Source organism: Paenibacillus sp. JCM 18996 (assembly GCF_055392555.1).
This window is the reverse complement of record NZ_AP043884.1, coordinates 1,070,172-1,126,117: the sequence shown is the minus strand read 5'-3', so window position 1 is coordinate 1,126,117 and position 55,946 is coordinate 1,070,172. Positions and strand designations below refer to the sequence as shown.

Sequence of the window (55,946 nt, the reverse complement as noted above, 5' to 3'; positions counted from 1 at the left end):
GAACAATCAAATCATGGGGCCTGAAAATCGGTGTCATCACAGGAAAAAGCAGAGAAGCACTGCAAATCTCCTCCAATTCGCTCCAAATGTCCCGTTTTTTCGATATAGTCATAACTGGAGACGATGTGGACAAGCCCAAACCCGACCCCGAGGGCATCTTCACTGCGTTGGAAGCTTTTCACGTTTCCACAGAAGAAGCCATATTCCTGGGAGACAGCAGCGCCGATATAAAAGCGGGTAAAGCCGCCGGCATGCGAACTTACGGAGTACAGTGGCTCTCTACTTATCAAAGCGCAAGCTTTGAGGTCGAACCGGACCATCTGTACACGCAGGTGGAACCTTTTCTTCAGTTGCTGGAGAAGGAAGCGGATATAAGCTTGAGATGGCTGGAGTGGGCCAAACAGATTCAATCGATCGCCCAGACCGGGCTCACCTACGCCAAAGACGTTTACGATATCGAAAGGTATGAGACGCTTAGGCAGCTCAGTATCGATATTCTCGATCAATACACATTCGCCGGAGCGGAGAGGATCAGGTTAAGCTTTGCCAACGAAAGCGGCTATGCCACACCCAAAGTCGATGTGCGCGGGGTCATCTTTGAAGACGGCAAAATCCTGCTGGTCAGGGAAAAAATCGACGGCGCCTGGTCTTTGCCCGGCGGCTGGGCCGACATCGGGCTCTCTCCTTCGGAAGTGGCGGTTAAAGAAATCAAGGAGGAATCGGGTTTCACAGCCGAACCTGTCAGACTGCTTGCTGTACTGGATAAAAAATTTCACAAGCATCCACCCGAGCCCTACCATATCTATAAAATATTCATTCTGTGCAAGATTGTGGGCGGCACTGCAATCGGCGGAACGGAAACGAGCGAGGTTGGATTTTTCGCAGACAATGAGCTGCCGGAGTTATCCCTTGAGCGGAACACGGAAAAGCAGATTATTACGATGTTCGAGTTTTTGAGGGATCCAGATAAAAAGGTACTTTTAGACTAAGGTGTGCAAAAAAGCGCAGGAAGCTTATACAATCAAGCTCCTGCGCTTTTCTTTGACAATTTTACCGATGGTTGTCCAGCCATTTTGCCAGCCGGTTTACCATCGCCGCGGTCTCTGCCCGAGTTGCCGTCCCCTGAGGATCCAGCGTCTGCCCGGATTTTCCCTGCAGCAAACCGGTTTGGACAGCAGCCGCGACAGCAGAACGCGACCAGGTTAGCAAGGGTCCGTCCGAGTAAGTCTTCAGGATGGACCCCCGCTCTATCTCAGATAGCTGCGGCGAGTCGCCGAGAATCTGCTGAGCCTTCATCAGCAGCTGAGCCATCTCTTCCCGGGTAACCAGTCGATTTGGCTGAAACGTCCCGTCCGGATATCCGGATACAATCTCCAGACCCTGCAGCAGTTGAATCCCTGACGTATACCAATCGGAAGGCCGAATATCCGAGAAAGACGGGTTGTTCGCAGCCGGCGGGTTTCCGCCAAGAATGCAGCGGGCCAGCATGTTCACCAGCTCCGCGCGGGTGATTGGGCGTTCGGGATCGAAAGTTTTTGGCGAGGTTCCTTGTATCACGCCTTGACGATAAAGCTGCGCAATGTCGGTTTTGGCCCAATGGCCGCTGATATCAGTGAAATCTGCGGCCGCCTGGTTCGTTCCTCCGTAAGGAAAGCCGTCAAAGACAGGCCAAATGTCTTTCGTTTCCTCGCCCACATACCAGCCCGCTGCGCCCGCTAAACCATATTTCAAAATAAGGTCTTTGCGTTCCCGCATTGACGCCGCATCTTCCAGCCAAATCTGGTGCTTCTTGCTTTCCTGTGTATACTCGGCGTAATTTTGCTGCGTCGAAGCATCCCATTTGATCTCCGGCTTCTGACTGCTCAACACATTTTGCATTTCCGTGAGAGTAAGGTCGGCATCGGTGACAGTTCCTTTTACCTGATCGGTGACCCAATCGCGTGTGAAGAAAGGAACGCCAAGAACGACCTTATGTGCGGGAATTTCCTGCAGAAGCAGCCGGATTCCCTCATTGACCCAGGGAAGGGAGCCCACGGAGCCAGGCATCCCGCTACCGGCCCAATGCTCTTCATAGGCCATCAGGATAACGAAGTCGGCTGCTTTGCCGAGCGCATATCTATCGTAGGAGCCGGACCAGTTGGGGTCGCCGTTCGTGCGCATCACATCTACGGATACCATCTTGCCTGCGGGTTGGAGAGCGGCATGAAGCTCCGAGATGAAGGTCACGAAATCCGCCTTGCTCTTCGTGCTCATGTTTTCGAAATCGATATTGATCCCATCCGCCCCGGTTTCTACAAGAGCAGCTTTGACCTCCTCGACCGCTTTTTGCCTTTTCTCGGGATTGCTCAAGAAATCAGCCGTCAGTTGTTCATCAAAATGGTTGCCGAACATAGGCCAAACTTTCTTCCCTTGATCGTGGCTGGCATTGACATAACGGGTATTCGTCAGCTTTTGCACGGGATCGCTGCCTTTTTGCAGGAAAAACCAGCGGGGAGACACAACGGACAAATTTTGGGATACGCTGTTCTGCCTGAGAAAGGTGTCCGTCTTGCCGAAAGCGTTCCATCCGAGCACAAACCGGCTGACGGGTTTAACTTTGGCGTCTGACTTTGGGACATAACCGGTTTGTCCGGCCAGAAGGCCTATTTGGTAATAACCTGGCACCATTCCTTTAATCGGATATTCCTCGCCTGAGGAGAGAGTTTCCTTTAAAGATGAAGCGGAGTCCGGACTGGTGTATACGGGTGTGCCGTTCTTTTTGGCGACAGCGGCGAGAAGAGATGAAACTCCGCCCGAAGAAGGCTCCGCGTTTGCTTTAACGGTCATAAAGGGGCTGTAGAGAGCTGTTAAAAGCGCAGCTGCAGCCAGTGTTTGCTTTTTCATTTCATCCCTGCTTTCAATTCTAGTAAATCGACTATTCTACTGTAATGGAAAGAGCAGGTGAATGAATAGAAAGACTTGATGGTAAAATTGGATATTTTCCCCGGAAGCTTGTATTGTATAAGGTGGAACAGCATGCATAAAATCCCATGGAGGAGAGGGAAAATGAGCAGTCTGAATCTTGAGGAATATGAAGTCTTGAATCGCGACATCCATTGGGGACCCGTTACGGCAAAATTTGAATTGACCCATCTGATAGAGGATGAAAGCCTTGTAAGCAATGTGAGCATCATTCCTTTTATAGGCGATCAGTGCGTCATGATTCAATTGGAGGACGGCCGCTGGGAGCTGATCGGCGGGACTTTGGAGCCGAAGGAGAGCTATAAAGACGCGTTAAAAAGAGAATTAATGGAAGAGGCGGGGGCGGAGTTAACGAATTACCGCATTTTTGGACAGTTTCGTTGCACTTCCTGTGCAGATTCTCCCTTCAGGCCGCATATTCCACACCCGGATTTCATTAGAGCCGTTGTGTTTGGAGATGTAAAAATCGTCGGAAAACCTCTTAATCCGGAGGATGGTGAAAAGATTGCCAAGGTAGAGGCTGTGGATTTGGATGAAGCCGTGCGGAGGTTAGAGGAGATCCGGAGATACGATATAGCGGATTTGTACAGGCTGGCGCATCGTATCCGGGGATCTGAACAGAGATTCTTGGCTCGGAAAGGATAGAAATCGAACATTTTGCCAAGAACCTCGTGAGCAGGCTTATGAGTGCATCCGGGGATAAGCGGTGTCATCGAAAAGGGGGGCCTTACTTGAATTATATACTTCTGAATAAATGGGCGCTCCTTGCGGCGCTTGAGCTTTTGGCATGGTCATCCACCTTCTTCATGCTGTATGCCCGTTACCGGATGGGCTCTAAAGTCTGGTTTAAAATCGGGGCAGTGCTAACCGTATCGACCGGCGTCATCCCTCAGGTGGCACTGGGAATCATAAATTTGATCATGCAAAAAAAACTGGACCTTTTTACGTTGGTTATAGTCCTCCTTATCCTCTACGCTTCAACCTTAGGCCGCAAAAAGATGAAGCAGCTCGACCAGTGGGCCCGGCGCAAATTTTCAAAACTTTAACATAACTAAGAAAACCTCTACCCGAGGCCATTCAATGATGAGCGACCACGAGTTAGAGGTAGGTTCTCTTGGTAAAAAAGTTTCATCTCGCTTTAAGACAGGATTGATAACCGCATCATAAAAGCTTACTCTTAAGAAAGGAGCCGCGGTTCCGTTATCAAACATATTGCAAACGCTTACGTCGAAAAAATGTAAAAGGAGGAAAAGCAGATGCCCGATCATCGTATTTCCGGTTTTGGCTGCTGCCTGGGTGCGCGATCTTTTGTTCCTCAGCAGGAGAAGGCAAACGAACACCAAGAAGACGCGGCTTCAGGATTAGTACACGGGGTACGCGAAGCCCAGAGGATCGGCTATGATTTTGCGGAGCTCACCGTCGGTGCCTTAACCGGCCTGACCGAGTCCGAATTTGAACAGGTGGTGGACAAGCTCACCCAGGGCAACCTCAGTATCCCGGCTTTCAACAGTTTTATACCAGCTTCCTTAAAAATAACGGGTCCGTCGGTTGATCTGCCCGCACTGGAGTCCTATATCGACCTGGCTGTACATAGGGTAAAGTCGGTTAGAGGCAAAATCATCGTGTTCGGCAGCGGCGGGGCAAGAAATGTTCCTGAGGATTTTTCTCCGGAAGAGGGCATGGCGCAGATCAAACAATTTTTAAGCCTGTGCAGTGAATATGCCGTGAAATATGGCGTTACGATAGCCATCGAACCGTTGAACCGTAAAGAAAGCAATGTGATCAACACGGTCGCGGAGGCCTTGGAACTGGCGGAAGAGCTGGATCTGCCGGGCATCCAGGTGCTTGCGGACGCTTATCATATGTATTTGGAGCGTGAACCGCTTGAGATCATCAGCCGGGCAGTCAAGGCCGGCCGTTTGGCGCATGTTCATTACGCTGAATTTGACCGCAGCTTTCCTGTGGGACAGGCCGACAACGGCGTGGATTTCGCTCAGCTGTTTACTTTGCTGCAGGAAGCGGGTTACACAGGGGGAATATCCGCCGAATGCAGCTCCAAACAAATTGCCGTCGATAGCGAGGAATCGCTGTCTTACATCTCGCGGATTTGGAACGAAGTGCAGGCCAGGAGCAGTTCGTTGAACTGATAGTTGGCGTTATCTTCTCGTTGAAGTGTTAGTCGGGATCATCTTTCATTGAAGTGATAATCCGCATCATCTTAATTAAAACCCGGTGAAATTGCCGGGTTTTATTATTTGCAATCAGTGGAACTTTATCTTGTATCCAGTGAAGAAGTAGCTTCTGCGTAAAACTCACTGCACGCTTGTTTAAAAACTCACCGCACGTATAGGTGGTTATCGGAGACAAATAAAATATCTCTTCCATATGTTAGTGCGAGGGAGGTGATGGAGCATGACAAAGCAGCCAATAACCATCGGAGCGAACAGTATCGCAAAAATCGGCAGCCGTTCATTTCTCATTGTCGAAGTAGAGGCAAAAACGACCGGAGTTGAAATTGATCCGGTATTTGGAGTCCGGACGACAGCATTACAAGCTGCCAGACTTATTCAGGCGGGTGTAAGACGCACTATATTCCAAAGCACCGACCCTAAACCGCGTCCTGGAAAGAAAGTGGAGCTGAAAGGCGTACTTTTTGCTAATGACCGCATTTTTAAGGTCTTCGACGTGGAAAACAAGACTGACATTTCCGTTCTTGTAAGAATCAATCGGGCGCAAGCTATAAAGCTTATCCGCAGCGGTGTACGTATCATTAAAGTGTACAGAAAACCTTTCTAACAGATCATGGTGTTAATCAGGGCCGCGTAAACCGCGGCTTTTTTTGATCGACTACGGCGGGCCTATCGAACTAAGAACAGCCTGGTAACATCTCTGAGTAGAATCTCCGAGTACACTGCGGCAGGAGTTTTTGTTGTTCCTGACGGTCGCTCATAATGGTAGAAACTATACAACCGCGCATGCAGCGAATTGTTCCCTGAACCAGCTCTCGTCCAGATTCCGGCCAATGACCACAAACTCGCTTCGCCTTGCTTCATCGGTTCTCCATTCACGGTCCGGAGTTGAGCTGAACAGCATGTGGATACCTTGGAAAACAATTCGTTGTTTGACTCCTTTAATATTGAGCACGCCTTTGTAGCGGAAAGTGTCCACTCCATGCTCGGAGAGCCACTCACCCAGGAATTTTTCAAGCTTTTTCAGGTCCAGGGGCCGATCCTCCTTGAGCGAAAGCGATCTTACCTCATCGTCATGTTCGTGGTCCTCTTCTTCCAGGAATCCTGGTTCGATCTCCAGCTTTTTCTCCAAATTAAAGGCTTGAATTCCGAGAATCTGGTCTACCTCGATATTGGATTGCTTTGTGTGATAAATTTTCGCCGCGGTGTTCATGGACTTTAATCTCTGTTCCAGCTTTTGCAGCTCGCCTTCGCTTACCAGATCGATTTTGTTCAATAAAATAACATCTGCAAACGCAACCTGCTCCTGGGCTTCATGGCCATCGTCCAAATGCTGTCCCGCATGCTTGGCATCAACCACCGTCACAATCGCGTCCAATTCGTAAAAGCCCGCCATTTCCTCATCCACAAAAAACGTTTGCGCCACAGGAGCCGGGTCTGCCAGGCCTGTCGTCTCGATCAGAACGCGGTCAAACTGAACGCTGCGGTTGCTCTTGCCAAGCTTGGCGTCCATCAATTCACCCAGAATCCGGATTAAATCTCCACGCACAGTACAGCAAATACAGCCGTTGTTCATTTCAAAAATCTCTTCATCCGCCCCCACAACCAGCTGGTTGTCTATTCCAGTCTCGCCGAATTCGTTCACAATAACAGCAACTTTCTGGCCGTGGTCGGCAGTAAGGACATGGTTCAGAAGAGTAGTCTTTCCCGCTCCCAAAAATCCGGTTAATACGGTTACGGGTATTCTGGAGATTGCAGATTGTTCGGATAGCATGTGCAGTCACCTCAACATAAGATTTTAATCGTAAATATTACTATTAACTAATATAAAGGGACAAGCTTCCATTGTCAAATCAAGGCGGCCGGGTGTCCGAACAAGCTCTCCCATTCCGCAAACAGCTTATCCCAATCCAGGTTCAAGCCGATGAGTACAAGATAGGAGGGGCCCTTGTAGTTGCTCTTCTGCCAAACTGCTCTTTTCAACGCGTACTGCAGTAAGCACGAGCCTTCACCGTTGACCGAAACGTAACCTTTTGCTCTAAGCAGCTGCGAACTCCAGCGATCCAGGAAATCCTCGAGCTTTTTTGTTTTTATAGAAGTCCCTTCCTGAAAAGATAAAACCATGCTTCTAACTCTGGAGTAAGATGCTTGGTGCGGGTGCTGATGCTTGTGACCGGATGGAGCCGGCTTGTGGACGATTATCTTGAAAGTGTTTCGGACTGACGATATTCTGCGCTCCCTGGAACTGATATCGGCCAGAATCGATTGGACATCGATATCGCATTCAATACTGTAAACAATCGGGGAGTAAGGATTATATTTTCGCACCGCTTTCTCAATTTTGGCCAAATAGGGGAGTTTGAGTCTGTCGATTTTATTCAAAATAAGCAGGTCCGCCAATTCCATTTGTTTTCGCAAAGTATGGACCAACTCCTTGTCGGTAGAAAAGATGCTGTTATATTCAGGCACATGCTCGGAGTCGAGCACAGTGATGATCTGCTTAAGAGCAACCTTTCCCAGTAAAAACGGCTCAGTTAAGCAGTCTGACACTTCATCCGGGTTGGCGACGCCGGTCAGTTCTATGAGAATCAGATCGGGCTGTTGAATCAGAAGCCTGCTGATGCAGCCCGCGACTTCACTTTTTTTGGTGCAGCACATGCAGCCATCCATCAGCTTCTCTACGCCAATTCCAGGGAAAGCCCCCTGCAGAATTGTACCGTCCACATCGCTGTGCCCCAGCTCATTCATAAGAACCATCGCTTTCAGTCCGCGCAGTCTGGCTTCATTTAACAAACGAAGAAGTAAAGTTGTTTTTCCGCTTCCCAAAAATCCGCTCAACACGATAACCGGCACTTTATCCATGCATAGCACCCTCCTTGTTTAAATTGTAATCATTACGAATAATATGTAGCCATCATAATACAAATTCCATGGACAGTCTATGCATCTGAAAAGATAAATCGCAATCTTGACGATTAACGAAAAAGTTGTTATATTTTTAAAACGTAATCATTACGATTAATTAAAAGAAACAGGTTAGTGTTTTGGGAGGCGAGAATGGCAGATGAACAAAGCCAAGAGATTAGACAATATCGGCATGATGACGAATATTAGACGAACTCAAAGCGCACTGAACGACTAATGCAAGCCAAATGTGGAAGGGGATAAGTATGACGACATGGGATTTGTCCGGGACAAAGCATCACGTTTTTATATGCAATGGGGCTTGCTGCAAAAGACAAGGAGCGGATGAGGTCACTCTCGCCATCAGAGATGAGATTCACAAATGGGGAGCCGATCCGCTGATCCATACGACAAGGACCCTATGTCAGGGAAGCTGCGATAATTCTTGTGTCGTAACTGTTTATCCCGCCGGCGTTTGGTACAAGCAGGTAACACCGGAGCTGGGACGCAGCATAGTCTCCCGGCATTTAATTGAAGGAAGCCCGATTTCCAATCAAACGATTTACAATTATGAAGAGGGCTTTGTACTCAAAGACATGTCGCTTAAAGGGCTCAAAAAGGCAGCGGCAAACAATCCTGATTGAAAAATAACTGATTTTCATATAGAAAAATGTATGGCAAGCGCTGTTCTCCCGACGGAGAGGAGCGCTTGTTCGTTTTCTTTGAATAGTCCGGCGCTGATTGGTTTAAATATAAAACAATATTATTTCACAAAAGATTTGCTTGATAGGAGGGAATAACATGAAGGCGGAGCGGAAGAAAACGGTTTACTTTCTGTCAGGCATCGGAACCTGGCAGAGCGGCAATCTTTTTGGCGGGGCAATGTCCTATATCGAAAAAAAATACGGCGAAGAAGGGATCACCGTCCGCACGGCGGATTTCTACCCTTACGGCACGATGGACGGAGTCGACAAGAGACATTTTAATGTTTTCCTTGCGCGCCAGGCTTTCCAGGTCAGCAGGGATATGTATGTGAAGTATAACAACAGCCGCGGCGCCCTCCGGACGCTCCGTCCGATGATACGCGACTACGAAAAGAACGGCGGCGGAGAAATCGTCCTGATCGGGCACAGCGGGGGCGGAGTAGTTGCCTATGGCACGGCCAAAATGCTCCATGAGCGAGGATATCCTGTGGATGGAGTGATTCTGGTCGGGTCGCCGGAGCTGTGGATCGCCGACGATTGGCAGGAACGGGTGCACAGCATCCGAAAAGCCGGCCGGTTCGGCGATCCCGTTACATGGTGGGGAAGGCCCTGTCCCGGAGCGCCGCGTTGCTGCGAAACTGTAGACATTGTAGGCGGGCATCCCGATTATTTCCGGTCAGAGATGAAGGATGCGAGCGGCATCTCCAATCTGTCCAAAACAATGGACGGAATCTGGAAATGGCTGCGGCCAAAGGTCGGCTGCGAGCTGGACAAGGTATGAAATTTAAATGACAGGGGGAGACGCAATGAGTGAGAAAAGAAAATTTGATTATAACGACTATTTAGAGTTTGCCATGTATGCTCTTGCTGTCATCTGTATGGTTTACTTCATGTCGAAAGGGAATGTGGCGAAGACATTGGAGCCTTTTTTTATCATTGTCGTCTTGTTCGTGCTCAGAATGGTGCATAAACACACCAAAGTACAATTGATTCCTGCTCTGCGGTTTTCCGTGCTGCTGTTCATTTTTATTACGATGTTTCTGGCCAATGAATTCGGATTGTACTCCGCCATACCATATCTGGATAAGTTCGAACATTTGTATTCCGGGGTCATCCTTTGCTTTGTGGGAATTCTTCTGTATGAACATATCGCTGAAATGAAGGATGATAGCCCGCTTTTTACTAAGAAAAGCGTTTATTTCAGTTTATTTTTTTCGGTGGCTATGGCCGGGTGTTGGGAAATATATGAGTTCACGGGGGATCAGCTTTTCGGTCTGACCAGTCAAAACGGAAGCCTGATGGACACGATGACCGATATCATATGCGGGACGATTGGAGCGATAGTCACCAGCCTGTGGTTATTTTATTTCAAGGTGCGTGAGCATGCTGAGAAATAATTGTGGATCAGGAACCGGAGAGACCCTCCGGTTTTTGCATTAACGGGTTGAGCGAGACGTTGAGGGATGGAGAGGGGTTGTCCCATGCGGCTCGGGCGGCATCCCTGCTTAAGTTTGGATCCGGCCTGTTTCAATCCAAGAATAAAAGGTTAAATAAATAGTTGTTTCTTTTTGTAAGTTTTAACCGTATAATACTCTTGTATCTTAACAGGCAAGGAGTATTGAGGTTGGGAAGAATAGATATCCAGAATGTAATTGAATTGCTGTTGGAGCGCTCTGGCAGCACGGTGCAGGTGTCGATCGAGTCGAATTTTCCAGGCCATCGTTTTGTCGGCGGCAAATACAATATGGGATCCCATTCAGTGACTCTTTTTATGAAAGAAATTGAAGACCAGTGTCTATGGATGTTTTCGTCTTTGAAATATATGAAGGAATATTTGATGGTTATTTTAGCCCATGAGCTTGGGCATGCGGAGGATCCGTATTTAAGTGATCTGGCCGATAAGTGGGATGAAGCTGAAGACGGCGCGATCCGCAACCGGATTGCTCTGCAAATTGAAGAAAATGCCTGGGCCTATGCCGAAAAGGTGCTGCCTGACGTGGATCCAAGCTTTATCAAGACGATCATTTTTCATTCTTTGCGTTCCTACAGGGAAGACATCCGGGTACAGTCAGCATAACCAATCCTCTCGAGCGATCATCAACTATAGAGCCTATAGATCCAAATGGATCTGAGGCTTTTTTTGACGATAGTTTAAGTTTGGAGAGAGGCGCACTTTTCCGGTCTGGTCGTCCGTCGTGTTGTGCCTCAACGCGTTTTCAAAAAAATGGATAATTCCAAAAGCAAAAGTCCACAATAAGCTTGCTGCAGAAAGGAGGGTGGGAAATGGACAAGGAAACAAGGGAAGGAATCGAAAATTTGGAATCCACGGTGGAAGCCTCAGATTTAACGACCACACCTGAAGGCGTAAGACAATATGTGGATTTAATCGGTGACCAGCATCTTAACAGGTATGGAACCGAAACTTCGGACGCGGAAAATAAGAGTTGATCTGTGAGATTGATTTCCCCGGAAACGGGGATTTTTTCTTACAGTCAGTGTTAGGACTCGCGGGATGGTACCAGGAATTTCAATTAATCCTATTAAAGGGGTAGGAATAAGGTTCATTTCAGGTTATAATCTTGATTGTACATATTATTCTAAGGTATACTTTTCTCGACAAATAAGACGAATAAGGAGTCGGATCATGGAAAAAACACTTATTTTCGGTCATAAGAACCCGGACACAGATACTATTTGCTCCGCAATTGCGTATGCGGATTTAAAGACCAAGCTGGGGCTGGGCGTTGAAGCTGTCCGTCTGGGAAGCGTAAACGGGGAAACACAGTTTGCTTTGGACCATTTCAAGGCACAGGCTCCTCGTCTTGTCGAAACGGTAGCGGGCGAAGCAAAAGGCGTGATCCTTGTCGACCACAATGAACGCCAGCAAAGTGCGCCTGACATCGACCAGGTTCAGGTTCTGGAGGTCATTGACCACCACAGGATCGCTAATTTTGAAACAAGCGCTCCTTTATATTACCGTGCTGAGCCGGTTGGCTGCACAGCGACCATCCTAAAGAAATTATACAAGGAAAACGGCATCGCCATCGAGAAAAACATTGCTGGACTTATGCTGTCTGCTATTATTTCGGATTCTCTCCTGTTTAAATCGCCGACCTGCACGGAAGAAGATGTGGCAGCCGCTCGCGAATTAGCCGAAATTGCTGGTGTGAACGCTGAAAGCTACGGCTTGGATATGCTGAAAGCAGGCGCGGATTTAAGTGACAAAAGCATCAGCCAGCTCATTTCCCTGGATTCCAAGGAATTCCAAATGGGCGGCTCCAAAGTGGAAATCGCTCAAGTAAACGCAGTAGATACCAACGATGTGCTGTCCCGTCAATCGGAGCTCGAAGACGCACTTACGAACATCATCACAGAAAAAGGTCTGGACTTGTTCCTCTTTGTTGTGACGGATATTCTGAATAACGATTCCGTAGCGATCGCGCTTGGACGTGCCGCCGATGCGGTGGAGAAAGCTTACAATGTTACACTTGTGGACAACAAAGCGGTGCTGAAAGGCGTAGTTTCCCGCAAATCGCAAATCGTTCCTGTTTTAACGGATATTTTGAATAAACAATAATTCTTCAATTGCTTACTATTCTCGTTAAGGTCGCGTAAGCCGCGGCCTTTTTTCTTTACACATTCTTCAGAAACACCTATATACAAATTGCTCAGCAGCGGAGTATGATATGGATGGACTAAAAACTTTACCAGAAGGAGTTGAGTATTTGCATGAGCAGTCAAAGTTCGTCAGAACCGGAGCCTGTCGGGAGCCAGAAGGAAGTCACCAATGAACTAAGCGCCGCGATGATTTGGTTGCCGCATGAAATTTTATTCAACTCTTCCGGAGCATAGGTTTTAGTGTGACTTCCTCATAATTATGGAGGAGGTTGACAAGATGGCAAAAAAGAATTATTTTCAATGGAAAAAGGAATTCACAGAAGCTTCGAACATCCAAGGTTTTGATATTGAACTCAACCAGGAGAGCGCCAATCGCATTGACCGACTGGTCGATCATTACGAGAAAAGTATTGTATCTCATTTGGACGAAGAATATATCAGGAAGACGAGTTGGTCGGAACGGCTGGCTGACCGAATTGCCTTCTTTGGTGGCAGCTGGAGATTCATCATTTATTTCGCAATATTTCTGACGGTTTGGATTCTTTGGAATACATTGCCATTTACTCCTTTGCATTTTGATCCGGCACCGTTCATCTTATTAAATTTATGCCTGTCGTTTGTTGCAGCTTTTCAAGCACCGATCATTATGATGAGCCAGAACAGACAGACCGCTCGGGACAAACATGAATCCATCATCGACTTTGCCATCAACTATAAAGCGGAACAGGAAATCGATGATATGCAGAGCCATCTGCACCGGATTGAAAGTCAACTTTTGGAAGTGAAAAAACTGCTGTTAGCCGTTGCCCCACAAATTAAACAGGATCCGGCGGAATAGCTTTATAACAAAACAATCATGCTGCTGTCATTATTGACGGCAGCATGCGTCGTGTTAAGGGGTTAATAATCATTCTCATCGTATGCCGGTATGTGTAGCGAGTGAACCATTTATAAGAATGGAGTGGAAGAAATGGATAACGAACAAAAAGTGCACATTGAAAAACATTTTGCGTCTACCGATTTGATCCGGGATATTGTGATCGGCATGTCGGACGGGCTAACCGTTCCCTTTGCTCTGGCAGCAGGATTGTCAGGCTCCGTTTCTGCGACTAACGTTGTCGTTATAGCCGGACTCGCTGAAATCGCAGCCGGTTCTATCGCAATGGGGCTGGGAGGTTATCTGGCTGCCCGAACGGACCAGGAGCATTATGCTAACGAGCTGGAGAGAGAACGAAGAGAAATAATAGAAGTTCCTGAGCGGGAAAAAGAAGAGGTGGCGGATTATTTGCGAAGCTGGGGACTGCGTGAACCCGATATCAAATCGGCAGTCGATGCGATAAGCGAAGATCCCGACAGATGGGTGGATTTCATGATGAAGCATGAGCTTGGACTGGAAGAGCCCGACCACAAGAGGGCGAGAAACAGCTCGTTTACCATCGGTATATCGTATATTGCAGGCGGACTTATCCCTTTGTCTCCTTACATGTTTATCCATCAGGCGAATGCCGCATTAATGACATCCGTCATCGCTACTTTAATCGCATTGTTTATTTTTGGGTATGTAAAGGGGAGGTTCACCGGTTCCCAGCCTTTTAAAAGCGCATGGCAAACCACTCTGGTCGGGGGATTGGCGGCGACAATCGCCTTTCTTGTGGCCAGGCTTATTTCTTAGACAGCGGAGATTTTTAAAATTATGTAAATAGCTTTAATAATATTCTCATTTGGCATAAAATCATATGGACACTAATATAAGAAGAAAGGTCGGCGCAAATTGTGGACATCATTCAAACGTTAATTTTTGCTATTATTCAAGGGATAACTGAGCTCTTTCCGATCAGCAGTGTGGCTCACGGCGTATTGACACCCTACGTGTTTCACTGGAATTTGAGCCAGGAGTTTCTCAAAGAGCATTTTTTGCCGTATGTTGTTATGCTTCATTTAGGAACAGCCGTTGCTTTGTTGCTCTTTTTCTGGAGAGAATGGGTTGAGATCATTAAATCCCTGTTCATCGGCAGTAAAAAAGTCCTTTTATTAATTATTATTGCAACTATACCGGCTGCCTTGCTGGGACTGATTTTTGAAAAACCGCTGCGTCATATATTCAGTAATGTAACTTTCGCTGCTGTTTTTTTAATTTTGAATGGTTTTTTTCTATTTTTTGGAGAAAAACTTCAGTCCAGAGGTACTAAAGAAATAGAAGATTTGACCGTTGGACAAGCTGTTATAATTGGTCTATTTCAGTCACTTGCCTTGATACCCGGCTTTTCACGCTCCGGTTCAAGTATGACCGCCGGTTTTTGGATGGGACTTAAGCATGAAGCTTCTGCCCGTTTTTCAATGCTGCTGGCTACTCCTATCATTGCCGGCGCGAGCATTATTGAAGTACCCAAAATCATGAAATCCGGCACACATGGCTTACTGCAAATGTCTCTGCTTGGCGGATTGATGTCCGGGATTTTTGCTTTTCTAAGTGTGTGGATTCTGATGCGCTGGTTTAAAACAAATGAAATCAACGCAATGCGTCCATTTGCTTATTATTGCTGGATCGTAGGCGTTTTAATTTTACTGAGTACATTATTATAACAATTAATTGATGGATTATAAGCCAATGGCAAATACAATCGGCCCGTGTTCAACTGAACAAGGGCCGATTGTATTTTTCTTTCTCCGTTATGTTTTATGCATCCTGCTGTCAAGTCATTAACTCCATTAATCATTAAAATTTTCTGAATATTTTGTTGACGAATTGTGATGGTTAAGAGTATAATTTTGTCAAAAGTTACTTTTTCCAATAAAAAAAGAAAGTACGCGAATGAGGTAACAGAATGCTTAAGAACCGAACCGGCGATTTAAAGCTGATCCAGGAATTAAACCGATCCATCATCCTTAATATGATCCGGGAACATAGTCCGATCTCCCGCAGTGAAATCGCCAAAAGGAATAAACTGAGTCCATCAACAGTTGCTTCTGCAGTGAATGAATTGATCCAGTCGGGATTGGTGTGCGAGAACGGCATGGGATCCTCCAGCGGCGGAAGAAGACCTGTCATGGTTAGTTTTACTCCGGATAACCACTTTCTGATCGGTATTTCAGTGTCGAACTTTGGAGTTACTATTGCGGAGATCAATTTGCAGGCTTCCATTCGCCGGATCAAGAAAATCACTCCTCCCGCCGATTTTTTTGGCGAAAATGTAATGGCTCTGATCTTTAGCACCATTGAGGAGTTTATTAAGGATTACAACAACATGGATAAATGCGTCGGCATATCGATCATCGTTCCCGGAATTGTCGATTCAAGACACGGTATCGTCCATTATAATTCCAAATTAAAAATGGAAAACGTGCACCTGAAGGACAGAGTGGAAAGCCGTTTCCGGATTAAAACATGGATAGAGAACGATATGAATGCCATTGTGCTGGCGGAGAAGAAGTTCGGACAATACGGCGGGTTCCAAAACCTGATTTATATTTCGATGGGAGGAGGGGTAGGAGCGGGAGTTATCCTGGGAGACTCCGTTCTTCGCGGAAGCCGCGGAGGTGCCGGGGAGTTCGGCCACACCACCGTGAACAGCAGCGGTTTGCTTTGTGAATGCGGAAACAGGGGCTGCCTCGAGAACTATATCAGCTGGCCGGCGATCCGGGCCCGTATTGCAAATATGTATGCCAATGCACAATCTCCGCAGATTCATCTATGGGCTGAAGGAACTGCGGAACTAACCCCGGCGGATTTCTATCGGGCGGTGGAGGATGGCGATTCTATCGCGAATAAGATCCTGGATGAAACGGTCACTTATATGGGAGTCGGCATTGTTAACCTGGTGAACCTGTTCAATCCGGATATCATTATTATTGGCGGGGAGATGGTGGGCGAGGATGGGATTTTGCTCGCCAAACTGCAGGATTACATTAAGCGGCATGCGCTAGGCTTCTCCACTGAAGGACTTCAGATTTGCAACAGCTCGCTGGGAGAGAATGAAGACATAATTGGCGCAGCTGCCGTACTGCTGCAGGATTACTTTCAATTTTCGTTGTCTTCTGAGCATTGACACCAATACTTGCTTCACATGATGCATACTTTATCCAATCTTCGAACAAAGTTAGACAGATCTCCGGCTCGTCATTAACTCTGCATGGAGGTGAATGGCCAAACTTTTATAAAGCGCTTAATATGGAATTTTTCCAATGAATTCTTATTTAAAACAAATTTTAACATGGAGGTAATAAGATGAAAAAACGTCTTGGTTTGACTTTAAGCTTGTTGCTGCTCTCCAGCTCGGTTCTTGGCGCCTGCAGTAAACCGGCAGATTCTTCATCAAAAAGCGGTGACGGCAAGAAAGTAACGTTAAATGTGGCTCTGTGGGATGAAAACGTGACCGATGTAATGAAGAAAAGCATTGAAGTGTATAAGAAAGATCACCCCAATGTCGATGTCAAAGTTACTTATACTCCATGGTCTGATTATTGGAGCAAGCTGAAGACCAGTTTGGCTGGTAAAAGCGGCCCTGATGTATTTTGGATGAATGGACCTAACATTTACAGATATGCCGCCGACGGTTTGGTAAAGGACATCCAGCCGATGATTGAGGCCGATAAAATTGACACCGGAAATTATACTAAGGCTCTGGTGGATTTGTATACGTATAAGGGCCACCTGTACGGCTTGCCTTATTTCCTGGATTCCGTCGGTCTTTTTTACAACAAGGAGCTGTTTGATAAAGCCGGAGTGAAGTACCCGGATGAATCCTGGACATGGAGCTCGATCGAGGAAAACGGCGCCAAGCTCACTGACAAGCAAAAAGGGGTCTACGGCTATATCGCTCCAATCGGGAACCAGAACGGCTATTATAATCTGATTCACCAAGCCGGCGGCTTCGTTATCACTCCGGATAAAACAAAGTCAGGCTTCGATTCGCCGGAGACGCTTTCCGCGTTTCAATGGATGACGGACTTGATGAAGAAAGGCATTTCTCCAGGGGGACAGCAGCAGCTGGAAACCGAGCCGCTTCAACTGTTCGGTTCAGGTAAGGCAGCGATGTTTCCTGCCCTTTCGGTCAACGCTCCTCAGCTTAATAAAATGCTCGGGGACAAGCTGGCCGTCGCTCCGCTGCCCAAAGGAAAGCAAAGCGCCAGCATTGTCCACGGCTTGAGCTGGGTGATGAACAACAATACCCAGTACGACAAAGAAGCGTGGGATTTAATCAAAGTACTCTCCGGCCAAGAGGGAGAGAAGCTGCTTGCCAATTCGGGGTTCTCGATCCCGGCGCTAAAGGGCACAGAGGACGGCTGGGTCAAATCGATCCCTTCCTTAAAGCTGCAAGTGTTTACCGACAGCCTGAAATTCGGTGTCGCTTATCCGGTTTCCAAGAATACTGCGGAATGGCAGGATGCCGAAACCAAGGAAATACAAGCGGCATTCCTGGGCAAAAAAACCTTTGAAGAAGCCACCAAAAACGTAGCGTCCAAAATGAACGAGGTACTGCAGAAGGAAAAAGATAAATAATTCTTTTAACCCGGAAGGGAAGGCAAGAAGCGAGCTTTAAGCCTTCCCGCCCAATTAAACTTTCCAGGTGGTGATAAGATGAGCCAAACGATGCCTGAGGCAGGCGGAAACAAAGGAGCTCTTTCTTCAAAAAAACGAAAAATCTCGGAGATGGCGATAAAAGAAGCGTTCTACGGGTATCTGTTCGTCGCGCCGGTCGTCCTGGGGCTTGCATTCTTTTACTCGCTGCCCGCTTTGATCTCCTTGGGAGTCTCTTTCACGAAATGGGACGGAGTGTCGAGCGCTGAGTTCATAGGGTTGGATAATTTCACAGCTTTAATGAAAGATGATAAATTTATCCGCTCCATCGTGAACACATTGTTATACACCATCGGTACGGTTCCTTTCTCCATAGCCTTGGCTACTCTTCTGGCCGTACTGCTGAATCAAAAAATCAAGGGGATGGTCATGTACCGGACGCTCTATTTTATCCCGGTGATTACTATGCCCATTGCGGTAGGTATGGTATGGAAATGGCTGTACAATTCCGAGTTCGGATTGATCAATTATATTATGGGTTATTTGCACCTTCCGCAGCCCAACTGGTTGTTTGATGAAAAATTCGCCTTGTTTTCCATTGTTCTGGTCAGTGTCTGGTCGAGTGTCGGGAATCATGCGGTCATCCTGCTGTCCGGCCTCCAGGGCATCTCGTCCTCTTACTACGAAGCCTCATCTCTGGATGGAGCCAGCCCATTCGCACAATTTCGCCATATTACCTTGCCCTTGCTCACGCCCAGTTTGTTTTTCGTCCTGATCATTGCATTAATCAATTCGCTGCAGGTGTTCGACCTGATTTTTATCATGATGGGCAAGCAGGAGGCGCTTCTGGACAGTACCCGCACGGTCGTCTACAACGTATGGGAGAACGGTTTCAAGTATTTTAACATGGGCTATGCGTCCGCTCAGGCGTGGCTGCTGTTTATCGTGATCCTTGTCATAACGGTCATCCAGTTGTATTTTCAGAAAAAATGGGTCCACTACCAGTAAAGGAGGAGCGCCCGATGTCTTATGAGGTTCGTGAAAGAAACAAAAAAATACTGGTGCATCTGATATTGATTGTTGGGGCTGTGGTGATGATCACTCCTTTCTTTTGGATGCTCACCACCTCGCTCAAATCTTATGCCGAATCCATGAAGGTCCCGCCGAAGCTGTTGCCGTCCGTCTGGCACTTTGAAAATTACAAGGCGGTCATAGACAAGATGGACTTCATCCGTTATTACCTGAATACGATATTCGTTACCGTAAGCCGCACGGCAGGGCAGTTGGTGCTATGCTCACTAGCCGCGTACTCGTTTGCAAGGTTGAGGTTTCCCGGGAAAAACCTGCTGTTCATCGGAATTCTGAGCGTATTGATGGTACCTTCACAGGTAGTGTTGATTCCGAATTTCGCTATTATGAAGCAGTTGAATTGGTTGGACACCTTTTACGCGCTAATCGTTCCGGGCATCTTCAGCGCTTTCGGCACGTTTCTGATGAGACAGTTTTTTATGACTTTGCCGTTTGACCTGGACGAAGCGGCGAAGATTGACGGATGCTCGTATTTCGGCATTTATTGGAGGATATTTTTACCGCTGTCGAAATCCGCTCTTGTGTCGCTCGCCATTTTTACGATTCTGGCTTCCTGGAATGACCTGCTGTGGCCGCTCATTATGACAAGCTCCGATAATATGCGGGTATTGACTATAGGCATCGCATCCTTTCAGGGGCAGCACGGAACGGATTACCCTTTATTGATGGCCGGAGCGCTCATGGCGACTTTGCCGATGATTATCATGTTTACTTTGTTCCAGCGGTATTTTATCGAAGGAATTGCGATGAGCGGGATTAAGGGGTAACGATTGATTTTGAGAAAAAGGGAGATGGAATCCTATGCAAAATGTACTTGTAATCGGCGCCGGAACCATGGGAAGCGTGCATGCGGAAGCTTATGCGGCGATGGAAAGCGTAAATTTGGCGGGAATAGTGGAAATTCAGAAGGAAAAAGGATCGAGTCTAGCGGAAAAGCTGAATACCCGATTCTACAATTCTCTTGAAGAGGCGTTGGAAGAAGCGGAGCACATTGATATCGTCGACGTCTGTGTTCCTACATTTTTACATAAATCCTATGTGATGAAGGCTGCTGACGCGGGAAAGCATGTAATTTGCGAAAAGCCGCTTGCCAGAAGTCTTGAGGATGCCCGGGAGATGCTGGATTATTGCAGGGAGAAGGACGTGCGGCTGTTTGTCGGCCATGTGCTCCGTTTCTTCCCCGAGTACAGAGAGGCGAAAGCATTGGTCGATCAAGGAGCGATAGGGGATGTGGCGGTCGTCAGAACCACTCGCGGCGGCGGTTTCCCCATGGCGTGGAACAATTGGTACGCGGATTTTCAAAACAGCGGCGGCCTCGTTCTCGATATGATCATCCATGACTTCGATTTCCTGCGTTGGTGTTTTGGCGAGGTAGAACGGGTTTATGCCAAAAGCCTGTTCGGAAGAGGGCACTACGGAATGGACTACGCTTTGGTTACGCTGCGGTTTGCAAGCGGAGTTATCGCGCATGTCGAAGGCACGTGGGCGCATGAAAGCTTCTCCATGAAATTTGAGTTGGCCGGAAAATCGGGAATCATCGATTATGACAGCGCAAGCGATCAACCTCTGGTGTCGGTCAGCCGGGAGAAAAAAGACGGCTCCGGCGGTGTCGCAGTTCCGGAAAGCCCGCTGAATGAGAATCCTTATTATTTGGAGCTGAAACATTTTGTGTCGTGTATCGAGAACGGGGGCACTCCGATCGTCACAGCCGAAGATGCTTATGAAGCGATGAACATTGCTTTGTCTGCGATCGAGAGCATCAGAACCGGAAAGCCGGTTGAATTAGTAAAAAAGGAGGAATTTCAATGAAGGTTGGAATCATTAGTTTCGCCCATATGCATGCCTTTTCTTATGTGCAGGCTTTAAAACAGCTCGATCAGGTGGAATTGACCGGCATAGCGGATGACAATGAAGAACGTGGAAGAAAATTCGCGGAACAGTTCGGAACGGTCTTTTATCACGATTACAACGAGCTGTTACAGCAGGAGTTGGACGCGGTGGTTGTAACTTCGGAGAACGCCAAGCACAGGGAGCATGTCCTAGCGGCAGCCAAAGCCGGAAAGCATGTCCTATGCGAGAAGCCGTTGTCCACTAACGCCACAGATGCTCAGGAGATGGTTCAGGTTTGCCGGGAACATGGAGTTCTGCTGCAAACGGCTTTTCCTGTCAGATTTCACCCGGCTGTCGTACGTGCCAAACAAATGATCGAACAGGGCAGGGTCGGACGGATTCTCGCAATCAAGGGCACCAACCACGGTCAGAATCCGGGGGGCTGGTTTGTGGACCCTGCTCTGTCAGGCGGAGGCGCGGTCATGGACCATACCGTTCACGTAGTCGATATTATGCGTTGGTTTACGGGTTCGGAAGTCAGAGAAGTGTATGCGGAAATAGGCCATTTGGTGTCAGCGAATCCGATTGACGACTGCGGGATCCTTACTCTGGAGTTCGACAACGGCGTTTTCGCCACCCTCGACTGCAGCTGGACACGCAATAAATGCTTCCCTACCTGGGGAGATGTGACTCTCGAGATCGTTGGAACCGCCGGCACCCTCTCGATAGACACGTTTAACCAAAAGCTGCATGTATACAGCGACGAAAAAGGGTATAAGCATCATTATTGGGGCAACGACATGGATCTCGGGTTGGTAGGAGATTTTGTTTCCAGTGTCCGGGAAAACAAGAGTCAAGCTTCGGTAACCGGGGAAGACGGTTTGAGAGCGGTTGAAGTGGCTGTTGCCGCTTATGAAGCGGCGGAGAAAAAAATGCCGGTTGCTATTCGATAATAAGGGAGGAAGCAGAAATGTTAATCGCAATGAATCAATGGGGATTTCCTGAAGGAACTTCGCTCGAGCAAATTTTCCAGCGTGCGAAGGATGCCGGCTTTGACGCGGTGGAGTTAAACTTAAATCCTTCGGGCGGTGTCGGGTTAACTATGGAAACCTCCGCTGCTGAAGCAGAAAAGATCGCAGCTGACGCCCGCAGGTACGGCCTTCAGCTGCGCAGCCTTTCCACAGGCTTGCTGTGGGGTGCGCCGCTTTCCTCCAAGGATGAGTCCGTCAGGCGGAGGGGCGGCGAGATCGTCGCAAAGCAGTTGGAACTGGCCGGAATCATGGGGATGGATACGGTGCTGGTCGTACCGGGAGCGGTAAATGCCGAAACGTCTTATGACGAATGCTACCTGCTCAGCCAGGAAGAGATCCGTAAATTAATCCCTCTGGCTGAGAAAACCGGTGTCAGCATCGGAATCGAAAACGTATGGAACAAGTTTCTGCTGTCCCCCCTGGAAATGGCCCGCTATATCGATGAGTTCCAATCTCCTCAAGTGGGCAGTTATTTTGACGTGGGCAACGTGCTGCAGTTCGGATTTCCGGAGCAGTGGATCCGGATATTGAAGCACAGAATCCGGAAAATCCATGTCAAAGATTTCAGCGTGCAGGTTGGCAATATCAATGGATTCGTGCCTCTGCTTGCAGGCGATGTGAACTGGGATGCCGTCCGGTCGTCCTTGAGCGAGGTCGGTTATGACGACGTCATCACAGCGGAACTCAGCGCATACAAGAAGGCTCCCGTTCAAATGATCTATGACACGGCCCGCCATATGAAAGTAATTATAGGGGATGAGCAGCATTAATCGGTTAAACGCACAAATATATTTTGTAAAAGGTGGAGTTGTCCTTGAAAATCAAAGTTGGAGTTGTGGGCGCAGGCGGGATTGCCGATACCCATTTGAAAAACCTCAGCCGGAATGAACAGGTGGAACTCACGGCATTGTGCGACATTTCTCAGGAAACGGTGAACAGAAAAGCAAAAGCTTATGGTATGATAGCTTATACCGATCCTGACCAGATGCTGGAAAAAGAGCATTTGGACGTTTTATTTCTATGCGTACCTCCGTTTGCGCACGGAGAGTTGGAAGAAAAAGCGGCCAGGCGCGGCATTCATCTTTTTGTTGAGAAGCCGTTGGGGCTGGATATGGAGATTGTCCGGCGTAAAGCCGAGGTGTTGGACAAGGCGGGAATTATGACCGGGGCGGGATACTGCTTAAGGTATCTGGATACGGTGGAGAGAGCCAGAGCCTATCTGGCCGATAAAGAGATCGCCATGGTGCGCGGGTATTATTTAACCTCTTTCGTTTCGACTCCCTGGTGGAGGGAAATGGTCAAATCCGGCGGACAGCTGGTCGAGCAAACTACGCATACGGTGGATTTGATCCGGTATTTGGCCGGTGACGTAAGCAAGGTATATGCCAATATGGCGCTTCGGGTGATGAGAGATATCGAGCGGATCGATATTCCGGATGTGGGCTCCGTAATTTTGATGTTCGAATCGGGGGCTGTAGGCCACATCGACACTTCGTTTACCCAGCCGGACCATCGGTCGGGCCTGGAAATTCTGGGACGCGATTTTCGGGTGTCGATCGACGGCTCAACATTAACCATCGTAGAGAAAGAGCGGACCATAACCTATCACAGCAAAGTGGACTTTTATAAGGAGCAGGATGAAGCCTTTATCAAGGCCATTGCAAAGGGGGACCCGGAGCTAATTCTTGCGCCGTATAAAGAGGCAATGAAGACGCTTGAGGTCACTCTGGCCGCCAATGAATCCGCCAAAACAGGGAACCCCGTTTCGATCTGAAAAGTTTCCAGGCTTCAAAAATATGAATAAGAAAGTCGAGGTGTTATAATGGACGGCAATAACGAGTATGCCATAGGGTTGGACTTGGGGGGCACGAAAATATTGGCCGCCCTTGTGGACAGCGGCGGAACGATTGTGGAAAGGACAGAGCTGAAGACCCCCGCACACCAGGGAGAGGGTGCCATATCGCAACAAATTAACGCGGCTGTCGGGTCGATTTTGGAGAAAAATATAGTGCGCAGGGAACAAATCCTCGGTGTTGGCATTGCGACGGCGGGGGTAATCGACACGGACCGATCGATGATTGTGCAGGCAACGAACCTTGGACTGAGCAATGCGCCGATAGGCAAATGGATCCAGGATGAGACCGGTTACCCAGTTCGCCTGGGCAATGACGCGAGTGTAGCCGCTGTAGGGGAGTGGCTGTTCGGCGCCGGACGCGAGCATAAAGATCTGATATATGTGACGGTAAGCACAGGCATCGGGGCAGGAATAATCAGCGACGGGCACTTGATCAAGGGTGTCGGCGACAGCGCCGGGGAATTCGGCCATATTTCAATCGAACCCGAAGGTCCCGTATGCGCATGCGGGAACCGTGGGTGCCTGGAGAACTATTCGTCGGGGACAGCCCTTGTGAAATGGGTGAAGCAGCAGCTTGACGCAGGTGAAACAAGCGGCATTGCGGGCGACCGGACGCCGTCATTGACTTCTGTGGATATCGCAAAAGCCGCATCGGCAGGGGATAATTTGGCTATCCGGGCGTTCGAGAGGTTGGGTTACTACCTTGGCGTCGGCCTTACAAACATGATACATATCTTTAATCCGGAGCTTATTATCCTGGGCGGCGGCGTCATGCATGCGGGGGAACTCGTGCTGCCCGCCATTGAAAGGACCATTGAACAGCGCTGCATTCCCAACATGAGGAAGCAAGTCCGCATCGAAAAGTCCCTTTTGGGTTCGGAAGCGGGAATTAAGGGAGCGGCGGGACTGATGTTCGCCTGAAGACCAGTATCTTAGTCGATTTGGCGCCAAAACAATGTTGTTTACATAATATTTATTATGTAAACAACATTGTTTTAAAAGACAGCTTGACATTTAGCCGGACCATAATATAATGTTGAACCAACAGCAATATCAAGCGATGACCAAAGACATGGTTTCCTTCACGGGCAGTCCAGAGAGAGAGGTTCAGGCTGAAAGCCTCTCCAGTCACCGGAGGCGAAATTAACCTTTGCAGCTGTGGCGTTGAACCCGTTGACCTGAAGGTCCCGGCAGTAAACGGCACCGTTTTATCCCCGTTAACGGATACCAAACAAGGACCTCGCTTTGCTTTGTAACGGTGAACAGCCGCATGAAGGTCACTTCAGGTCGAATTAGGGTGGAACCACGAGCTGAACGCACTCGTCCCTTACGGGAGAGATGCGTTTTTTTGCGTTCACAAATTCCAGTTGCAGGAGGTTAAAACATGGCGCTCAAAGTAACATTGCCTGACGGTTCGGTGCGGGAGGTTCCGAGGGGAACGACAATCGAACAGGTTGCGGAGTCCATTAGTGCGGTCTTGAAGAAAAACGCTGGTGCAGGCAAAATCAACGGCAAGCCGGTCGATCTGAACCGGCCGATTATCGATTATGCCTTGCAGGTAAAGTAAGCTTTGGGGGAGGCCGGCATCCGGATAGAGGTCGATATGAGAAACGAAAAGCTGGTCTACAAAATACGTGAAGCGCAGCTCGAAAAAGTGCATTACATGCTCGTACTGGGTGAGAGCGAGAAAAATTCAGCATCGCTGGCCGACAGCCTCAAGTCCAACAAAGATTATCGAGCTTGTTCGTTTTCCTCGCGTTCATCGTATTTGTTGATATGTGCGGTAATGGCTTCCACCGCCTCATCCACATCGGTGCTGGCAGCAACCTCCTTGACTTCGTCTTCCGTTTTGTCAAGAAAGTTGCTTTGATCCGCTTTAATCGCATCAAGGCTGTTACTCACCGTTAAACCCTCCTTTCCATTCCACGTCAATAAAACACCTTTATAGTATGGTCCGCATCGCCGCGCTTATTCCATTCGTCATGGCTCTTCTCTAGGTTTTGTCCTGCTCCTCCTTTCTTGAAGCCAGTTTATTTAAAACCATTTGGACAGCAATTGCGTCATCCAGATAACCGATAGGGAAAATATAGTCGGGAATGATATCCGTGGATAAAATAAAATACAACAACGCGCTTCCCAGTACAGCGCGTTCGGCGGATGGGGTGTCCTCATTGGAAAATTGCGAATACATTAGTTTTAAATGCTCGATAAAAGGCCCGGAGCTGTCCACTTGCTGGATTTTGGCTGCGAATTGTTCATGGATGATTTGCTGTCCTTCCAGGGTCTCAGCATACTGTTCGTAATTTTTCAGTTCCTGCTCAACTCGGCCTTTTGTATACTGCTGTTCCGACAGGTATGACTTAAGTATGTCCTGGATGGCGTCGTCGACCGAATATAGAATATCTTCAGGCTGTTTACTGTCAAGGGCAGCGCTTCCCGCGGCCTTATACAGCAGATTCGGCGAAACTTGCAATGCCTCGGCAAACCGTTCGATATGTTTAGGCTTAGCCTGTTGTTTCCCATTCACAATGCGGGAGATTGTGGCTGTATCGATGTCCGTTATCGCGCTCAGCTTTCTCATAGACAGCGAACGCCCGCGCAGCAAAGAAATGATGAGAAGTCCCAGTCTGTTTTCAAACCGGCCGTTTTCCATGCATCTGATCACTCCTTTGTAGAAAAAGGTGGCCAACATGTTGCATTTTTTATCAACAGTATATGTAACATAAGGGAACATTCTTACAACAAAGTACATAGACTACATAAAAACTGCATTGGAGAGTGGTTTCGACATGAACATCACAAATTTGACAGCTATGCTATTGATCGGATTGGCCTCCAATTTGGATAACGCAGGGGTTGGGACCGCTTATGGCGTGCGCAAAATCCGCATATCTTTTATGGCCAACACCATTATCGCTTGTATCGGTTTTCTGTTGGCACTGGCAGGCGGCTTGTTTGGAGATTGGCTTTCTCAATATGTATCGCCGTTCCTGTGCAATTTCCTCGGAATGATTATCCTTGTTGCCATTGGCATTTGGGTGATCAGCCAGTCGTTCCTTGGAGAAAAAAAGCAGAGCGAGCCGTTTGGAGGCAATCTTTTCGTGCGGATTTTGCGGAATCCCGAAGCAGCGGATCTGGACGGTTCCAAGACCATCAGCTTCACCGAATCCGTGGTACTCGGCATCGCTTTATCCATTAATAATCTGGCGGGCGGGTTTGACGCGGGGATCACTCATTTAAATATTTGGATCGTTTCCTTGATTTCAGGCATGCTCAGCTATTTATCGGTCGGTTTGTGCTCTTATGTCGGATACCGGTTTGCCGCCGACAAGCTTGGAAAAAAGGCAAGTGTGGTGTCTGGAATACTTCTCGTTCTTTTAGGCCTGCATCAGGTAATGTGAGGAACTTTATATTTTCTAAAAAAACCGTCAGGAGGGCTACAATATTTTTTAAACGAAATGGCAATCATAGAAAAGGTCAAGACAGGCAGAGACCGTCATACGCGAGGTGCACATGGAATGAAACCGGTGAGAATGCTGCTGCTTTGTTTACATCTTTTTCTATTCGATTGTATGACAGCCCACCCGCTTTTCGCTGCAGGTACTCCTGATGAGAAAGAACAGATTACCGCATTTGTAAATGAAGTGTTCGAGGCTCGGACCCGGCTTTTGAAAGACCAGTCGACCGAGACGATATCCAGATTTTACGATGAGCATGAGAAGTCCAGCAGGTTGGCCAAAGAGCAGGAAATACGCAGGAGCGTCTATCTTCAAACGTGGGCGCAGAAAAGAGGCATCCTTTTAAATGACGCCGATGTAAGCATCCGTATCACCCGATTGCGGCAGGAAGGGGATGTGGCGAAAATTTCACTGATCCAAACAAACAAGATATCATACAAATACACCAACGAAAACATTCCCGCCCAATCGTTCGGTTTCGGGACCCGGCATGCGCTGACGCTTAAAAGAACGGGCGGTGCCTGGCACATTCTGCGGGAGTGGTATCTGGATCCAATTGATGAGAATCCTAACCTGATTGCGGCTAACGTTGAGGGATTTCCGAAGATGATGCGGACCCTGCCCGTCGATCGCTCTGCGGAACAGCCGTCCCCGGCTGCCAAACAGATAAGATACAATCGAGAAAAAGCGGTGGCTTATGCGAATAAATACGCGGGAGCGGCTTGGGGAGCGGGAAATAACGGAAGATATAACGCCAAATACAGGGATTACACCTATCAGGGCGGTGACTGCACGAACTTTACTTCCCAAGCTCTGGGCGACCGGGAGGAAGGGGGAGGCCTGCTGATGACGGGGGGATGGCGCTACGTGAAAAATTCCGGCGGCAGTGTTGCCTGGGTGCAAACCGACGGGTTAAAAAATTTTTTATTGTATAGCGGCTATGGACGTCTTATCAAGTCGGGCACTTTCACGGAAGTGGTTCAGCCGTCGAAGAAGCATCCGCGGGGAGCGGCTGCCGAGCTGAAGCCCGGCGATGTAATTGCCTATGTCATGAATAACGACGTTGACCACTTCTCCATCGTGGTAGGACACGACGACAACGGATATCCGTTGGTGAATTCCCACACTGCGGACCGCTATCGGATGCCTTTCGACTTGGGATGGGATAAGTCCACTTCCTATATGCTGATTCACATAAATGATTAAACCGGACATCCACATATCCGAGCAGTCATTGTCATACAGTGTTAGTAGGACAAGACGGAGATCGGAAGTGGAGTTGACCTGCATGGCCTTGCCTTCCCTGATAAAACAATTGGCACTTCGCACAAGTGCCATTTTTATTGTTAAGATGATCGGCTTCGCCGCGCGGATTCCTTTATACCGCATGCTGGGGCCCGAAGGAATCGGAAAATATCAAATGGTTTACTCGCTGTACGCGGTTCTGCTGACCCTCATCACGGGCGGGTTTCCGACGGTTCTGGCACTTACGGCGGCCAATAATCAGACGCAGGGCTGGCGGCTGTTTAAAATTCTATCGCTCCTGTTCATCATCCTGGGCGTTGCGGCAAGCTTTTTTTGCTATGCTTTTGCCCCGGTGCTTGCCCAGAGGTTTGGTGATGAAGGGCTGACATTCGCCATTCGCTGCACGGCTGTCACCATTCTGCTTGCTCCCATCCTTAGTCTGGTGCGCGGCTTTCTCCAGGGTGTGGAAGCTTATGCGCATATTGCCGTTTCGGAGCTGATCGAGCAGGCTGTCAGAGTGGTCACTATGCTGGCCTTGGTCTCATTCTGGATCAATAAGGGATCCGGTATCGCGGTTAGCGGAGCTATTTTGGGCGCATTTGTCGGCGCGGGAGCCGCGTTTTGTTTTCTAATTGCGGTTCTCGTGAGGCTCCCCTATCAACCTGTCCAGCACAGGCATAGAGGGGGCGATCTGTTCTTAAGCGTGAATATGAGCCAATTGCTGCAGGCGACTTTGCTCATTTCGCTGAGCCGTTTTCTCGTTCCTTTATCTGAATTCCTCGATGTGCTGATCATCCCCCACAGACTGCAGGAGGCAGGTCTAACTTTCAGCCAGGCCGCCGCTGTTTTTGGTGAAATGTCGGGCATGGCCGCGACCGTCACTTATATGCCGCTGATTCTCACTGCAGCTTTAATCCATATTTTGTTCCCCAGGATCACCGCGGATTGGCAAAATAAGAAAACGGCTCAATTTGCCCGAAGAGTCCGAAGCGCATTGGATGTCGGCTGGTTATGGGGTGTTGGATCGGCGCTCGTGCTTTATTTTTACAACAAGGAATTGTCCATCTTTATATTCGGCAACGATTCCGCGGCCATAGGCATTCGTTATCTCGCAGTCTCTCCTTTGCTGGCCAGCATGCGCGACCTGACTACAACGGTCTTATGGACGACGGATCACAAGAGGGAGCCTTTTACAGGTATGGCAGTCGGCCTCGCCTGCAGCGTTCTGTTGAATTATTATTTGGTCGCCTTACCGGGTTTTCAATATGAAGGCATGACGATCGGTTATCTTTCCTTCGAGATGATTTCAACATTGTGGAATTTTGCGGCTTTAAAAAAGTGCATCGGAAAATCGCTGGTCTGGAATCCGCTGTCTTTTGGAGTTGTAATGGTGGTGTGCGTGTTTATCCTGGGAGTTTATTTGTCATCCGCGATCCTTGCTCCTCTGGAACTGACGGAGTTTGTGAAACGCCTTGTGCAGATGACGGTGTCTTACGCGTTAATTGGATTGTATATTTTATTCCGCTTATTGAAAAAAGAGAAAGGTTCTTCGCGGCATTGATCAAGGATTGCCAGAGGCTTCAAAGTGCTTGGCGGGGAAAGGGCGCCGGGCTTTTTTTTTTGTAATATATTGACACTCGATATAACACTTGATAATATAACATCATTCGATATAGCGGTTGACGATATAGTTTGTAAGATCGATTACGGAACACGGGAGTGAACAAAAAATGGACGGAACAAAAGACATGCTGCCTTTGACGGAGGCGTTTTATTATATTCTGATCGCCCTTTACCAGGGCCCGTCCCACGGCTACAGCATTATGCAGGACGTCGAGAAGATGAGCGGCGGGAGGGTTCGCATTGGGGCGGGTACGCTGTACACGGCACTTAACACGCTTTTGAAAAAAGGCTTCATCGCTAATTCACCTGAAATTGACAATACGGATTCGCGGCGTAAAGTTTACATGATTACTCCGCAAGGAAAACAGGCTGCAGCGGCGGAAATGGAACGGTTGGAAGAGCTGCTTAATAACGGCCGCAGGCTGACGGCTGAGGGAAAAGGAGAGAATGGGGCATGAAACAGGGAAAGGAACAAGCTTTTGAATACCGAACCAGACTGCACATGGATCGGCCCGGGATTATCAAAAGCCGTTTTGTGAAGGATCCGTCAGTCCGTTATATATACAAAGTGGATTATCAAAGGCATCTGAAGAAGGAGATTTCAATGAATACATCGGACTGTTCGGCGATGCCGGATGGCAATACGTCGGCTCGTGCGTGGGCTGGCATTACTTTTGTAAATTACACCGCGCGGAAGGGTCCTATAAGATATACTCAGACCGTTCTTCACTCATAGCCTTTTACCGCAGGGTACAGCTGACATTAGGCGCCATCGCGCTGCTGAACCTGTTCTTTTTTACAGTGAATATCGTGAATTACTTTACGGCTTTACAAGGCAGAGGCTTTTCAGAAAGCTTTATTGTTATGCTGGGTTTTCAATTGTTATGTGTGCTGTTATTGTCTTATGGCGCGTATCGGTTTGAGAAAAAGATCAAAGGGGACCGGAATAAGGACGGTTGAAGTTACCCTTCGGTAACAAGGTTAAGAAAAAGTGCGTACTTTTCAACCGATTGCTGTTTCCTTTATGATTGAAGCAAGTCTTTGACAGGAGGAGATTGCAATGAATTACAGAACGCTTGGAAAAACAGGGCTGAAGGTTTCTGAAATCGGTTATGGAGCTTGGGGCATCGGCAAAACGAGCTGGATCGGTGCAAATGACGGCGAATCGCTGCAAGCCCTTCATAAAGCAATCGACCTCGGATTGAATTTCATCGATACAGCGCTTGGGTATGGGGACGGTCACAGTGAGCGATTGGTGGGCCAAACCGTCAGGGAACGGTCGGAAACGGTATACGTAGCCTCCAAAATTCCGCCTAAAAACCGGCAGTGGCCGGCGCAGGCGGGCGTACCGGTTGAAGAAACTTTTCCGGCTGAGCATATCATCGCTTCTACGGAACAAAGCCTGCGAAATCTCGGATTGGAGACGATCGATGTACAGCAGTTTCACGTCTGGTCGGACGAATGGGTAGGTAAAGGGGACTGGCTTGAGGCGGTGAGAAAGCTGAAGGAGCAGGGGAAGATCCGTTTCTTTGGAGTTTCGATCAATGACCACCAACCGGACAACGCGGTCAAATTGATTGAAACCGGCGTTGTGGATACGGTCCAGGTGATCTATAATATTTTTGACCAAAGCCCGGAGGACAAGCTCTTGCCGGCGTGCGAAAACCATAACGCGGGCGTGATTGTCCGCGTGCCTTTGGATGAAGGCGGACTGACGGGAAGTATTACGCCGGAAAGCAAATTTGAAGAAGGCGATTTCCGCAACAGCTACTTCAGAGACAACCGGAAACGGGAAGTCTACGAACGGGTTCAAAATATCGCTTCCGACCTCGATATCTCCGTGGATCGGATGGCAGAGACATCGCTGCGCTATGTTCTGAGTCATCCGGCTGTGTCTACCGTCATTCCGGGCATGCGTTCTATCCGGAACGTGGAACGGAACTGTCAAGCGGGTGACGGCCAAGGCCTGCCACAAGAACAAGTCGACAAACTGAAATCCCATCGCTGGGTTCGCAACTTTTATAAAGCATAAGGCCGGCTGCATCGTCCGGACTTTATCTTGCGTCAAAATCTAGTTTAGTCAAAACAAGCCGAGCCGCTCACGCGGATTCGGCTTGTTTTAACATGGGGGAGCATCTGTGGCGGAGTCATGGTCGCCCTGGTTGCACCGGAGGCGCACAAGAACTCCTTTCCTTGATCACGGCTTCGATATCCTGAAAAGATGGGATAGTCTGCGACCCTTCTATTAACGACAAGATGGAATCGACCATATTTTGCGCAATCTGGTTTACGGGAATCCCGGTGGAAGTTACGGGAATGTCCAGATCCGCCATTTGTGGAATATTATCGTAGCTGATTAAGGACATATCCTGCGGAATCCGCAAACTGCACTCTTTTACAGCTTGCAGGATCCCGACGGTTAGTTCATAGCTGCCGCTGACAATGGCTGTCGGCCGCCCTCCAGACTGCAGGAGCTTCATCGCTGACGAAAAGCCTTCCTGCCAGGACAGTTTATTCGTATGTACAGTGATTGGATTGATGCCGAGTTCTGTGACGGCTTGCAGATAACCGCTAAATTTCTCGTCCTGATTCGCAATGTTTCCATTTATGTCACCGATGTAAGCTATTTTTCTATGTGCCAGCCGGTAAAGATATTCAACGGACCGGCAGATGGCTTGCGTACGGTTAACGCTGATTCCGGGAAAAGCGGAAGCCGCTTTGTATTCGCCAAAAGTAAGCAGAGGAACATTCGATACAAGCGCGGTTTCTTCTTCACCTGAGTGTCTCGCCGTGTCGAATACAAGAATACCATCCACTCGGAACCGGTTGAACAGCGCTATAGCAGAGGGAATCGGGTTAATAGAAAGAAGCGTATGGTACGACCTGGCCGTCAATTTTTGCGATATCAGCGTGACAAGGGTCGATAAGGCGGCGACTTCCAGGCTGGGCCAAACCACCCCGATGGTGCGGCTTTTTTTCGAAACAAGCGTTTTAGCTGTAAAGTCCGGTTGATAGCCCATTTGCTCCGCCAACTCAATTATTTTCATTTTGGTATGTTGTTTTACAAGGGGACTGTTGTTTAAAGCTTTGGAAACCGTCGAATAGCTGACTCCTGCAACTCGTGCAACATCTTTTATAGTTATTCCCAAATTGCATCCACCTCGACCTTTTGCATAAAATTTTCGAATGGTAAGAATATTGTAATTATTTAAACGAATTAATATAATCAAAAATAACAACGTTGTTATTAATTACCATTGTAATTGAAAGCGCTTAAAATTCAAGTTTTATATTCCGAAGGAGGAGAAAAAGAATGAAAGCAGCAATGCTTAAAATTACGGCGGCCGCTCTCTCGGCATCTATGCTGTTTGGCCTGATCGGGTGCAGCGGCGGGGGGCAGCCAAATGAAGCAAAAGCCACACAAACCAAAGCCAAGGAAGGCCCTGTTTCGCTAAAAATCGCCTGGTGGGGAGGACAAGACCGGCACGACCGTACATTAAAGGTGATCAAGATGTTTGAAGAAAAGAATCCGAACATTAAAGTGGAGACCGAATACGCAAGCTTCAACGATTATTGGACCAAAATGGCCACGGAGGCCGCAGGGAAGAACCTGCCTGACGTCTTCCAAATGGATTACGCTTACATCGGAGAATATACCGCCCGCAAGCTCGTCGAACCGCTTGACCAATATTCGAAAGCAGATGCGCTTAACCTGAAAGATGTCGACGAAACCTTCCTGCTGGGCGGACGCATTGACGGCAAGCTGTACGCTGTGAACCTCGGCGCCAATGCCCCGGCAATCGAATACGATCCCGCCATTTTCGAAAAAACGGGTGTGCCGGCTCCCAAAGAAGGCTACACCTTCGACGATTTGATCAAGACCGCGAAGGATCTTAAATCGAAAGTGGGAAAACAGGATTTTTATCCGATCGACAGCACGTTTGATTTCGGGTATTACTTGAGGCAGCGGGGAACCAATTTTTATAACAAAGAGGGCAACGCGCTCGGTTTTTCGGATGCCAAGTATGTGGCCGATTTCTTCACGCTCGAGAACAACATGGTGAAGGAAGGGCTGATAGCGCCTCCGCAAATTACAAAAGCGATAAAAAGCGACACCGATACCTTGATTGTAAAAGGAAACGCAGCCATTCGCCCATTTACCAGCAACCTGATCGTGGCCTTTACTCAATACGCCAAAAGACCGTTGAAGCTTATGCCTCTACCGGCAGTAGCAGGAGGACAAGAAGGAAATTATCTGAAACCGTCGCAATTCTTTTCGGTGTCCTCCAATTCGAAGCAGAAAGAAGCCGCCGTCAAATTTATAGATTTCTTCACTAACGATTTGGCTGCCAACGACGTCTTATTCGGGGAGCGCGGAGTTCCGGTTTCGTCAAAAGTGAGAGAACACCTGGTGCCGAAACTTGAAGCGGGAGCCAAGGAGCAGTTCGATTACATAGAATATGTCAAAAGCCATTCCAAGCCTATCGACCCTCCTTCTCCGAAGGGCGGCAGCAAAGTAAGCGATCTGTTTGGACGCACTCTGGACAAGGTTCTGTACGGTGAAGTTGCACCGCAGGACGCCGCAAAACAGTTTATGGATGAAGCAAATAAAATTTTAAGTTCAAACAAGTAATCCAAAAAATAATAAGCCTTTCTGCTTGTCGGGAAGGCTTGTTCTCCAGGAGGGATTAGATGGAAGCTTCCTTGACGAGAGAGTCTGTCCTTACAAAAAAAGCCAAAAGGAAAACGTCATTGATACGCGATTTGGTAGGGTACAGCTTTATTTCTCCGTGGCTTTTGGGATTTTTATGCTTTACGATAGGTCCGATGGTCGCTTCATTCTACTTGTCGTTTACGAATTACGATATGCTTTCCAGCCCTGAATGGGTCGGCCTCAGCAATTTCAAGCAAATGTTCACCGACGATGCGAGGTACTGGACATCCGTTAAAGTGACCTTCTTGTTTGTAATCGTTTCCGTGCCGCTAAAGCTGGCGTTTGCGCTGTTTATTGCCATGCTGTTCACGAAAAATCACAAGGCGGTCGGTTTCTACAGAACGGTATACTACATTCCGTCTATTATTGGCGGAAGCGTGGCCGTTTCTGTGATGTGGAAGCAGCTTTTTGGACTGCACGGCGCGGTTAACAGCGGGTTAGAGCTGCTTGGCATCAAAGGGATAGATTGGGTGACCGATCCCAAGACAGCGCTTTGGACACTGATTATTCTCGTCATTTGGCAGTTCGGCTCTCCGATGCTTATATTCATGGCCGGACTGAAACAAATTCCGAAGGAGCTGTATGAAGCAGCCGATGTGGACGGAGCCAGCAGCATCTCGAGCTTCTTCCGGATCACGCTTCCGATGCTGACTCCAGTCATTTTCTTTAACCTCGTCATGCAGATGATCGGCGGTTTTATGACCTTTACGCAAAGCTTCCTCATTACTGCCGGCGGTCCTTTGGACCGGACTTTGTTCTACGCCGTATATTTGTACCAAAACGCCTTTACCAACTTCCAGATGGGCTACGCTTCGGCGATGGCTTGGGTACTGCTGTTGATCGTGGCGTTGCTCACAGCATTGGTTTTCAAATCGTCTTCGGCATGGGTATATTACGAGTCGGAGGGAGGCAAATAAGATGAATTTTACGGTTCGCCGGTTCTCTTATCATTTGTTTGTACTCGCTTTCGGAGCGCTCATGATTTACCCGATTTTGTGGACGCTGGCAAGTTCTTTTAAACCGGAAGCGGAAATTTTTAAACACGCCGGATCTTTGATCCCGTCAAGCTTTCAATGGCAGAACTACATCAACGGATGGAAAGGTTTTGGCACCACCAGCTTTTCGGTTTTTTTCAAAAATTCTGCCATTATTACGGTGCTCGGCGTGCTAGGCACGATCTTTTCGTCCAGTGCAGTCGCTTTCGGTTTTGCCAGAGTCAGCTTCCGTGGACGGTCGCTATTGTTCGCCTGCCTGATGGTGACCATGATGCTTCCGCATCAGGTTACAATGATTCCACAGTATATTTTGTTCAGCAAGCTGGACTGGGTAAATACGTTTTATCCGTTAGTCGTACCGCATTATATCGGCGGGAGCCCGTTTTTCATCTTTTTGATGATTCAGTTTTTCCGCGGCATTCCCAGGGATATGGACGAAGCCGCGGTGATCGATGGCTGCAGCACTTACAATATTTTCTGGAAAATAGCGCTGCCGCTGGCAAAGCCGGCGCTCGTCACCGTCGCAATCTTTTCGTTCATGTGGACGTGGGATGATTTTATGGGGCCGCTGATTTATTTGAATAATCCGAAGCTGTTTACCGTTTCACTCGGATTGCGGATGTTTTCGGACCCGTCCTCTTTCTCCAATTGGGGATATATGTTTGCCATGTCTGTGCTTTCGCTGGTGCCTCAGTTCATTATCTTCATCTTTTTCCAAAAGAATATCGTTGACGGAATCGCCACTACGGGTTTGAAAGGATAGCCGCTTGAATAAAACTCACGCGGGGAAAGCATAATATTCTATGGTTTCCAATTTCAAACTCAGGAGGAATTTCATGTTTACCAGCAATGTCTCTCAGCAATTGAACGAATGCCGCCAGACCATCCAGGGGCTGATGCAGCAAACTCAACAATCCAACGCCATGTATCAAAGAATGATGCAGCAGGAGCAGCAAAACGCATATCAACTTGAGCAATTGGCGCAAAGGGAGCGCCAGGCGGTGCAGATGATTCAAACAGCGCTTCAGAGCCATGAATTCGCTATGCAGCAAATGCAACGGACGTCCCAAATTTGCACGGAGCTAGAGCAAACCGTCAACTCGATGAACCAGAACATGCAAAACATGCAGAACACGCAGGCACAGGGAATGACAAATCCTCGTTATCAATGAAAAAAAGAATTCCCGGTTGAAGGATGATCCTTTGATCGGTTTTTTTTATTGTTTGACGAGCCCTCGAAGTTATAGACAGAGTGAATCAGCGCCGCTGAAGCTTTGCGTATGCCCTGTGTATAATACTCAGAAAATGTACCAAGCAGTTGAATGAGGAAGTAAGCTATGTGATCCTGTTCTACTGGCGGCATAAAATGCTCTCTACTTCAGTCGGATTCTCGCCTATCCGCCGGACGTGAAAGAAAGAATTTATCTGGATTCGTTTACACGACGAAATTGACGTTTACGGAGATGAAGGCTCCCGGTTAGCAAAAGGTTGAGCAGGTAAAAATCTGTTTAATAATAGGGTAGCGCAGCGGATTTTTCAACGGACTTTATTTGGCCGCGCAATTTTTGAACACTTTGGGGAGGGAAACAATGGATACGATTAAAGTTGGAATCGCCGGTACAGGTTTCTCTGCCATGGCACATTTAGAAGCTTTAAGCCGTATTCCTTATGTTCAAGTGTGGGGAATATCCGGAAGCACGCTTGAGAAGAGTGAGGAAATTGCTGAAAAAATGAACATACCCAAAGCCTACTCTTCTGTTGGCGAGCTCATTAAAGATCCCGACATCCAGGCCGTGCATAATTGTACGCCTAATGCTTTACATTTCGAAATCAACAAGCAGGTCCTTCTTTCAGGCAAGCACCTGCTGTCCGAGAAGCCGCTGGCGATCAACAGCGATCAGTCCGCAGAGCTGGTTGAATTAACGAAGCTGGCGGATTCGGTCAGCGGAGTTTGCTTCAACTACCGGCATTACCCGATGGTCTCCCAAATTAAAGAGATGCTGCAGTCCGGCAAGCCGGGCAAGGTCAATCTAGTCTACGGCGGCTATCTTCAGGATTGGCTTTTGCTCGACACGGATTACAGCTGGAGGCTAGACCCTGAAACGAACGGCCCCTCCCGTGCCATAGCGGATATCGGATCCCATTGGTGCGATACGGTGCAATATATTTTGAATAAAAGGATAGTGGAGGTTTTCGCGGATTTAAAGACGGTTCATCCCGTCAGAAGGAAGCCGAAAGAAAGCGTATCGACGTTTGCTTCCAGCGAAGATGTGGAAAGGGAAGATGTGAAGATCACGTCGGAGGATTACGGCAGCGTCCTGATTCATTTTGAAAACGGCGTCCAAGGTGTGTTCACAGTCTCCCAGGTTGCTGCTGGAAGAAAAAACCACCTGCATTTTGAAATTGCTTCAGAGCGATCGTCCTTTGCTTGGGACCAGGAAAAGCCTAATGAGCTTTGGGTGGGGAAAAGGGAAAAAGCGAGCGAAGAGTGGCTGAGTGATCCAGAGCTGCTCAGTCCAAAATCCGCTTCATTAACGCATTACCCGGGAGGACATCATGAGGGCTGGCCCGACGGATTAAAAAACTTGTGCATCGATTTCTATCAAAAGGTATTGGACAGACAATTTAAAAGCTCATTTGCCACGCTGGAAGACGGTCATCGAATCATGCAGCTGGTAGAATCCGTCTTGAAAAGCCACAGGGAAAAAAAGTGGGTAAAGATCGGAGAATGAGCTGACGGCTAACTAAAAATCCTATCTACCGCAGCAGGGTGGTGGGATTTTTTCCATGAGATTTTGCAATTTAATGTGTTCTTGGACAAGATAGCATATTGACAATTTTATTAATATTATGGCAGAATATTCAAGTAAGCGGATACATAATTTGAAAGAATAAATTCATCCATCCAGAGAAGTATTTCTCATAAAAATGAACGCGTGTACATTTACAATAGGACAGGGGGATGATATATAGGATTTCCATGCACCCAAATGTACGCGCGTACATAATTCCCGGATAATGGAATGCTGCCGGGGGTTTGTAGTGATTTTGATTTTACTTTCTAAAAAAATGATAGCGCTTACTTTCCAAATGTAATAAGGTAAAAACTGGTAATTACATCAAACAAGGGATGGTGTATCGCTTATGTTGAAAAAAGTCGGCACTTTCGCTATCATCGGAGTTTTGGGCGTGTCTTCGCTATTGTCGGGATGCAGCAGCAGTCAACCGGCAGCGTCTGGCGGCGGCAAATCGGTCAGCAGCAGCAGTAAAGAAATTACGGTTTGGAGCTTTACGGATGAAGCCAAGTATGCGATCCAGAAATTTGAAGAAAAGTATCCCGATATTAAAGTGAATTTGGTTTATATTCCGGGAAATCAATATGAAACGAAGCTGCGGTCGGCTCTGCAGACCGGAGCACAGGCCCCCGACGCGTTTGCGCTGGAGAACGGCTTTGTAAGAAAATTCATCGATAATCCAGCATTAGCCGATCTGGGACCGTATGCAAAAGACCTTATTTCTCAGCAGTATCCGTATGTCCAAGCGACAGAGAAGGACTCTAAGGGCAATATAAAAACGATAGGCTATCAGGGAACTCCAGGGGGAATTCATTATCGCCGCGATCTTGCTAAAACTTACCTCGGAACGGATGATCCCGACAAAGTAAGCGAAATGATTTCCTCGTGGGATAAAGTCTTTAAACTTGGAGAAAAAGTGGCCCAAGACAGCAATGGCAAGGTGCATGCGCTTGTAAACTGGAACGACATAGCAACAGTGCAGAACGGCAATGTGAAAAAAGCTTGGGTAGAGGACAGCAAACTGGTCATCGATCCCGCCCGCCTGGAGGTTCTGGACTTGGGAAAACAAGCTCAGGATAGAAATGTCGTAGCCAAATTGGAAGCCGGCAGTCCTGCTGTAAATGCTTCTATGCAAAATGGTGAAGTGTTGTTTTACCCCGGAGCAACCTGGTACTTGCAGTATGTGCTTAAGAAAAATGCTCCAAAAACTTCAGGAATGTGGGGACTTGCCCACGGTCCGGGCTCTTTTAGCTCAGGCGGAACCTTCTATGCGATCTACGACAAAACCAAGAAAAAAGATCTCGCCTGGAAATTTATCAACTTCTATTCGTTCGACCATGACTTTTTAAAACAATTGGGAAAAGAACAAACCTATTTTACCAGCAACAAAGCGGTTAACTCGGAATTGGCTCCGGAAGTGAAAGACGAATTTCTCGGCGGTCAAAAGTATTTTGAGTTTTTCGGAATAGAAGGGGACAAAGTCGCACCTGTGACAAGAACCAAATACGACGGCGACATAGACTCTATTTTTTCAAAGGCTGTACAGCTGTATATGAAGGGCGATCTTAAAACAAAAGACGAAGTCATCGCCAGATTCAAAAAAGATGTCAAGCATGACTTTCCGGAGTTGAATGTAGATTAATATTATGAGCGGACCCGGCGAACCCGGGTCTCTCTTTAAAGGTGGTGACTGTAATAAATGTTCTCCAACCCTATTCGAAAAGATAACTACGGATACTTGTTTATCGCTCCGTTCCTAATTATTTTTCTTTTATTTCACATCTATCCGATTCTGTATTCCTTTTATTTAAGCTTCACCAATTGGGACGGCATCAGCGCACCGGAATTCGTCGGCTTGGACAACTATTTGCGTTCATTTACCGACTCTATATTTTATCAGTCACTATATAACACATTCGTGATATGGGTACCTTCTGTCATTCCCCAGCTAACAGTCAGCCTCGTACTCGCCGTAATATTAAACGAGAAATTTCTCAAAGGAAAAGATTTTTTTCGTTCTGTTTATTTCTTTCCGCATATTGTAACCGCCGCTTCGCTGGGATTGCTGGTCAGTTTAATGTTCGATTGGCAGTCGGGAAGCGTCAACCACATGCTGATGAATTTCGGAATTTTAAAAGAGCCTATCGACTGGAAGAATAATCCTGTGTTCATGAGACTGGTGATCTCAACCATATTGTTTTTTCAATACTTCGGCTATTCCATGCTGCTTTATATCGCGGGCTTGCAGGGGATTTCTTCGGACTTCTCCGAAGCGGCCCAAATCGACGGGGCAAATAAAGTCCAAGTGTTTTTCAAAATTACTATTCCTTTGTTAAAACCGATCATTATTTTCCAAGTCATCACTTCCTTGATAGGCGGAGTGCAAATTTTCGATCAGCCTTTTACTCTTACGAATGGGGCGGGGGGGCCTGACAACGCTACGCTGACAAGTGTAATGTATTTGTATATCACCGCTTTTAAACAAAGCAAGTATGGTTACGGCGCTGCGATAGCGTTCTGCCTGTTCCTGGTGATCGTCGTCCTGTCAAGTATTTCATTTCGTCTTACCAATGCAAAGAACCCAGATCAGTGAGGTGATGAGAAGTATGGAAATGCACTTGGCGGAAAAAACCGGCAGCCTGGCCGTACAAAAACAAAAGTATCACTCCAGTCGTTTTATGGACGGTTTTCTCGTCTATGTTCCTTTAATCGCGCTGGCGATCTTATGTATTGTTCCATTTTACATTATGTTAATTTATTCCACCCACAGCAACGATGAAATTGCGGCAAAATTTATCTTTCTGCCTGGCAATTCGTTGTTTGAGAATTTTGATCGAATGGTTAAGAACGTGAACATCGGACGGGGTTTTTTGAACAGTGTCATCATTTCTTTTTCATCGACGTTCCTGACTTTGTATTTCGGGGCTCTGACCGGTTATGGCTTTTCAAAATTCAATTTCAGGGGAAACAAAAAAATCTTTACTTTTCTACTAGCGACCATGATGGTGCCCGGACAATTATCTCTGATCGGAACCTACCGCTGGATGAGTACACTGCACCTGCTGGATACTTACGCCGCAATTATTCTGCCGGCCGCTTCAAGCGCTTTCACTGTATTTTTTCTCAAGCAGTTTATTGACAGCAGCATCCCCAACGAAATTCTGGAGTCGGCGAGAATGGACGGGGGAGGCGAATTTATGATTTTCAACAGGATTATTTTACCGATGCTTTTACCGGCTTTATCCGCTCTGGGCATCTTTTCGTTTATTGGGTCCTGGAACAATTTTATGGGGCCGCTCGTTCTTCTGTTCTCGGAGGACAAATTCCCGCTTCCTGTAGTGGTCTCCCTCATACAAGGCTATTACGGCACCGACTATGGACTGCTTTACTTGGGAGTAGCTCTATCGATTCTGCCGATTATCATTGTGTTTGCCATTTTCTCCAAAAAAATTATGGGCGGCGTTGCTATCGGTTCCGTAAAGGGGTGAATGGGAGAAAGCGATGCAGGATTATGTCCGCTAAAAGCGGACTTTTCTACGTTAAAGAGTGCTTTGAAGGATTAATGCGATATAAAACTTTCTTGACTTGACACTTAAAGGTGTTATAATAAACGTATTACCAAAAGGTGTCATATATAAATTGGAGGTCTGAAGATAATGCAAAAAGAAGAAACTTTGCCGGAAATTCGAAAGACGGTATTACTGGGTGCTCCGATTGAGAAGGTGTGGAATGCAGTTTCGACATCAAGAGGGATCGCAGCGTGGTGGATGGATAATTCGTTCGAGCCGGTCGTAGGTCATAATTTTGTCCTTCACTCTGGTCAATTCGGAGACTCCCCGTGCAAAGTAACAGACATCGATCCTCCAAACCGTGTCGGGTTTGATTGGGGAAAGGACTGGCATCTGGAATTTCTGCTAACGGCGGTTGGAGAGGACAAAACGGAGTTCACACTTATTCACTCAGGCTGGGACCCATCTAAAAATACAGAGTTCGGACAACCTCATTCGATTATCCGCGGTATCATGAATGGCGGATGGGAGAAAATTGTGAACGAACGGCTTGTCCACTATATTGCAGGCAGCTCCCAATGAACGCAACAGCTGCGAAACATGATGTTTACCAAGCCATTGCAGATCCGACGCGCCGCAAGATGCTGAAATTGCTGGTGAATAAGGAAATGCCGATCGCAGCCATAACCGATAATTTTCCAATAAGCCGCACGGCGATAAATAAGCATTTGCATATTCTTTCCGATGCCGGACTAGTCCACAGTCGGAAGGTCGGGCGGGAAACCCGCTACAAGCTTCACCCGGAACCGCTTAGCCAAATCAAAGAATGGCTTCACTTCTTCGAAGGATACTGGGACGAAAGACTGGTGGGTCTTAAACAATTCGTTGAGTCCGATCATGTTTAAAGCTTTGTTTGCACTGACAGTGAATGAGAATTCACTGAATTAGAGCATCACAGTCATACCTGATTCGTGTGAGCGGAGACGAGGTCCAAATCGGATTGCCGAGCCATTGACAGAAAACTTAATGGATAGGACGGAGAGACAGGCCTGCATGCCGATTTGCAATCGGGTGCAGGTCCTTTTGTCTGACATGGCATTGTGAGACAATTAGAACCGGATATTTATTGCTACATACATACCAATAACCAACGTCGGGTCGTATAATAGAAAATGAATGGTGGTGAGTCAAAGTATGAAGGTCAGATACCAAATGGAAGATTCAGCGATAATAAAGCAAATTAGCCAGGAATATGGGATACTGGCGGACCATTTGAATTCGATTCCCATGGGAGACCAGGGATATTCGTACAAAGTGAATTGTGTTGATGGCGGCAGCTTTTATATGAAATTATTCGACAACCATCTTCATAAAAATAACATTGAGCAGCTTAAACATTATCTTGGTTTGACGCGCGAACTTTTTGACAGAGGGTTATTTACCAATCTGACCTATCCGATCCCCAATCGGGCCGGCCAGTTCAAAACATCGTTAGGGCCTGCTTCCTTTGTGCTGTGAACCTTTTAAGATTCTATTGGTACCGTCATCACTTGAGGAATCTGAATCACTGGATGAACAATATTCTTTATAACAACACTGATGAAGCCCAGAGTATAAATGATCTCGACATGGTCGCGCACCATTGCTTGAATCGCTTGGACAGCATAGAACCGCAGATGAAGGAAGTGCAAATCATTTTAGATAAGCGAAAGCAGCGGGAGCGAGAATAGTAACAATAATCGGAGGCGGATCCGGGTGAAGCAGGCAGGGAAACCCAATGAAGATGAAATTGCGCAATATAACAAAGAACGCTGGGAGGCGCTCGTTAAAGCGAACGCATTGTTTACTAGACCAAAGATGAATCTGGACAAGCAATCGGCCCGTCAATATTTGGATCCGGACGGGATGCTGGGCGATGTCAGCGGCAAGCGCGTTCTCTGTCTGGCGGGCGGGGGAGGCCAGCAGTCTGCTGCTTTCGCTCTTCTCGGCGCCCATGTTGCGGTGCTCGATATTTCAGGGGCACAGCTGATCCGCGACAAGGAGACGGCGCAGCATTATAAAGTAACGATCGACACGTATCAAGGGGATATGCGAGATCTTTCCTGCTTTGCGCAGGATTCTTTTGACATTGTATGGCATCCTTACTCATTAAACTTTGTTCCCGACTGCCGCGAGGTGTTTCGTGAAGCGGCCCGAGTCATACGGGAAGGCGGAATGTACCATTTTATGTGTGCGAACCCTTTTATTTGGGGTGTTGGAGAAAGGGACTGGAACGGCAGCGGATATCCTTTGAGTATCCCTTATGAGGACGGCACCGTGCTGACTTACAAGGATCAGGACTGGGTCTGCGAACAAAAACAAGGCTCAACGATCAACGGTCCCAGAGAGTATCGGCAAACTATGGGCAGATTGATCAACGGACTGATAGATTATGGATTCATAATAACAAGCTTCTCGGAAGTGAAAAGCGATTTGCCTGACACAGAGCCAGGCAGTTGGGGACATTTCACGCATATCGCTCCACCCTGGATCAAGTTCTGGAGCTGTTATCGACCGAATGCGGCCGGACAGGCCGGAATGAAGCTGCCAAAGGAATAGCGCGCAATTGCTCCCTACATGCGGCAAATTTCCTTGGGGCAGTTCTCACAATGGCAGACATTACGGAGGTAGTCCATATCTTGAATCACGATGTGCCCGCTCCGGAAGGAAACAACTTCTTCCTTTTTCATATCGCTTAACATGCGGTTGACACTTTCGCGTGTGGCTCCGATGATGTCGGCCATTTCCGTGTTATTGATCTTCAGACCGATCAGAGTATCCGGGCCGTCAAGGACACCGTACGAGTTGCTCAGACGGATGAGCAGGGAACAGAAGCAAATTAACCGGGATAAGCACATCAAGCTGATGGGCGTATATAAATGGCAGCTGCTTGGAAAAGCCTATCCTCTTGATGGGACGCGGACGCCGACGGAACGGGAGCTCGAACGAGCCCGCCGCATTCTTAACGGGGGACGCTTCTCAGACAAGATGCAGCAACCGATGGACCGGCATAGAGTGGTAAAATGAATGAAACCCGTCCTTTAGCGGATATGCCGCAGGGCGGGTTTTTAAGTGCAGGGAGAGTCCAATCACAATTTACCCCATTTCTGTGTCGATGATCTCGCTGCTGGAGATCAACTTTTTTTGCCATAAAAGAAGCAGCGCCGCCCTTACCTGCAGTTCTGTCAATTGAGTCTGGTTCGCGACGTGGTTAACAAGATCCATACTGCCGTCTTGATCGGATTCTGTGCTGATTGCTTTATAAACGATGATTTCCGCTTCACATAACTCCGGCAAAGAGGAACGTGTTTCTTTTGTATATTCTCTCATGGTTGCCCTTCACCCTCTCCAATAAAATAGATGGTATTAACGTCATATTACCCAATTTGTTAGGAAATGACCCAGAAAACGGACATTCCATGCTGATGGCCATCGTCGAGGGCGATAACGGCAAACCCTTCGAAAGAGGAGGAAGCAAAGCCGCGGGCCTAAGGGGGTTACTTTATGGCAGCCGAGTTACCGCCACTTATTGGTTTCCTTCTTGATTCTTGTTTCCCCATTAGTAAAGGACGTGAGCTGATGTCTGAACACATTGGCTATTTGAACGCATACCGCCCCTCGGGAGAAAACTCCTGATGCGGCATTTTAACTTAGCACCATAAAGCACTGTCTGGATGATCTGTTCCTGGCTGTTTTTCATAAGTGCTTTGATAGAGGGTGGCGGAGTATGATAAAGTGGCATTAGCAGGGAGGGACTATATGAGCCATGAAGGCAGGTTGAAAGCTTTATTCGAGGTTTTGGCGGTTTCAACAAAGTTGGGGTTAACTTCTTTTGGCGGACCCATTGCTCATTTGGGCTTTTTTCACAATGAATATATCCGCAAACGAAAATGGCTGGACGAGAAAAGCTATGCGGATTTAGTCGCTTTATGCCAGTTCCTCCCCGGACCGGCCAGTAGTCAGGTGGGCATTGGGATCGGTACTATCCGCGCAGGTATACTGGGAGGAATTGCCGCCTGGATCGGGTTTACTTTGCCTTCCATCATAGCGTTAATTGTTTTTGCTTACATATTGAAAAGTTATGACATCGCTAAAGCGGGGTGGATCCACGGATTAAAAATAGTTGCGGTCGCTATCGTAGCCCAAGCGGTTTGGGGGATGGGGCGGAAGCTTATAACGGATAAAAGCAGGGCGACGATCGCCGTTCTTGCTTGCAGCGGCACTTTATTATGGCATTCAGCCTATTCCCAAGTGATAATCATCCTCGCTGCCGGACTGATTGGACTTCTGCTATACAACAATGCAGCGACGCAGAATGCCCCCCGGAGTACTGTATGTGTGAACCGTCTGTTTTCTGTGGTTTGTATTATGCTGTTTTTTGGGCTTTTGTTAGTTCTTCCTGTGGCAGGCAAACTCATCCATACTAGAATGTTTTCAATGTTCGACACTTTTTATCGCGCCGGATCTCTTGTCTTTGGCGGCGGCCACGTCATATTGCCTTTACTTGAACGGGAAGTAGTCCCTCGGGGATGGGTGAGCGAGACGGATTTTTTGGCTGGTTACGCTGCGGCGCAAACCGTTCCCGGCCCGCTGTTTACCTTTGCCTCGTATTTGGGCGCCATGTCAAATGGCATATCAGGAGCCGTGATCGACACAGCTGCTATCTTTCTCCCCGCGTACTTATTGATTATCGGCGTTTTGCCCTTCTGGGACACTCTGAGGAATAACCGGAAGGTTCAGGGTGCGCTTACCGGTATCAATGCGTCCGTCGTCGGTATTCTGCTTGCAGCTCTTTATAACCCGATATGGACCTCGGCAATCCTGTCTCCGGTTGATTTTGTTTTCGCTTTGCTTCTCTATTGTCTGTTGGTATTTTGGAAAATGCCGCCGTGGTTTGTCGTACTAGCCGGTGCTGCTCTAGGTATAATTCCAGGCGGATAAAGCCACTTTGTCCGCTATCGCGCGGCAGATCTCGGCGTGTTGGTTGCAATCTGCCATTTTAGCTGAGCCAGATCGCAGTTGCGGACGTAAAGTTTTACTTAAGTAAATTTCTTTTTGATAATTGAAGGAAACTGCGCCTGCTTTATCGAATCTAGATATAAAGACTTAGGTCTAAAAATGTATAAAGGGCGAATTACTATGCAAAAGCGTATCAAGAGAACCACTGTGTTTAACAAAACCAAGGTTTCCAGAAATTTCAAGTGCTCGATGCATAAAATAAAAATAACTCTTGAAAGAAAAAACAATGAAATAAGGGAAAGCGAGCTGCGTTACTCAGAGCTGGTTGAACTATCACCGGAGCCTGTAATTGTTCATCAGGATGAAAGAGTAGTTTACATAAACCCCACCGGGGTCAAGGTCCTTGGCGGAGTGAGCTCAAGGGACTTTATAGGCCAATCGGTTTTCAGCTTTGTCCGGCCGGAATTTCTTGAGCTTGCCAGGAAGAGGGTACGCCAGTTGACTGTGGAGAGGAAAGCGACAGAACCGGTGGAACAAAAATTCACCAAATTGGACGGGACGGTGATTGATGTTGAGGTAAAGGCTGTTCCCATCACTTACCAGGGAAGGCACGCCATTCAACTCTTATGCAAAGATATCACCGAGCGGAAGAAGGCGGAATTGTCACTGATCGAAAGTGAACAGCGGTATAAATCTTTAGTGGAAAATAACCCCGACGGTATTTGCCGCCTCGATTTGGAAGGGAACATTATCAGCGCTAACCCCGCGGCTGAAATTATAACCGGATATCCCAGACACGAACTGCTGCAGTTATCTTACATAAGCCTTTTTTCGCCGGAACAAAATTGCAGGGCGTTAAACTACTTTGAAACAACCAAGAAGGGGACCTCACAGATTTTCGAATCGACGACCATCCAAAAAAATGGTGACCGTGTGGAATGGATATGCAAGAACGTTCCCATTGACATAAACGGGCAAATTGTCGGCGTGTTTATGATCATAAGAGATATCACCGAGCAGAAAGAAACGGAAGAATTGCTCAAAAAATCGGATAAGCTGTCCATTGTCGGCCAATTGGCCGCTGGAGTGGCGCATGAAATCAGAAATCCTTTGACTTCCTTGAAAGGCTTTACACAGTTATTGAAGACGAAGTACCTGCAAGACGGCGGATTTTTTGAAATCATGCTGTCCGAGCTGGATCGCATCAACTTTATAGTGAACGAATTTATGGCTGTCGCCAAACCGAAGGCAATGAAATTCGAACTGGAGCAGCCAAAGAAGATTGTTTCCGACGTGGTAGCATTAATGAATGCCCAGGCCATTATGAATAATGTGCAAATCGATGACGCTGTGCCGGAGGAACTGCCATACATAAGCTGCGACGAAATCCAATTGAAACAAGTATTCATTAATATCTTGCAAAATGCGATCGAAGCCATGCCGAACGGAGGGAAAATCAATGTATCCGCGCAGTGGCAGCCCAATGTTCTGATAATAAAGTTTGCCGATCACGGCTGTGGAATCCCGGTAGAACGGATCAAGCTGCTGGGTGAGCCCTTTTACAGCACAAAAGAGAAGGGGACCGGCCTCGGATTAATGATTTGTTTTAAAATTATCGAAAACCATAACGGCGTGATAAAAATCAAAAGTAAAGTGAACAGCGGGACGATCGTAGAGATTTTATTGCCGGCGAGCCTTGAGAAAAGGCAGTCGCAGTGACGTCATCGATCTAAAGAAGTTAGGGCCGCCGAACGCGCACATTATTAGTGTGATATGGCTGGCCAGCAGGATGTGAGTTTTTCGAAGAAACATTAACAATCTATTCATATTGCGTTAACGCTGGGAAAACCTTTCGCTATTAAAGTAGAAATAGGAAAACAAGTTTGACGGTGGATTGAGAAACAGGATTTTTTTTTTGATAACTTAATCAATCCATTTGATTTACTAAGTTCCGACACAATTATTTGAGGGGGATTACCTTGAAAAAAGCTTTTTCACTTTCATTAGCCAGTTTGTTATTGACCGGCAGTTTAATCGGCTGCTCGGGCGGTGCGGGCCAGGGACAGAACGGGGCGGCATCCAACACTAAAGGAAACACGTCAACGTCCAACGAGAAAGTAAAGTTGTCGTATTTCAGCTTTGATCCCTCCCAGGAGAAAACTCTCAACGAGCTTATCCAAAAGTTCAACCAGGAAAATCCGAACATCGAAGTGTCGGTGCAGACCCAGAAACCCGGGGATTACTGGCCGAAGGTTAGTGCCATGGCTGCTGCGGGCAATGCTCCTGACGTATTCGACATGAGCTCCGGTTTCGTGGACGAGTGGGCTTCCAAAGGCTTGCTGTACGATATACAAAAAATGGTCGACCGCGATATCAAAGCTGACGATTATTACACAAGCGTCTTTAAAGCGGTGCGTTATCCGGATAAGGAAAAAGGCGATATGTACGCTTTTCCATACGCATGGGTGACCACAGTGCTTTATTACAATAAAGATATGTTCGACAAGGCGCAGCTTGCCTACCCGAACGATAAATGGACTTGGGACGATTTCCTGAGTGCGGCCAAGAAGCTGACACTGGATACGAACGGCGATGGCAAGACGGATCAATGGGGCTTTTGGTTCTTTGGCCGCTATGCGCATATTGAACCCTGGTTGTATCAAAATGACGGCGATATCCTGAACAAGGACAAGACGCAGTTTGCAGTGAATGAAAACGGCAAGGAAGCTCTGAAGTTTTTGACCGACCTGACTGTAAAGCATAAAGTTTCCCCGACACCGAAGGAAATGAAGGGAATCAAGCAGGAGGATGTATTCCCGCTCGGCAAAGCGGCGATGTGGGTCGACGGTTCGTTCGCGATGGCTAATATCCGCAAGGTCGGCGGCGATAACCTGAAATGGGGAATGACCACCATCCCCAAGGGACCGCACTTCAAGGAGCAGGTGACGTACGGTTGGCCGGACAACCTGGCTATTGCCAAGAGCAGCAAGCATCCGGAGGAAGCATGGAAGTTTATCCAGTTTATGTCCGGCAAGTCCAGAGGAGCCGACAATTACCAAGGCGGCAAAGTGCCGATCTACAAACCTGTGGCTCTGTCCAAAGAATGGCTTGAGACGGACAAGCAGCCTGACAATAAAAGCATGATTTTGGAACAAGGCAAATACGTAGGCCGCAACTCCTATACGAAGGCATGGTCCGAATGGCGGGGTTACGGCGCGGCGGAAGGCTCCGGCTTGAACGGGGAGCTGGATCAGGTGTTGGATGGAGCGAAAAGCTTTGATGACGCCATGGCAAGCGTAACGAAATTCGCCAACGATATTTTGAACCGTAAATAAAAGTATTTGCTTGAATATAGAGGGAGGTTCCTCCGGGAATCTCCTCTCCTATTTAGGGACAAGGAAGTGAACTGATTGAGGCATTATAAATTTCACGCGTATATTTTTCTTCTCCCGACCTTGATCGGTTTGCTGTTTTTCAGATTGATACCGATCGTCGTTTCGATCGCGGCCAGCTTTACGAGCTGGGATATTTATTCTCCACCGAAGTGGGTCGGCCTGGCAAATTATGTGGAGATGTTTCACTCGAAAGATTTTTGGAAAGTCATTCAGCATACATTGACATTCTCCGCTTTTTTTACAGTGGGGGTATGCACGATCGGGCTGTTGTTCGCAGTGCTTTTGAATGAGAAGCTGAGAGGGATAAGCTTTTTTCGCTCCTTGTTCTTTTTACCCGTTATAACGTCCGTTATCGCAATCGGCATTATGTGGGACTGGATTTTGAGCCCTCAATACGGCATTTTAAACTCCTTGCTGACGCATGTATGGCACGGCTCGCAGCTGCCGTCCTGGCTGGGAGACCCGAAGTATGCGCTCGGCACCTTGGTCAGCGTCTATATCTGGAAATCGGTCGGTTATCAGATGATCATTTATTTGGCGGGACTGCAGCATATTCCGGGAGAGCTGAAGGAAGCGGTAAAGATGGATGGGGCCGGTCCGGTGCGCTCGTTTTTTTCGGTCACCCTGCCGCTGTTGACGCCGACGATCTTTTTCGTGGTAATCATTACCATCATTGAATCGTTCCATACGTTCGACATCACCTATGCCATGACCAAAGGCGGGCCTTATCAGTCGACGACAACGCTGTCTTATTTTATTTACCAGAACGCATTCGTCCATTACCGGATGGGATTCGCGTCCAGCTTGGCTTATGTCATGTTCTTCCTGACGCTGATTGTAACGTGGGTGAACTTCGTATTGAAGAAAAGGTGGGTGAATTACGGATGAAGCGCGGAAGACAAATGAAAAAATGGTTCATTTACCTCTTCTTGGTCCTTTACAGTGTGACTACATTGTTTCCTTTTGTGTGGATGCTGCTGTCCTCGTTCAAATCGTCGGGCGCCATCTTTGAAATGCCGCCGCGCCTCATTCCCGACCGGTTGTTTCAACCGGGGATGTGGGACAGTTATGTCGTCGTACTGAAGGAGCATCATTTTCTCAGGTATTTGGGCAACAGCGCTTTGATCTCCACTACGGCATCGCTTGGGCAGCTGCTTACCTGTTCTCTTGCAGCCTTCGCGTTTGCCCGAATGTCGTTTCGGGGCAAAGGCTGGATTTTCTCGCTGCTTGTTGCGACGATGATGGTTCCTATGGAGGTCACAATCATCCCGGAGTTTCTCATGTTCTCCAAGCTCGGGTGGCTGGATACTTATGCTCCGCTTATCGTGCCGTCTCTTCTGGTAGGGGCGTTCGGAACGTTTATGCTGCGCGAGTTTTTTGCCAGTGTTCCCGCCAGCCTGGAGGAAGCGGCCATTATCGACGGGTGTTCTCCTTACCGTGTGTACGGAAATATTTTTCTTCCTTTGGCTAAGCCGGCGTTGGCTACGCTGTTCATTATCGCCTTCATGAATAACTGGAACGAAATGCTTCGTCCGGTGCTTTATATTCAATCGCCAAGCCTTCGGACGCTGACGCTGGGGCTCTCGCAATTCCAATCGGAATACAACACGAACTGGTCCCTGCTTCTTGCGGGTTCCGTCATCACCATTCTGCCGCTGATCGTGGTCTACTTGTTCAACCAAAAATATATTATAGAAGGGACCATGACCTCCGGCGTAAAAGGATGAATTAATAATTCTGACAGGACTGTTGCTTAATGGCTTATTTTGTTTATTTAATACTGAGTTTAGCTGTTTTTCTGCTTCTGTTCATGGTATGGATTCACACTGCGCCCCTGCGGAAGGAAGCGGCGGACGCCATGGTCATCCTCGGCTTCCAATGCGATAACGACCGGATTCATCCGCTTCTGGAGGAACGGCTTTCGGTTGCGTTAGAGCTCATGCGTTCCTATCCTTTTAAAAAAATAATTCTGACCGGCGGAGCGGTCACTTCCTCCAAGACCGAAGCCGATATAATGAAAGAGTACTTGGTGCAACGCGGCGTGGAAGAGGATCGGATCGTGCTGGACAAAGAGGCAATGGATACGCTCCAAAATATTGACAACTGCAGAAAAATCATGGAGTTCCATCGGCTTACGACATGTATGCTGATTTCAAATTCTTTTCATATACGCAGGATCCGTTATATAGCGAGGGAAGCGGGTTTTTCCTGTTCATTTTTCTCTGACAGGAGTTTGCGCGCCGTAAGCAGGCAAATCTATCGGACGCTGCATGAGCTTAAAGCCTTTGCCACCACATATAAGGCGATTAAGAAGCGGAAGGGTTCCGTCAAATGGAGTTGATTAAATGATGCAGGTTTATACGATAAAAGGCACCGGCAGCTTAAACGAAGATGCGCTGATAGTCAATGAAAAGGACAGCGTATACGGTGTGGCCGACGGTGCCACTTCGCTCATCGACTATCGGGATGAATTCGGGCTTACAGGCGGTTACTTAGCCTCGCAACTGCTGGCTTTGCATCTGCAGAAAGTACCGTACGATACCCGTTTGGAGGAGGTCGCCATCCGGGCGAATGCTGCGCTGCGTCAAAGCATGCTCAGCGCGGGCATCGATATAGAGGATAAACGGCAGCTCTGGTCCGCCGCTTTTGTGTATTTCCGGGTAAGGGATACGTACGTCGAATATGTCCAGGCCGGAGATTGTATGCTGTTTGCCAAATATGCGGACGGTACGTACCGGCAGGTAACCCATGACCAGGTGGCCCATGCCGACCGGGTCACGCTTCAAAAACGCGCAGAGGCAATCGCCAAAGGCATCACAGAACCGGCAAAAATCCGTGAATATCTATATCCGACGCTCTGTGAAAACAGGAGAAAAGCGAATACGCCGGAAGGATATGCCGTTATGAACGGCGAAATCAATTTAGACCTTTATATGGAAGCAGGCCGGCTCAGCCGGGCATGTTTAACCAGGCTCTATGCCGTTACGGATGGTTTGTTTCACTGCTTGGAGGGGGCGTCGCCGCAAGAAACGTGGACACGGATGCTGGCCGAAATAGACAACCAGGGTCTGGCAGCCTACGCCGAAGGCTTGGTTCGACTTGAACAAGAAGATCCGGACTGCTCTAAATATCCAAGGCTGAAGGTTTCGGATGACAAGACCGGTGTCGTCCTTGATCTCCGGTAACAATCCCTAAATATTGTAATGAAAGGTCTTTATTCCTATGTTTGATAACACTCGAAGCCAACAGCTGATGAAAAATATGAACCAGCAGAAGGTGCTTCATCTGATTTATAGCACAGGAAGCATCTCCAGAGTCGAATTGGCGGAAAAAACCGGTTTAACCCAGCAGACGATCACTAATATCGTCAATCGTCTGCTTCAGGAGCACGCCGTCGTGGAAGGCACACCGGCAGCCTCGGCAGGAGGGCGCAAGCCCATCCCGCTCAGTATCAACCACGGGAACCTTTATGCAGTCGGTGTCGAAGTAGCTGTCAAAAGAGTCCGGGCAGTGCTCCATAATTTTCAGCGTGAAACCATTGATGCAGCCGAGGTGCATGTCGACTCTTTCCGCGACGAAGGCCATACGCTGGAGTGTGTGAAAGAAGCGGTGGACAGGGTAATTGCGAAGATCGGCACACCTGAACTGATCAAAGGAATCGGCCTCAGCATCCAGGGGATGGTGGATTCCAGGCAGGGTGTAGTGCTGTACTCGGAAAGATTACGGTGGAAGCAGTACGCTCTACGAGAACAGCTTGGGCTTGTGTACCCGTTCCCGATTCATATCGAAAATGATGTAAACATCATGGCCCTGGTTGAAAATATGGACGGTCTGCTGTTTTCCTCGGAAAACAATATTACCTGCAAGCTGGATCAAGGTATTGGAGGAGCTGTCGTCTGCGGCAAGCAGCTGCAGGCGGGTTCGTCTTACGTTGCCGGCGAGTTCGGACATTACAAAGCTTTCAATGGACACGAGGCCCGGCTTTGCCATTGCAGGGGCTATGGGTGCCTGACCACCGTGGCGTCGATCGGCGGCATGGAGGATGTGACAGGCCTTAAGTTCTCCGAGATAGTGGAGCGTCTGCGCGGCGGCGATGAACGGATAGCCGGTCTCTTTACCGCCGCGGGGGAGGCTGTCGCCCTGGCTTTGGCCAATATGGTGACGTTCATGAATCCCGACCATGTGCTCTTGACCGGACGGATCGTCGAGGAGGCGGGCTTCATGCTCCTGCCAATGATCGAAGCACTGATGATGCGGAACATTCCGGAGCATTGCCGCGACGTCCGCCTCGTATATAAGGATCATTTAGCCGACGGCGCGGGCATGGCGGCGGCACTGGTGATCAAGCAAACGTTCGCCGCTCCGGTTAATACGCTGTCATATTAATTCAGCTTGTTTATCGCCGGTAGCATAGCCGTAATTGAAGCTGATTCGCCAATACAGGCTTTGAAACCTACGCGCCTTCGGCTGGACTTACCGGAATTGCACCTCGTTGCCGCCGGTTGGCTTAGCGGAATTTTTTTCCGTTAAAGCGGTATTTCCCGGAGATTCCCAAAATTAGCGGAATTGGCTGCCGTTATTATCTCGGATTTCTGGCAAAAACCCTCAAAAGTATCGTTTGCACAAAAAATAGAGGAATAATCTTCCTCTATTTTTTGTGATGCCTCCCAAACCGAAGAATAAAGGAAAAAAACCTCTAAGCCGGTTTTATCTTGCGTTGGTTACGTCGCCTAACACCCAGATGCCTTGAAATCGAATAAGGCCGGAAGTTTTACAGCATACTAGGTAGCGGCGGAACTAATATTCACCAAGGTAAAGACATACATGGAGGATAAAAAATGAAGAAGTCATTGTATGGATTAATGCTTTCCATTATTTTATGCTGCCTGTTAGCCGTACCCGTTTTGGCAGAACCAGTCGTACCGTCCAAGCAAAATCAGAACACAGTCAACGCTGAAACCGAGTCGTACTCCTCGGGCAGAGGAAGTTACCGATCTCCTTCCGGTTCGTTTACAGGGGGAAACAGAGGAGGGGCGGGACCCGGCTACAGTACAGGGCCAAGGGCGCCTTCACCGGATGTGGCTCGCAATCCAAGGCCAGCCCCGGGGCCGACTCCAAGCCCAGCCGCGCCGACCGGCCGCTGGGGCAGCTTCTTTGGCGGACTTGCGGCCGGATCGTTGCTCGGGCATCTCTTCAATCCTTTCGGCGGGTACGGCTCGGGGGTCGGAGCAGGATTTTCTTTGCTCAGCATCCTGTTTTGGGCTGTTATCTTATACGCAGCTTATAAACTATTTCAAAAATTCAGAGGGAAAAATCGATGAAAATTTTGTTTGACGAACAGGATCTGATCGATGCCGCATGTTTTTTTGCCGCAAGCCGGTTTAATGTCAACATCCAGGACACCAAAGCTGAGTTGAATTATGAAGAAGGCAAAGGAATTTCTGCTGAAGTGACTGTTCAGAACGCACAATACACTCATACGCTCTCCGAGCAGGATCTGATCGACGGATGTGCT

Annotated in this window: 62 protein-coding genes, 1 pseudogene and 1 riboswitch (2 of these 64 cut by a window edge); of the genes and pseudogenes, 55 read left to right on the top strand and 8 right to left on the bottom strand. The window is 47.9% G+C overall.

Annotated elements, in window-relative coordinates; genetic code table 11:
• Positions 1–989, top strand: the 3' portion of a protein-coding gene (locus ACZ5N7_RS05530) for an NUDIX hydrolase N-terminal domain-containing protein (protein WP_464658125.1). Its footprint begins 361 nt before the window's first position; the window shows 989 of its 1,350 coding nt (coding positions 362–1,350); the start codon falls outside the window, past its left edge; the stop codon is at positions 987–989.
• 61 nt (positions 990–1,050) lie between these two features.
• Here the strand turns inward: ACZ5N7_RS05530 and ACZ5N7_RS05525 are convergent, their stop codons facing one another.
• On the bottom strand, positions 1,051–2,883 hold the full coding sequence (locus ACZ5N7_RS05525) for an S-layer homology domain-containing protein (RefSeq protein ID WP_464658124.1): 1,833 nt from the start codon (positions 2,881–2,883) through the stop codon (positions 1,051–1,053).
• A 162-nt stretch (positions 2,884–3,045) separates the two neighbouring features.
• Here ACZ5N7_RS05525 and ACZ5N7_RS05520 point away from each other — a divergent pair, with 162 nt between their 5' ends.
• From ACZ5N7_RS05520 to ACZ5N7_RS05505, 4 genes are all read left to right on the top strand, one after another.
• Positions 3,046–3,606 (top strand): NUDIX hydrolase, encoded by a 561-nt coding sequence (locus ACZ5N7_RS05520; protein WP_464658123.1) that lies wholly within the window; start codon positions 3,046–3,048, stop codon positions 3,604–3,606.
• Positions 3,607–3,692: 86 nt separating this feature from the next.
• Positions 3,693–4,007, top strand: coding sequence for a hypothetical protein (locus ACZ5N7_RS05515; RefSeq protein ID WP_464658122.1), 315 nt, complete (start codon positions 3,693–3,695; stop codon positions 4,005–4,007).
• 210 nt (positions 4,008–4,217) lie between these two features.
• Positions 4,218–5,108 (top strand): sugar phosphate isomerase/epimerase family protein, encoded by an 891-nt coding sequence (locus tag ACZ5N7_RS05510; protein ID WP_464658121.1) that lies wholly within the window; start codon positions 4,218–4,220, stop codon positions 5,106–5,108.
• A gap of 265 nt (positions 5,109–5,373) precedes the next feature.
• Positions 5,374–5,757: a hypothetical protein gene (locus ACZ5N7_RS05505; RefSeq protein WP_464658120.1), complete on the top strand. Its 384-nt coding sequence runs from the start codon at positions 5,374–5,376 to the stop codon at positions 5,755–5,757.
• Between the two features lie 165 nt (positions 5,758–5,922).
• Here ACZ5N7_RS05505 and ACZ5N7_RS05500 read toward each other — a convergent pair whose 3' ends face one another.
• Together ACZ5N7_RS05500 and ACZ5N7_RS05495 are read right to left on the bottom strand one after the other, a co-directional pair.
• Complete coding sequence (locus ACZ5N7_RS05500) at positions 5,923–6,924, bottom strand: CobW family GTP-binding protein (protein WP_464658119.1); 1,002 nt, start codon at positions 6,922–6,924, stop codon at positions 5,923–5,925.
• A gap of 74 nt (positions 6,925–6,998) precedes the next feature.
• A complete protein-coding gene (locus ACZ5N7_RS05495; RefSeq protein ID WP_464658118.1) occupies positions 6,999–8,012 on the bottom strand; it encodes a CobW family GTP-binding protein in 1,014 nt (337 codons plus the stop codon).
• Positions 8,013–8,320: 308 nt separating this feature from the next.
• Between ACZ5N7_RS05495 and ACZ5N7_RS05490 the strand changes: the two genes are divergently transcribed.
• The 21 genes and pseudogenes from ACZ5N7_RS05490 to ACZ5N7_RS05390 form a co-directional block, all read left to right on the top strand.
• Positions 8,321–8,698 (top strand): (2Fe-2S) ferredoxin domain-containing protein, encoded by a 378-nt coding sequence (locus ACZ5N7_RS05490; protein WP_464658117.1) that lies wholly within the window; start codon positions 8,321–8,323, stop codon positions 8,696–8,698.
• A 157-nt stretch (positions 8,699–8,855) separates the two neighbouring features.
• Positions 8,856–9,539, top strand: coding sequence for a thioesterase domain-containing protein (locus tag ACZ5N7_RS05485; RefSeq protein ID WP_464658116.1), 684 nt, complete (start codon positions 8,856–8,858; stop codon positions 9,537–9,539).
• A gap of 25 nt (positions 9,540–9,564) precedes the next feature.
• Positions 9,565–10,155 (top strand): DUF2238 domain-containing protein, encoded by a 591-nt coding sequence (locus tag ACZ5N7_RS05480; RefSeq protein WP_464658115.1) that lies wholly within the window; start codon positions 9,565–9,567, stop codon positions 10,153–10,155.
• A 227-nt stretch (positions 10,156–10,382) separates the two neighbouring features.
• The gene (locus tag ACZ5N7_RS05475; protein WP_464658114.1) at positions 10,383–10,835 is read left to right on the top strand and encodes a hypothetical protein; all 453 of its coding nucleotides are present in this window, start codon (positions 10,383–10,385) and stop codon (positions 10,833–10,835) included.
• Between the two features lie 206 nt (positions 10,836–11,041).
• Positions 11,042–11,206: a hypothetical protein gene (locus tag ACZ5N7_RS05470; protein WP_464658113.1), complete on the top strand. Its 165-nt coding sequence runs from the start codon at positions 11,042–11,044 to the stop codon at positions 11,204–11,206.
• A 196-nt stretch (positions 11,207–11,402) separates the two neighbouring features.
• Positions 11,403–12,335 carry a manganese-dependent inorganic pyrophosphatase gene (locus ACZ5N7_RS05465; RefSeq protein ID WP_464658112.1) on the top strand — a complete coding sequence of 311 codons (933 nt, stop codon included), beginning with the start codon at positions 11,403–11,405 and terminating at the stop codon, positions 12,333–12,335.
• Between the two features lie 152 nt (positions 12,336–12,487).
• Positions 12,488–12,610, top strand: a complete 123-nt coding sequence (locus tag ACZ5N7_RS05460; RefSeq protein WP_464658111.1) for a hypothetical protein — start codon at positions 12,488–12,490, stop codon at positions 12,608–12,610.
• 43 nt (positions 12,611–12,653) lie between these two features.
• Entirely contained in the window at positions 12,654–13,214 is a 561-nt protein-coding gene (locus tag ACZ5N7_RS05455) for a DUF1003 domain-containing protein (RefSeq protein ID WP_464658110.1), read from the top strand.
• Positions 13,215–13,346: 132 nt separating this feature from the next.
• Positions 13,347–14,048 (top strand): VIT1/CCC1 transporter family protein, encoded by a 702-nt coding sequence (locus ACZ5N7_RS05450; RefSeq protein ID WP_464658109.1) that lies wholly within the window; start codon positions 13,347–13,349, stop codon positions 14,046–14,048.
• 101 nt (positions 14,049–14,149) lie between these two features.
• A complete protein-coding gene (locus ACZ5N7_RS05445; protein ID WP_464658108.1) occupies positions 14,150–14,959 on the top strand; it encodes an undecaprenyl-diphosphate phosphatase in 810 nt (269 codons plus the stop codon).
• A gap of 242 nt (positions 14,960–15,201) precedes the next feature.
• Positions 15,202–16,422 carry an ROK family transcriptional regulator gene (locus ACZ5N7_RS05440; RefSeq protein ID WP_464658107.1) on the top strand — a complete coding sequence of 407 codons (1,221 nt, stop codon included), beginning with the start codon at positions 15,202–15,204 and terminating at the stop codon, positions 16,420–16,422.
• 179 nt (positions 16,423–16,601) lie between these two features.
• Positions 16,602–17,876 (top strand): ABC transporter substrate-binding protein, encoded by a 1,275-nt coding sequence (locus ACZ5N7_RS05435; protein WP_464658106.1) that lies wholly within the window; start codon positions 16,602–16,604, stop codon positions 17,874–17,876.
• Between the two features lie 78 nt (positions 17,877–17,954).
• Positions 17,955–18,902, top strand: a complete 948-nt coding sequence (locus tag ACZ5N7_RS05430; protein ID WP_464658105.1) for a carbohydrate ABC transporter permease — start codon at positions 17,955–17,957, stop codon at positions 18,900–18,902.
• Between the two features lie 14 nt (positions 18,903–18,916).
• Entirely contained in the window at positions 18,917–19,750 is an 834-nt protein-coding gene (locus ACZ5N7_RS05425; RefSeq protein ID WP_464658104.1) for a carbohydrate ABC transporter permease, read from the top strand.
• A gap of 34 nt (positions 19,751–19,784) precedes the next feature.
• Positions 19,785–20,792: a Gfo/Idh/MocA family protein gene (locus ACZ5N7_RS05420; RefSeq protein WP_464658103.1), complete on the top strand. Its 1,008-nt coding sequence runs from the start codon at positions 19,785–19,787 to the stop codon at positions 20,790–20,792.
• On the top strand, positions 20,789–21,766 hold the full coding sequence (locus tag ACZ5N7_RS05415) for a Gfo/Idh/MocA family protein (RefSeq protein WP_464658102.1): 978 nt from the start codon (positions 20,789–20,791) through the stop codon (positions 21,764–21,766). The genes ACZ5N7_RS05420 and ACZ5N7_RS05415 overlap by 4 nt, the downstream gene beginning before the upstream one ends.
• A gap of 17 nt (positions 21,767–21,783) precedes the next feature.
• Complete coding sequence (locus ACZ5N7_RS05410; RefSeq protein ID WP_464658101.1) at positions 21,784–22,614, top strand: sugar phosphate isomerase/epimerase family protein; 831 nt, start codon at positions 21,784–21,786, stop codon at positions 22,612–22,614.
• A 44-nt stretch (positions 22,615–22,658) separates the two neighbouring features.
• Positions 22,659–23,618 (top strand): Gfo/Idh/MocA family protein, encoded by a 960-nt coding sequence (locus tag ACZ5N7_RS05405; protein WP_464658100.1) that lies wholly within the window; start codon positions 22,659–22,661, stop codon positions 23,616–23,618.
• 48 nt (positions 23,619–23,666) lie between these two features.
• Positions 23,667–24,620, top strand: coding sequence for an ROK family protein (locus ACZ5N7_RS05400; protein WP_464658099.1), 954 nt, complete (start codon positions 23,667–23,669; stop codon positions 24,618–24,620).
• Between the two features lie 463 nt (positions 24,621–25,083).
• Entirely contained in the window at positions 25,084–25,266 is a 183-nt protein-coding gene (locus ACZ5N7_RS05395) for a TGS domain-containing protein (protein ID WP_464658098.1), read from the top strand.
• Positions 25,267–25,390: pseudogene (locus tag ACZ5N7_RS05390) on the top strand (His/Gly/Thr/Pro-type tRNA ligase C-terminal domain-containing protein); the annotation flags it as partial.
• 40 nt (positions 25,391–25,430) lie between these two features.
• On the opposite strand, the gene ACZ5N7_RS05385 reads toward ACZ5N7_RS05390, so the two are convergent.
• Positions 25,431–25,601, bottom strand: coding sequence for a hypothetical protein (locus ACZ5N7_RS05385; RefSeq protein ID WP_464658097.1), 171 nt, complete (start codon positions 25,599–25,601; stop codon positions 25,431–25,433).
• A gap of 91 nt (positions 25,602–25,692) precedes the next feature.
• A complete protein-coding gene (locus ACZ5N7_RS05380) occupies positions 25,693–26,352 on the bottom strand; it encodes a DUF1232 domain-containing protein (RefSeq protein WP_464658096.1) in 660 nt (219 codons plus the stop codon).
• A gap of 136 nt (positions 26,353–26,488) precedes the next feature.
• On the opposite strand from ACZ5N7_RS05380, the gene ytaF reads away from it, so the two are divergent.
• The 6 genes from ytaF (at position 26,489) to ACZ5N7_RS05350 (ending at position 32,057) form a co-directional block, all read left to right on the top strand.
• On the top strand, positions 26,489–27,100 hold the full coding sequence (gene ytaF / locus ACZ5N7_RS05375) for a sporulation membrane protein YtaF (RefSeq protein WP_464658094.1): 612 nt from the start codon (positions 26,489–26,491) through the stop codon (positions 27,098–27,100).
• Positions 27,101–27,217: 117 nt separating this feature from the next.
• Positions 27,218–28,363, top strand: a complete 1,146-nt coding sequence (locus tag ACZ5N7_RS05370) for an amidase domain-containing protein (RefSeq protein ID WP_464658092.1) — start codon at positions 27,218–27,220, stop codon at positions 28,361–28,363.
• Between the two features lie 82 nt (positions 28,364–28,445).
• Positions 28,446–29,963 (top strand): oligosaccharide flippase family protein, encoded by a 1,518-nt coding sequence (locus tag ACZ5N7_RS05365; RefSeq protein WP_464658090.1) that lies wholly within the window; start codon positions 28,446–28,448, stop codon positions 29,961–29,963.
• Positions 29,964–30,132: 169 nt separating this feature from the next.
• Positions 30,133–30,483 carry a PadR family transcriptional regulator gene (locus ACZ5N7_RS05360; RefSeq protein ID WP_464658088.1) on the top strand — a complete coding sequence of 117 codons (351 nt, stop codon included), beginning with the start codon at positions 30,133–30,135 and terminating at the stop codon, positions 30,481–30,483.
• A 25-nt stretch (positions 30,484–30,508) separates the two neighbouring features.
• Positions 30,509–30,985, top strand: coding sequence for a DUF2812 domain-containing protein (locus ACZ5N7_RS05355; RefSeq protein WP_464659153.1), 477 nt, complete (start codon positions 30,509–30,511; stop codon positions 30,983–30,985).
• Positions 30,986–31,085: 100 nt separating this feature from the next.
• Positions 31,086–32,057: an aldo/keto reductase gene (locus ACZ5N7_RS05350; RefSeq protein WP_464658086.1), complete on the top strand. Its 972-nt coding sequence runs from the start codon at positions 31,086–31,088 to the stop codon at positions 32,055–32,057.
• 115 nt (positions 32,058–32,172) lie between these two features.
• On the opposite strand, the gene ACZ5N7_RS05345 is transcribed toward ACZ5N7_RS05350, so the two are convergent.
• Complete coding sequence (locus tag ACZ5N7_RS05345) at positions 32,173–33,174, bottom strand: LacI family DNA-binding transcriptional regulator (protein ID WP_464658084.1); 1,002 nt, start codon at positions 33,172–33,174, stop codon at positions 32,173–32,175.
• 164 nt (positions 33,175–33,338) lie between these two features.
• Between ACZ5N7_RS05345 and ACZ5N7_RS05340 the strand changes: the two genes are divergently transcribed.
• From ACZ5N7_RS05340 to ACZ5N7_RS05285, 12 genes are all read left to right on the top strand, one after another.
• Positions 33,339–34,658, top strand: coding sequence for an ABC transporter substrate-binding protein (locus ACZ5N7_RS05340; RefSeq protein ID WP_464658082.1), 1,320 nt, complete (start codon positions 33,339–33,341; stop codon positions 34,656–34,658).
• Positions 34,659–34,717: 59 nt separating this feature from the next.
• Entirely contained in the window at positions 34,718–35,656 is a 939-nt protein-coding gene (locus ACZ5N7_RS05335) for a carbohydrate ABC transporter permease (RefSeq protein ID WP_464658080.1), read from the top strand.
• 1 nt (position 35,657) lies between these two features.
• Entirely contained in the window at positions 35,658–36,497 is an 840-nt protein-coding gene (locus tag ACZ5N7_RS05330; protein WP_464658078.1) for a carbohydrate ABC transporter permease, read from the top strand.
• 73 nt (positions 36,498–36,570) lie between these two features.
• Positions 36,571–36,906 (top strand): hypothetical protein, encoded by a 336-nt coding sequence (locus tag ACZ5N7_RS05325; RefSeq protein WP_464658076.1) that lies wholly within the window; start codon positions 36,571–36,573, stop codon positions 36,904–36,906.
• Positions 36,907–37,323: 417 nt separating this feature from the next.
• Complete coding sequence (locus ACZ5N7_RS05320) at positions 37,324–38,466, top strand: Gfo/Idh/MocA family protein (RefSeq protein WP_464658074.1); 1,143 nt, start codon at positions 37,324–37,326, stop codon at positions 38,464–38,466.
• 412 nt (positions 38,467–38,878) lie between these two features.
• On the top strand, positions 38,879–40,171 hold the full coding sequence (locus ACZ5N7_RS05315; RefSeq protein WP_464658072.1) for an ABC transporter substrate-binding protein: 1,293 nt from the start codon (positions 38,879–38,881) through the stop codon (positions 40,169–40,171).
• Between the two features lie 57 nt (positions 40,172–40,228).
• Positions 40,229–41,122, top strand: coding sequence for a carbohydrate ABC transporter permease (locus ACZ5N7_RS05310; protein ID WP_464658070.1), 894 nt, complete (start codon positions 40,229–40,231; stop codon positions 41,120–41,122).
• Positions 41,123–41,135: 13 nt separating this feature from the next.
• Positions 41,136–42,017, top strand: a complete 882-nt coding sequence (locus ACZ5N7_RS05305) for a carbohydrate ABC transporter permease (protein WP_464658068.1) — start codon at positions 41,136–41,138, stop codon at positions 42,015–42,017.
• A 168-nt stretch (positions 42,018–42,185) separates the two neighbouring features.
• A complete protein-coding gene (locus ACZ5N7_RS05300; protein ID WP_464658066.1) occupies positions 42,186–42,620 on the top strand; it encodes an SRPBCC family protein in 435 nt (144 codons plus the stop codon).
• Positions 42,617–42,943: an ArsR/SmtB family transcription factor gene (locus ACZ5N7_RS05295; RefSeq protein ID WP_464658064.1), complete on the top strand. Its 327-nt coding sequence runs from the start codon at positions 42,617–42,619 to the stop codon at positions 42,941–42,943. The genes ACZ5N7_RS05300 and ACZ5N7_RS05295 overlap by 4 nt, the downstream gene beginning before the upstream one ends.
• Before the next feature lie 289 nt (positions 42,944–43,232).
• Complete coding sequence (locus ACZ5N7_RS05290) at positions 43,233–43,556, top strand: hypothetical protein (protein ID WP_464658062.1); 324 nt, start codon at positions 43,233–43,235, stop codon at positions 43,554–43,556.
• A gap of 237 nt (positions 43,557–43,793) precedes the next feature.
• Positions 43,794–44,636 carry a class I SAM-dependent methyltransferase gene (locus ACZ5N7_RS05285; protein ID WP_464658060.1) on the top strand — a complete coding sequence of 281 codons (843 nt, stop codon included), beginning with the start codon at positions 43,794–43,796 and terminating at the stop codon, positions 44,634–44,636.
• A gap of 14 nt (positions 44,637–44,650) precedes the next feature.
• Here the strand turns inward: ACZ5N7_RS05285 and ACZ5N7_RS05280 are convergent, their stop codons facing one another.
• Positions 44,651–44,848, bottom strand: a complete 198-nt coding sequence (locus ACZ5N7_RS05280; RefSeq protein WP_464659152.1) for a helix-turn-helix domain-containing protein — start codon at positions 44,846–44,848, stop codon at positions 44,651–44,653.
• Here ACZ5N7_RS05280 and ACZ5N7_RS05275 point away from each other — a divergent pair.
• Positions 44,808–45,104, top strand: a complete 297-nt coding sequence (locus ACZ5N7_RS05275; protein ID WP_464659382.1) for a hypothetical protein — start codon at positions 44,808–44,810, stop codon at positions 45,102–45,104. The genes ACZ5N7_RS05280 and ACZ5N7_RS05275 overlap by 41 nt on opposite strands.
• Before the next feature lie 69 nt (positions 45,105–45,173).
• On the opposite strand, the gene ACZ5N7_RS05270 is transcribed toward ACZ5N7_RS05275, so the two are convergent.
• Positions 45,174–45,407, bottom strand: a complete 234-nt coding sequence (locus tag ACZ5N7_RS05270) for a hypothetical protein (protein ID WP_464658058.1) — start codon at positions 45,405–45,407, stop codon at positions 45,174–45,176.
• 109 nt (positions 45,408–45,516) lie between these two features.
• Positions 45,517–45,601: riboswitch (cyclic di-GMP riboswitch) on the top strand.
• Positions 45,602–45,836: 235 nt separating this feature from the next.
• On the opposite strand from ACZ5N7_RS05270, the gene ACZ5N7_RS05265 reads away from it, so the two are divergent.
• From ACZ5N7_RS05265 to ACZ5N7_RS05220, 10 genes are all read left to right on the top strand, one after another.
• Positions 45,837–47,018 (top strand): chromate transporter, encoded by a 1,182-nt coding sequence (locus ACZ5N7_RS05265; RefSeq protein WP_464658056.1) that lies wholly within the window; start codon positions 45,837–45,839, stop codon positions 47,016–47,018.
• A gap of 198 nt (positions 47,019–47,216) precedes the next feature.
• Positions 47,217–48,755 carry a PAS domain-containing sensor histidine kinase gene (locus ACZ5N7_RS05260; RefSeq protein WP_464658054.1) on the top strand — a complete coding sequence of 513 codons (1,539 nt, stop codon included), beginning with the start codon at positions 47,217–47,219 and terminating at the stop codon, positions 48,753–48,755.
• Between the two features lie 260 nt (positions 48,756–49,015).
• Positions 49,016–50,371, top strand: a complete 1,356-nt coding sequence (locus tag ACZ5N7_RS05255) for an ABC transporter substrate-binding protein (protein WP_464658052.1) — start codon at positions 49,016–49,018, stop codon at positions 50,369–50,371.
• A 75-nt stretch (positions 50,372–50,446) separates the two neighbouring features.
• Positions 50,447–51,319: a carbohydrate ABC transporter permease gene (locus ACZ5N7_RS05250; RefSeq protein ID WP_464658050.1), complete on the top strand. Its 873-nt coding sequence runs from the start codon at positions 50,447–50,449 to the stop codon at positions 51,317–51,319.
• Positions 51,316–52,158: a carbohydrate ABC transporter permease gene (locus tag ACZ5N7_RS05245; protein ID WP_464658048.1), complete on the top strand. Its 843-nt coding sequence runs from the start codon at positions 51,316–51,318 to the stop codon at positions 52,156–52,158. The genes ACZ5N7_RS05250 and ACZ5N7_RS05245 overlap by 4 nt, the downstream gene beginning before the upstream one ends.
• Before the next feature lie 29 nt (positions 52,159–52,187).
• Positions 52,188–52,772, top strand: coding sequence for a YdcF family protein (locus ACZ5N7_RS05240; protein WP_464658046.1), 585 nt, complete (start codon positions 52,188–52,190; stop codon positions 52,770–52,772).
• Between the two features lie 4 nt (positions 52,773–52,776).
• Complete coding sequence (locus tag ACZ5N7_RS05235; protein ID WP_464658044.1) at positions 52,777–53,616, top strand: protein phosphatase 2C domain-containing protein; 840 nt, start codon at positions 52,777–52,779, stop codon at positions 53,614–53,616.
• Between the two features lie 37 nt (positions 53,617–53,653).
• Positions 53,654–54,817, top strand: a complete 1,164-nt coding sequence (locus ACZ5N7_RS05230) for an ROK family protein (protein WP_464658042.1) — start codon at positions 53,654–53,656, stop codon at positions 54,815–54,817.
• 452 nt (positions 54,818–55,269) lie between these two features.
• Positions 55,270–55,752: a hypothetical protein gene (locus ACZ5N7_RS05225; RefSeq protein ID WP_464658040.1), complete on the top strand. Its 483-nt coding sequence runs from the start codon at positions 55,270–55,272 to the stop codon at positions 55,750–55,752.
• Positions 55,749–55,946, top strand: the 5' portion of a protein-coding gene (locus ACZ5N7_RS05220) for a DUF2653 family protein (protein ID WP_464658038.1). It continues 102 nt past the right edge of the window; only the first 198 of its 300 coding nucleotides appear in the window; the start codon lies at positions 55,749–55,751; its stop codon lies off the right edge, out of view. The genes ACZ5N7_RS05225 and ACZ5N7_RS05220 overlap by 4 nt, the downstream gene beginning before the upstream one ends.

What these genes read in the sequence shown, in the direction of transcription:
- ACZ5N7_RS05525 (WP_464658124.1), bottom strand. Translation starts at nt 2,883, where the DNA reads ATGAAAAAGCAAACACTGGCTGCAGCTGCGCTTTTAACAGCTCTCTAC.
- ACZ5N7_RS05520 (WP_464658123.1), top strand. Translation starts at nt 3,046, where the DNA reads ATGAGCAGTCTGAATCTTGAGGAATATGAAGTCTTGAATCGCGACATC.
- ACZ5N7_RS05510 (WP_464658121.1), top strand. Translation starts at nt 4,218, where the DNA reads ATGCCCGATCATCGTATTTCCGGTTTTGGCTGCTGCCTGGGTGCGCGA.
- ACZ5N7_RS05505 (WP_464658120.1), top strand. Translation starts at nt 5,374, where the DNA reads ATGACAAAGCAGCCAATAACCATCGGAGCGAACAGTATCGCAAAAATC.
- ACZ5N7_RS05500 (WP_464658119.1), bottom strand. Translation starts at nt 6,924, where the DNA reads ATGCTATCCGAACAATCTGCAATCTCCAGAATACCCGTAACCGTATTA.
- ACZ5N7_RS05495 (WP_464658118.1), bottom strand. Translation starts at nt 8,012, where the DNA reads ATGGATAAAGTGCCGGTTATCGTGTTGAGCGGATTTTTGGGAAGCGGA.
- ACZ5N7_RS05490 (WP_464658117.1), top strand. Translation starts at nt 8,321, where the DNA reads ATGACGACATGGGATTTGTCCGGGACAAAGCATCACGTTTTTATATGC.
- ACZ5N7_RS05485 (WP_464658116.1), top strand. Translation starts at nt 8,856, where the DNA reads ATGAAGGCGGAGCGGAAGAAAACGGTTTACTTTCTGTCAGGCATCGGA.
- ACZ5N7_RS05480 (WP_464658115.1), top strand. Translation starts at nt 9,565, where the DNA reads ATGAGTGAGAAAAGAAAATTTGATTATAACGACTATTTAGAGTTTGCC.
- ACZ5N7_RS05470 (WP_464658113.1), top strand. Translation starts at nt 11,042, where the DNA reads ATGGACAAGGAAACAAGGGAAGGAATCGAAAATTTGGAATCCACGGTG.
- ACZ5N7_RS05465 (WP_464658112.1), top strand. Translation starts at nt 11,403, where the DNA reads ATGGAAAAAACACTTATTTTCGGTCATAAGAACCCGGACACAGATACT.
- ACZ5N7_RS05460 (WP_464658111.1), top strand. Translation starts at nt 12,488, where the DNA reads ATGAGCAGTCAAAGTTCGTCAGAACCGGAGCCTGTCGGGAGCCAGAAG.
- ACZ5N7_RS05455 (WP_464658110.1), top strand. Translation starts at nt 12,654, where the DNA reads ATGGCAAAAAAGAATTATTTTCAATGGAAAAAGGAATTCACAGAAGCT.
- ACZ5N7_RS05450 (WP_464658109.1), top strand. Translation starts at nt 13,347, where the DNA reads ATGGATAACGAACAAAAAGTGCACATTGAAAAACATTTTGCGTCTACC.
- ACZ5N7_RS05440 (WP_464658107.1), top strand. Translation starts at nt 15,202, where the DNA reads ATGCTTAAGAACCGAACCGGCGATTTAAAGCTGATCCAGGAATTAAAC.
- ACZ5N7_RS05435 (WP_464658106.1), top strand. Translation starts at nt 16,602, where the DNA reads ATGAAAAAACGTCTTGGTTTGACTTTAAGCTTGTTGCTGCTCTCCAGC.
- ACZ5N7_RS05430 (WP_464658105.1), top strand. Translation starts at nt 17,955, where the DNA reads ATGAGCCAAACGATGCCTGAGGCAGGCGGAAACAAAGGAGCTCTTTCT.
- ACZ5N7_RS05425 (WP_464658104.1), top strand. Translation starts at nt 18,917, where the DNA reads ATGTCTTATGAGGTTCGTGAAAGAAACAAAAAAATACTGGTGCATCTG.
- ACZ5N7_RS05420 (WP_464658103.1), top strand. Translation starts at nt 19,785, where the DNA reads ATGCAAAATGTACTTGTAATCGGCGCCGGAACCATGGGAAGCGTGCAT.
- ACZ5N7_RS05415 (WP_464658102.1), top strand. Translation starts at nt 20,789, where the DNA reads ATGAAGGTTGGAATCATTAGTTTCGCCCATATGCATGCCTTTTCTTAT.
- ACZ5N7_RS05410 (WP_464658101.1), top strand. Translation starts at nt 21,784, where the DNA reads ATGTTAATCGCAATGAATCAATGGGGATTTCCTGAAGGAACTTCGCTC.
- ACZ5N7_RS05400 (WP_464658099.1), top strand. Translation starts at nt 23,667, where the DNA reads ATGGACGGCAATAACGAGTATGCCATAGGGTTGGACTTGGGGGGCACG.
- ACZ5N7_RS05395 (WP_464658098.1), top strand. Translation starts at nt 25,084, where the DNA reads ATGGCGCTCAAAGTAACATTGCCTGACGGTTCGGTGCGGGAGGTTCCG.
- ACZ5N7_RS05380 (WP_464658096.1), bottom strand. Translation starts at nt 26,352, where the DNA reads ATGGAAAACGGCCGGTTTGAAAACAGACTGGGACTTCTCATCATTTCT.
- ytaF (WP_464658094.1), top strand. Translation starts at nt 26,489, where the DNA reads ATGAACATCACAAATTTGACAGCTATGCTATTGATCGGATTGGCCTCC.
- ACZ5N7_RS05370 (WP_464658092.1), top strand. Translation starts at nt 27,218, where the DNA reads ATGAAACCGGTGAGAATGCTGCTGCTTTGTTTACATCTTTTTCTATTC.
- ACZ5N7_RS05365 (WP_464658090.1), top strand. Translation starts at nt 28,446, where the DNA reads ATGGCCTTGCCTTCCCTGATAAAACAATTGGCACTTCGCACAAGTGCC.
- ACZ5N7_RS05360 (WP_464658088.1), top strand. Translation starts at nt 30,133, where the DNA reads ATGGACGGAACAAAAGACATGCTGCCTTTGACGGAGGCGTTTTATTAT.
- ACZ5N7_RS05350 (WP_464658086.1), top strand. Translation starts at nt 31,086, where the DNA reads ATGAATTACAGAACGCTTGGAAAAACAGGGCTGAAGGTTTCTGAAATC.
- ACZ5N7_RS05340 (WP_464658082.1), top strand. Translation starts at nt 33,339, where the DNA reads ATGAAAGCAGCAATGCTTAAAATTACGGCGGCCGCTCTCTCGGCATCT.
- ACZ5N7_RS05335 (WP_464658080.1), top strand. Translation starts at nt 34,718, where the DNA reads ATGGAAGCTTCCTTGACGAGAGAGTCTGTCCTTACAAAAAAAGCCAAA.
- ACZ5N7_RS05330 (WP_464658078.1), top strand. Translation starts at nt 35,658, where the DNA reads ATGAATTTTACGGTTCGCCGGTTCTCTTATCATTTGTTTGTACTCGCT.
- ACZ5N7_RS05325 (WP_464658076.1), top strand. Translation starts at nt 36,571, where the DNA reads ATGTTTACCAGCAATGTCTCTCAGCAATTGAACGAATGCCGCCAGACC.
- ACZ5N7_RS05320 (WP_464658074.1), top strand. Translation starts at nt 37,324, where the DNA reads ATGGATACGATTAAAGTTGGAATCGCCGGTACAGGTTTCTCTGCCATG.
- ACZ5N7_RS05315 (WP_464658072.1), top strand. Translation starts at nt 38,879, where the DNA reads ATGTTGAAAAAAGTCGGCACTTTCGCTATCATCGGAGTTTTGGGCGTG.
- ACZ5N7_RS05310 (WP_464658070.1), top strand. Translation starts at nt 40,229, where the DNA reads ATGTTCTCCAACCCTATTCGAAAAGATAACTACGGATACTTGTTTATC.
- ACZ5N7_RS05305 (WP_464658068.1), top strand. Translation starts at nt 41,136, where the DNA reads ATGGAAATGCACTTGGCGGAAAAAACCGGCAGCCTGGCCGTACAAAAA.
- ACZ5N7_RS05300 (WP_464658066.1), top strand. Translation starts at nt 42,186, where the DNA reads ATGCAAAAAGAAGAAACTTTGCCGGAAATTCGAAAGACGGTATTACTG.
- ACZ5N7_RS05295 (WP_464658064.1), top strand. Translation starts at nt 42,617, where the DNA reads ATGAACGCAACAGCTGCGAAACATGATGTTTACCAAGCCATTGCAGAT.
- ACZ5N7_RS05290 (WP_464658062.1), top strand. Translation starts at nt 43,233, where the DNA reads ATGAAGGTCAGATACCAAATGGAAGATTCAGCGATAATAAAGCAAATT.
- ACZ5N7_RS05275 (WP_464659382.1), top strand. Translation starts at nt 44,808, where the DNA reads ATGATGTCGGCCATTTCCGTGTTATTGATCTTCAGACCGATCAGAGTA.
- ACZ5N7_RS05270 (WP_464658058.1), bottom strand. Translation starts at nt 45,407, where the DNA reads ATGAGAGAATATACAAAAGAAACACGTTCCTCTTTGCCGGAGTTATGT.
- ACZ5N7_RS05265 (WP_464658056.1), top strand. Translation starts at nt 45,837, where the DNA reads ATGAGCCATGAAGGCAGGTTGAAAGCTTTATTCGAGGTTTTGGCGGTT.
- ACZ5N7_RS05260 (WP_464658054.1), top strand. Translation starts at nt 47,217, where the DNA reads ATGCAAAAGCGTATCAAGAGAACCACTGTGTTTAACAAAACCAAGGTT.
- ACZ5N7_RS05245 (WP_464658048.1), top strand. Translation starts at nt 51,316, where the DNA reads ATGAAGCGCGGAAGACAAATGAAAAAATGGTTCATTTACCTCTTCTTG.
- ACZ5N7_RS05240 (WP_464658046.1), top strand. Translation starts at nt 52,188, where the DNA reads ATGGCTTATTTTGTTTATTTAATACTGAGTTTAGCTGTTTTTCTGCTT.
- ACZ5N7_RS05235 (WP_464658044.1), top strand. Translation starts at nt 52,777, where the DNA reads ATGATGCAGGTTTATACGATAAAAGGCACCGGCAGCTTAAACGAAGAT.
- ACZ5N7_RS05230 (WP_464658042.1), top strand. Translation starts at nt 53,654, where the DNA reads ATGTTTGATAACACTCGAAGCCAACAGCTGATGAAAAATATGAACCAG.
- ACZ5N7_RS05225 (WP_464658040.1), top strand. Translation starts at nt 55,270, where the DNA reads ATGAAGAAGTCATTGTATGGATTAATGCTTTCCATTATTTTATGCTGC.